The sequence below is a fragment of the Amycolatopsis sp. PS_44_ISF1 genome, assembly GCF_032335455.1.
Taxonomy (GTDB): domain Bacteria; phylum Actinomycetota; class Actinomycetes; order Mycobacteriales; family Pseudonocardiaceae; genus Amycolatopsis.
Window position 1 is genome coordinate 1,370,795 of the sequence record NZ_JANUXO010000001.1, and the last position, 56,415, is coordinate 1,427,209.

Consider the following 56,415-nt stretch of genomic DNA (forward strand, 5'->3'; position numbering starts at 1 on the left):
TGGTGGTGGTCAGCACCCCGAACCGCACGCACGCGCCGCTCGCCCTGCGCGCGATCGAACTGGGCCTGCCCGTGGTGGTGGACAAGCCGTTCGCGCCGACCGAGGAGGCGGCGTCTCGCGTCGTCGCCGCGGCGAAGGACCGGGGCGTCGGGCTGACGGTGTTCCAGAACCGCCGCTGGGACTCGGACTTCCTGACCGTGCGCAAGGTGGTCGAGTCCGGCCGGCTGGGTGAGGTGTTCCGGTTCGAGTCGCGCTACGACCGCTGGGTGCCCGAGGTCAAGGACAACTGGCGCGAGTTCGGCGACCCGGCCGAGGCCGGCGGCCTGCTCTACGACCTGGGCGCGCACATCGTCGACCAGGCGCTGCAACTGTTCGGCCCGGTCGCCGAGGTCTACGCGGAGGCCGACCGCCGCCGCCCGGGCGTGGCCGTGGACGACGACGTGTTCGTCGCTCTGCACCACGCCAACGGCGTCCGCTCGCACCTGTGGGCCTCCGCGCTGGCCGCCACGCGCAACCCGCGCTTCCGCCTGCTGGGCGACCGCGCGACGTTCACCAAGTACGGCCTCGACGTGCAGGAGCCGCAGATCAAGGACGGCCTCCGCCCCGGCGACGAGGGCTGGGGCGTCGAGCCGGCCGCGGACGCGGGGGTGCTCGGGGTGGCCGGCCGCACCGAGACCGTGGCCACCGAGGCCGGCCGTTATCAGGACTTCTACGCCCAGGTCCGCGACGCGCTGCACGGTGAGGCGGACTTCCCGGTCGACCCGGCGAGCGCCGTGGCGACCCTGCGCGTGATCGAGGCCGCGCACCGCTCGGCCGCGGAAGGCCGGGTGCTCGGCCTGGGCTGACCCCGGTGCCGGCCGTGGTTCCGGGGTCCCCCCAGCTCCGGGACCACGGCCTCCTCATTGCGACGGCGCCCCACCGGAAGCAAGGTGGGGCGCCGTCGCGCGTCATTCGTGGTCGTGGCCCGGTGGTTCCGGCGTGTCGGTCGGTCGGCCGGGCGGGTCGTGGTGCGGGGGTTTCGGCGTGTGCGTCGCCGGCGGGTTGTTGTCGTCCGGCTCGCCCGGGTCGCCGGTGGGGTGGTTGCCCGGGTTGTCCGGGGTGTTGGTCGGTCCGCTGCCGTCGCCCTCGTCCGGTGGCGGGGTGGCGGGGTCGGACGGTTGGTCGGACGGCGGCGTGGCGGCGCCGATGAGGGGCACGTCGTCGAACTTCTCGCCCGGTTTGCCCGCCAGGTAGGCGTTCATGAACTTCTGCCACAGCGGGCCCGCGATCGTGGAGCCGAAGATCGGCGAGTTGCCCTTGCCGTGCAGGTTCTGGTCGCCGTCGGCGCCGACCCAGGCCGCCACCGAGACCGACGGGGTGTAGCCGACCATCCAGGTCTGCGCGTTCGCGTCGGCGGACCAGGCCGGCTCGCCCGCCCGCTTGGTGTGCTGCTGCGTGCCGGTCTTGCCCGCGCACTCGTGGCCGCTCGGGCACTTCAGGTGCGAGAAGTCGATCACCGGCTTCAGCGCCTTGGTCACGTTGCCCGCGATCTGCTTGTTCAGGTTCGCGTCCCCGCCGGCGAACGCCTGCTTGCCCGCGTCCACGGGGGTCTCGTAGGCGACTTCGTTCTGCGAGTTGGTCACCTTGGCCACGAAGTGCCGGTTGCGCTGCACGCCGTTCGCCGCGAACGTCGAGTAGCCCGCCGCCATGTCGGCCGGGGTGATCTGGGTGTCACCACCGCCGAGGGAGATGTTGTTGTCCTTGGTGGAGATCGTCGACTGGCCGCCGTCCTCCTTCGTGCGCACGCCCGCCTCCTGCGCGGCCTGCTTCACCGGGCCCTGCTTCGTGACGTTGAGGACCATGTCGTAGAACACCGTGTTCGCCGAGCGCATCATCGCCTCGGAAACCGTGCAGTGCTCCGAACAACTGCTGCTCGGCCCGGCGTTGCGGACCTTGCGACCGTCGAACACCCGGTTGTTCGTGCCGTCGAAGGTCGAGTTGATGCCCTTGCCCATCTTCAGGAACGCGGTGAGGTCGTAGGCCTTCATCGACGAGCCGGGGTTCTGCGGGGTGTCCGCCCAGTCGCGCGCGGCCTGCTTCTGGCCGTTCACGTCGACGGTCGTCGGACCGCCGTAGTAGGCCAGCACGCCGCCGGTCTTCGGGTCGACCGCCACCAGCGCGTCGAGCAGGCGGTCGTCCACCTGGTCCTTCAACGCGTCGGCCCCCGCCTGCTGGGCCGCGTCCTGCGCCTTCTTGTCGATCGTGGTCTGCACGGTGTAGCCGCCGGAGTAGTACTTCTCGGGCGGGATCCCGTGCTGGGCCAGCTCGTCCTTCACCTGGTCGGAGATGAACTGGTACGGCGCCCCGGAGGCGTCCTTGGCGTCCGCGAGCGGGATCGGCGTTGGGAACCGCGCGCCGGAGCGCTGGGCCTGGGTGATGTAGTGGTTCTCCAGCATGCGGTCGAGCGCGGTGCTCCAGCGGCCGGTGGCCACCTTCGGGTTCTCCGACCGGCCGGGCTGCTGGATCAGGCCCGCGAGCAGCGCCGCCTGGGAGTAGTCGAGCTGGCCGACGTCCTTGTGGAAGAAGGCCTGCGAGGCCGCGCCGACCCCGTACGCCCCGCGTCCGAAGTAGATGATGTTCAGGTACGCGGTGATGATGTCCTGCTTGTCGTAGGTCTGGTTCATCTTGAACGACTTGGCCAGCTCGGTCCACTTGCGGGTGAGCGTGGGCGCGTCGTTGTCGGTGGCCTTCTTGATGTACTGCTGGGAAATCGTGGAGCCACCGCCGGTGCCGGTGGTCACCTGGTTGAAGACCGCGCGCAGGATGCCGGTGACGTCGAAGCCGGAGTTGGTCTCGAACGAAGAGTCCTCCGTCGCGATCACCGCGTGCTTCACCACGTCCGGGATCTGCGCCGCGGTGAGGATCTGCCGGTTCCCGCCGGAGGGCACGTCCTTGCCCATCGCGCTGCCGTCGGCGTAGAGGTAGGTGACGGCCTGGTTCTGCGTCTGCGCCACGCTCTGCGGCGAGGGCACGTCGACGCTGAAGTAGGTGATCACGAACGCGATCGCCGGGATCACGACGAACACGCCGACGAAGGCGTACAGCGAGCGCCGGATGATCTTCCAGCGGCGCTTCTTGCGCTGCTCGGGGGTGAGGACCGGTCGGCCCTTGGCGTCGAGCTCCGGCTCTTCGGGGCGGACGTCTTCGGGGCCCGGCGGGCCCTGGTGGTCCCGGCGGTAGCCGTGACCCTGGTCCACCGTGCCGTTGTGCACGTGGTGGGTCATCAGCTCGGGCTCGCGCCGCGGACCGGGCGGCGGCGGGCCGGGACGGCGCGCGCCACCCGGGGGCGGCGGCCGGAAGCCGGGCGCGGCGGTGCCGGGGGGCGGGCCGCCGGGCCGGTTCGGCTGGACCCGGGGCGGGCGCGGGCCACCCGGGGTGGGCGGCGGGCTCTGTGGAGTGGGCGGCGGGCTCTGCGGAGTAGGCGGCGGGCTCTGCGGGGTGGGCGGGCTCTGCGGGCCACCCGGGGTGCGGGCCCACGGTGGTGCCCCCTGGGGGCCGCTGGGTGGTTGACGCCGCGGGTCCGGATCCCGGTCGGGCCACGATCGGGTGCGGTCGTCGTTCACGTGCGGATCCTCCGTCGGATTCGGGCGTGCTGCGGGCGCAGAGCCCCTCTCCTGCAGAGGACGCGCGGCTCCCGGGTCAGGTTCGCTCACCCGCACCACTGTTCCGTTCGGTACCGGCGCGGACACGCTCCGGCATCACCAGGGTGCAGGCACCGCGAAGGCTCCCCCTCCGGGGAAGGAGGGGGAGCCTTCGCGGGTCAGGTCCGGGTGCTACCCGGTCGGGTCTCTCGGGGGCTTGCCACCGGCCCCGAGCCCCGGTGGCTCGGGATTGCCGCCACCACCGCCGAACAGCGTCGGCCGGGTCGGGCTGGTGGTTTCGCTCTTGCTCGACGAGGGCGGGGCCTCCGAAGAGCTGGTCGGCGGGGCCTCGCTCGTCTCCGGGACACTGGTGGTGGTCGGCGGGGCGCTGGTCTGCCGGGTCGTGGTCACCACCGTGTTCGCGTCCTTGCCGATCGGCTTGACCTTGTCGAACTTCTCCGCCGGCTTGCCCTTGAGGTAGCCGGTGATGAAGTCCTGCCAGGTCGGGCCGGCGACCGTGGCCCCGAAGATCGGCTTGTTGTTCTTGTCGTGCAACGGCTTGTTGCCGTCGCCGCCGACCCACACCGCGACCGAGATGGACGGGGTGTAGCCCACCATCCAGGTCTGGGCGTTGCGGTCGTTGTAGGACTTCGGCACGTTCTTGCCGGTCGGGTCGTACTGCTGCGTACCGGTCTTGCCCGCGCACTCGTGGGTCGCCGGGCACTGCAGCTTGGCCTCCTTGATCACCGGGCCGAGCGCGTCGGTGACGTTGCCGGCGATCTGCTGGCTCTTCTGCGCGTCGGGGTCGAACGCCGGCTTGCCCGGGTCGGTGCTCGCGTCGAACTCCACCTCGTCCTGGGAGTTCGTCAGCTTCGCGACGAAGTGCTGCTGGTGCCGGACCCCGCCGGAGGCGAAGCTCGAGTAGCCCGCGGCCTGGTCCTCCGGGGTCACCGCCGTCGCCCCGCCGCCGAGGGCGATGTTGGCGTCGGCGATGCCCAGCTTGGCCTTGCCGGCCGGGGCCGTCTGGATGCCGGCCTCCTTCGCGGCCTCCGCGACCGGCGCGGGGTGGGTCACGTTCAGCACCATGTCGTAGAACACGGTGTTGGCCGAGACCTCCATGGCCTTCTTGACCGTGCACACCGAGCCGCAACTGGAGCTCTCCCCCGCGTTGCGGACGGTGCGGCCGCCGAGCTGCCGGTAGTTGGTCCCGTCGAAGGTCTCGCCGAGGCCCTTGCCCATCTTCAGGAAGGCGGTGAGGTCGTAGGGCTTCATCGAGGAGCCCGGGTTCTGGGGCGTGTTGGCCCAGTCCGTGCCCACCTGGTCCTTGCCGTTGTCGTCCTTCACCGTGGTCGGGCCGCCGTAGTACGCGACGACCCCGCCCGTTCTCGGGTCGACGGCGACCAGGGCTCCCAGCAGGTCCGGGTCGGTCTGGCCCTGCATGTTGTCCTGCACCGACTGGACCGCCATCTTCTGCGCGTCCGGGTCGATCGTGGTGTAGATCTTCGCGCCCGAGGAGTACAGCTTGTCCTCGTCGTAGCCCTTGGCCTCCAGCTCGCCGAGGATCCGCTGCTGGATGTGGTAGTCCAGCGTGCCGGCGTCCTTCTGCTTCTGCGAGTTCTTCGGGACCAGCGTCGGGAAGGTCGCGGCGGCGCGGTCGGCCGGCGAGAGCCAGTGGTTCTGCACCATCTGGTCGAGCACGTAGGTCCAGCGCTTCTTGGCGTAGGTCTGGTCCTCCGAGCGGCTCGGCCCCTGGATCAGGCCGGCCAGCAGCGCGGCCTCCGAGGGGTTGAGCTGGCCGATGTCCTTGCCGTAGTACGCCTTGGCCGCCGCGGCGACGCCGTTCGCCCCGCGTCCGAAGTAGACGATGTTGAGGTAGCCGGTGATGATGTCCGATTTGGACGTCTCGTTGTTCAGCTTGAACGACTTGGCCAGCTCGGTCCACTTGCGGGTCAGCGTCGGCGCGTCGTTCGCCGTGGCCTGCTTGATGTACTGCTGCGAGATGGTCGAGCCACCGCCGGTGCCGCCGGTGACCTGGTTGAACGCCGAGCGCGCGATGGCCATCACGTTGAACCCGGAGTTGGTCTCGAAGGTGGCGTCCTCCGCCGAGTAGACGGCGTGCTTGACCACTTCCGGTACCTGCTCGGGCTTGAGCAGCTCGCGGTCACCGCCCTCGGGGACGCTGCGGCCCATCACCGTGTTGTTCGCGTAGAGGAACGTGATCGGCTGGTTCTGCAACGCCTTGACGTCCTGCGGGGAAGGAACCTTCACCACGAAGTAGGTGATCACGAACGCGATCGCCGGAACCACCACGAACAGGCCGAACATGGCGTAGACCACGCGCCGGATGATCTTCCAGCGGCGCTTCTTGCGCTGCTGCGGGGTCAGCGGCGGCTTGACCGGGTTGCCGTCCTCGTCGAGCTCCGGCTCCTCTTCGAAGTCCTCTTCGTCGGCGTACTGCGCGAACCGGTTGTCGTTTTCGTACCGGTCGTCGTAGCGGTCGTCGTACGGGTCGTAGCCGAACGCGTCGTCGGTGCCGTCGTGCACCGCGTGCGTGATCAGCTGCGGCTCGCGGTCGGGGTAGGCCGGGTCCTGGAAGGCGGGCGGGGGCGGCAGCGGAGCGGGCCGGCTCGACGGGCGCCGGTGCGGGCCGGACGGGCCGCCGGGGCCCTGGCCGTTGGGTCCGGGACCTCCCGGGCCCTGGCCGGGCGGGGGCGGCTGGCGGAAGCCCTGGGTGCGGCCGTTCGGGCCGGGGCCCTGACCGTTGACGCCGGTGGCCTGGCCGTTCGGCCCCGGCGGGCGGTTGCCCGGTGGTGGCGGCGGCTGGCGGCGCGGCGGCATCCCGGATGGGGTGCGCCCGTCCGGCGGGGCCGGGGGCCGCTGCGGCGGGCGACGGCGCGGGCCGTCGTCGTCGGAGGGCCATTGGGGGTTGGCCGCGCCCTGCGTGTTCGAGGAGCGGGTGTTCGAGGAGCGGGGGTTCGAAGCGCGGGGACCCGGCGACTCGGCGCCGGGTTCGTCGCCGCTGGGCCAGGCGGGGCCGCCGCCGTTCGCGGGCGCGCGGCGGGGGGCGCCGTTGCCGCGGGGCGGCGTCGGCGGGGTGCGGGGACGGCGGGGGGCCTCTTCGCCCGGCCAGGCCGGACCGGGGTCCTCCTCCGGCCACTGGGCGCGGCGAGGTGCATCTGGCTCCTGGCCGGGCCAGGAGCGGTTGCGATCGTCGGTCACGAATGGGCCTCCCAGGCCGGCGTCCGGGGACGCGCCGCCCTGCGCTCTGCAGCGGTTGTGGTACTCGTCACTGGCCCGCGGTCCTTCGCGGCCGGGTGGGCTGCGGCTCACCCGTGCCGAGGACGTAGGACAGGACCAGGTGATTCCAGTGGCACGTCCGGCACACTTCCACGTCGTAGACGGTGAACTCGCCGAACATCCCCGCCATGCGGGTCAGCTCGTCGGGTGTCCTCGCCGATCCCGAGACGTGCTTGAGCTCGTCGCCGTAGACCCAGGACACCAGGGTCAGCGGCGTCCGCCGGCACAGGGGGCAGGCCCGCTCGTCCGGCCTGCCGTGGAACTTCGCCGCGCGGAGCAGGTACGGGGTCGCGTCGCGGACTTCGTGGTCGCCGACGCGTCCGGAGCGGACGCCGGCCAGCAGCGCTCGGCGCTGTAAGGCGTAGTCCACGACCTGCCGCTGGTTTCGCACGAGAGACAGAGTACGGGCTCTTGCTGTGTGCGTGGTGCCCCCGGCACGGCGCCACGGTACGCAACCGTTCGGACACGCCGGTGAGTTCATAACTGTCTGGTGAATTTCGCCCGGTTCCGGACGGGAGCGGGGGTTAGCTCCGCCACTTCGATGTATCGGGGCGATATAGTTGCCGAGTAGGTTGGCCGAGCCGATCGATGATCATCGACCGAGGTGGCCAACGTCGGCGGCCGTGGTTTGTTCCCGTGAGGGGGTGCGAAGTGCTCGAACTCGCGATCCTCGGGTTGCTGCACGAGGCGCCCGTGCACGGGTACGTGCTGCGCAAGCGGTTGCACGAGACGCTCGGAACGCTCCGGACGTTCTCGTACGGCTCGCTGTACCCGACCCTGCGTCGGTTGCTGCGGGCCGGTTACCTCGTCGAGGAGCTCGACGTGGCGGACGACCGGGCCTGGTCCCGGCGCGGCCGCCGCGTCTACCAGCTCACCGCCGAGGGCAAGGAGCGGTTCGCGGAGCTGCTCGGCGACGCGGGTCCGACGACCTGGGACGACGAGGGGTTCGGCGTGCACCTCGCGTTCTTCTCGCGGACGCCGGCCGACGTCAGGATGCGGATCCTGGAGGGCCGGCGCCGCCGCGTGGAGGAGCGGCGCGAGGGCTTGCGCGACGCGCTGGGCCGGGCCGAGGAGAAGATCGACCGCTACACCCGTGAGCTGCACCGGCTGGGGCTGGAGACCAGCGAGCGGGAGGTGCGCTGGCTCAACGAGCTGATCGCGCACGAACAAGCCGAGCAGCGCGGCCCTCAGGAGTAGGGCGCGCCGATCGGGCCGCAGCGTGGCGGCAGACCTGCATTGAAGAAACGGATTAAGGAGAAACCGGCATGGGCGAGAACCGCCGCGTTCGGGTGGCCATCGTGGGCGTCGGCAACTGCGCCTCTTCGCTGGTCCAGGGTGTCGAGTACTACCGCGAGGCGGATCCCGGCACGCGCGTGCCCGGTTTGATGCACGTCCAGTTCGGTGAGTACCACGTGCGTGACATCGAGTTCGTCGCCGCGTTCGACGTGGACGCGAAGAAGGTCGGCCACGACCTCTCGGAGGCCATCTTCGCCAGCGAGAACAACACGATCAAGATCGCCGACGTGCCGCCGCTGGGCGTCACCGTGCAGCGCGGGCACACCTACGACGGCCTCGGCCGCTTCTACCGCGAGACGATCGAGGAGTCCGACGAGGCTCCGGTCGACTTCGTCGCGGCGCTGCGCGAGGCTCGGGTCGACGTGCTCGTCTCGTACCTGCCGGTCGGGTCCGAAGAGGCCGACAAGTTCTACGCGCAGGCCGCGATCGACGCCGGGGTGGCGTTCGTGAACGCGCTGCCGGTGTTCATCGCTTCGGACCCGGAGTGGGCGAAGAAGTTCACCGACGCCGGTGTGCCGATCGTCGGTGACGACATCAAGTCGCAGGTCGGCGCCACCATCACGCACCGCGTGCTGGCGAAGCTGTTCGAGGACCGCGGGGTGCAGCTCGACCGCACGATGCAGCTCAACGTGGGCGGGAACATGGACTTCCTGAACATGAAGGAGCTGGAGCGGCTCGAGTCGAAGAAGATCTCGAAGACCCAGTCGGTCACCTCGCAGGTCGATCGCGAGCTGGGCAAGGGCAATGTCCACATCGGACCGTCGGACTACGTGCAGTGGCTCGACGACCGCAAGTGGGCCTACGTCCGGCTCGAGGGCCGCGCGTTCGGCGACGTGCCGCTGAACCTGGAGTACAAGCTCGAGGTCTGGGACTCGCCGAACTCCGCCGGCATCATCATCGACGCCGTGCGCGCCGCGAAGATCGCGCTGGACCGCGGTATCGGCGGACCGATCCTGTCGGCTTCCTCGTACTTCATGAAGTCGCCGCCGGAGCAGTACGACGACTCCACCGCGCGTGACTCGGTGGACAAGTTCATCCGCGGTGAGCTGGAGCGCTGACGCTCCCCCGCAGTACCCGGCGAAGGCCCTCTCCCGGCGAGGGGGCCTTCGCCGTTTTCACAGACCCAGCGCGGCGGGCAGCTCCCTGATGTCGTGGACCACCGCGGCCGCCTCCGCGAGCACCGCCGGGTCCGGCGGGAAGTGCGGGTTCGGCACCGCGTACACGGCCATGCCCGCGGCGAGGGCGGAACGCAGGCCGTTGGTCGAATCCTCCACGGCGGAGCAGGCCGCCGGGGCGACCCCCAGCCGCGAAGCGGCGCGCAGGTAGACGTCGGGCGCGGGCTTCCCGGCGCCGACCTCTTCGCTCGACACCGCGACCGGCACCAGCTCCGCCAGATCGCACGCGGCCACGAAGGTCCGGATCAGCTCGGGCGGGGAAGAACTGGCGATCGCCACCGGCACCCGGGCCGCGATCGCGCGGACGGTTTCCGCCGCGCCGGCGATGACCGGCGGCCCCGCGGCGTACCGCTCCGCCATCTCGTCGACCACCACCCGCGCGATCTCCTCGGGGGTCAGCCGCGCGCCGAGCACGTCGACCAGGTACGCAGCCCATTCCGGGGTGCTCATGCCCTGCTGCGCCCGCGTGGCCTCGGGCCGCCAGGTCCCACCGTGCCCGGCGACCACGGCCCGGCGCACCTCGTCCCAGGTCCGCTCGGAGTCCACCAGCACGCCGTCGAGGTCGAAGATCACCGCGTCCATGGGCCGCAGCCTAGCCTGTGAGAGAAATTACTTCGCCACCCTAACTAAATTTGTTAGCCTAGCTAAGTGACTTCCCCGATCGTCGACCTCGCCCACCGGCTCCGCCCGGTGGTGTTCCGGCTGTACTACCTGGTCCGCCGGGAGACGCCGCAGGTGCTGACCCTGACCCAGGGCTCGGTGCTGGCCGAGCTGGTCGGCGGCGGGCCCAGCCGGATGAGCCGCCTCGCGCGGCTCGAAGGCGTCCGGATGCCGTCCATGACCGACGTCGTCGGGCGGCTGGAGCGGCTGGGCATGGTGAGCCGCCGCCCGGACCCGGACGACGGGCGGGCCGTGCTCGTGGAAGCCACCGACGAGGGCCGCCGGTTCTACGCCGAGCTGGTCGCCGCCCGTGAGGAGCAGTTGCGTGAGCGCCTGCTCGGCCTGGACGACGCGGACCGCACCGCGATCGACGCCGCCCTCCCCGCGCTCACGAAGCTGATCCGCGACTTCCACCGTGAAGAACCGAAGGAGGAACTGATTCCCGATGAGCGCTGAGCACCACTCGAGCCTGCTGGACGCGGTCAAGGGCCAGCCCAAGCAGGTGTGGATCACGGCGTTCGCCGCGGTCATCGCGTTCATGGGCATCGGACTGGTCGACCCCATCCTGCTGTCCATCGCCAAGGGGCTGAACGCGACGCCCTCGCAGGTCACGCTGCTGTTCACCTCCTACCTGGGGGTCCAGGTGATCGCGATGCTGTTCACCGGCTCGATGTCCGCGCGCTTCGGCGCCAAGCGCACCGTGCTGGTCGGGCTGACGCTGATCGTCGCGGCCACCGCCCTGTGCGCCGCCGCCGGCTCGATCGAACAGCTCGTCGGGCTGCGCGCGGTCTGGGGCCTCGGCAACGCGTTCTTCATCGCCACCGCGCTTTCGGTGATCGTCGGCGCGGCGACCGGCGGCCAGGGCGGTGCGATCCTGCTGTACGAGGCGGCGCTCGGCGTCGGCCTCTCCGTCGGGCCGCTGCTGGGTGCGCTGCTCGGCACGATCTCGTGGCGCGGCCCGTTCGTCGGCACCGCGGTGCTGATGGCCGGTGCGCTGGTGCTGTGCTCGATCTTCCTCGACAGTGACTCGCACCAGCGGCGGGAGCCGATCAAGCTGCTCGACCCGATCCGGGCGCTGAAGCACCCGGGCCTGCTGCGGACCTCGCTGGCCTCGGCCCTCTACACCGCGGCCTTCTTCACGGTGCTGGCCTGGTCGCCGTTCGTGCTGGGCTGGAGCGCGATCGCCGTCGGCCTGATCTTCTGCGGCTGGGGCCTGTGCGTCGCGGTGGCCGGGGTGGCGCTGGCGCCGAAGCTCGCCGCGCGGTTCGGCGAACGGCACGCGGCCGCGCTCGCCGTGGTCGGCTACACCGTGCTGATGCTGGTGCTGGCCATCCCGGACAAGACCGTGGTGGTGCTCGGCATCATCCTGTCGGGGCTGGTCTCGGGCCTGCTGAACACGCTGTTCACCGGCACCGCGATGTCCATCAGCGACGCGCCGCGCCCGGTCGCCAGCGCGGGGTACAACTTCTGCCGCTGGCTCGGCGGCGCGGTGGCGGCCACGCTGGTCGGGCCGCTGGCCGGCTGGCTCGGCTGGGAGCAGGGGCCGTTCGTCGTCGCGGCCGGGCTCTGCGTGGTCGCCGCGGTGCTGCTGTCGCTGCGGGAGAAGAAGGCCGACCCGCACCTGGTGCCGAAGGAGGCCGCGCTCGTCGGCGACGAGGAATTCTGACGCTCGGCGACCGCCCCCGGACCGACCGTCCGGGGGTGGTCTGGTCATTCGTCCTGATTGTCGTCAATAAATCTGCTGTTCACCTTCTGGTCGGATTTGGTCGGGTTTCGCCGTTTACGGTCGCTTCGTTCCCACCACTGACCTGGAGGACCTGTGTCCCTGGAGCCCGGGCGGCTGCTGCCCCTGTTCGCCGCGCACGAAGGCGGCCGATCCCCCATCACCTGTGAGTACCGCTGCGGCAACGCCTGCGCGCACGAAGCGCCGAACCCCACGGGCAACGAGTACTTCGGCGACGTCGCGAAGGGCGTGGTCTCGCGTCGCGGGGTGTTCAAGGCGGGCGCGGTGATGGCGGCCGCGGCCGGCGGATTCGCCGCGCTGTCTCCGGCGGCCGCCGCCTCCCCGTCGCCCGCCCGCGGCGGACGCGTGGTGCCGGGCACCGACTTCACGCCCGTACCGCCGAACAAGCTCGACCGGGTGAGCGTGCCCGAGGGCTACGACCAGCACGTGGTGATCCGCTGGGGCGACGCCGTGGTGGCGGGCGCGCCGAAGTTCGACTTCCACCGCCAGACCGCGGCCGCGCAGGCGAAGCAGTTCGGCTACAACAACGACTTCGTCGGCCTGATCCCGCAGGACCCGCTCGGCCTGGCGAACCTGCTGGTGGTCAACCACGAGTACACCACCGAGGTGCACCTGTTCCCGGCCGAGCAGTACGACCCGGCCAACCCGACCGAGGAGCAGGTGAAGATCGCCTGGGCCGCGCACGGGCTGTCCGTGGTGCAGACCCGGCGCGACCCGATCGGCGGCGCGCTGCGCACCACGCCGAGCCCGCTGAACCGGCGCATCACCCTCGACACCGAGTTCGAGGTGCGCGGGCCGGCCGCCGGTTCGAAGTACCTGAAGACCTCGGCGGACCCGTCCGGGCGGCGGGTGCGCGGTACGCAGAACAACTGCTCCGGCGGCGTGACCCCCTGGGGCACGGTGCTTTCCGGCGAGGAGAACTTCCACCAGTACTTCGCGCACGCGGACGCGGTGAGCGATCCGGAGCAGGCCGCCCGGCTCAAGCGCTACCTGATCGGCACCGGCGAGAGCACCCGCAAGTGGGAGCGGTTCGACCGGCGCTGGGACGTGCCGCGGGAGCCGAACGAGCCCAACCGGTTCGGCTGGGTGGTGGAGATCGACCCGCACGACCCGCATTCGACGCCGGTCAAGCACACCGCGCTCGGCCGGTTCAAGCACGAGGCGGCGAACGTCAAGATCACCGCCGACGGCCGGGTCGCGGTCTACTCCGGCGACGACGAGCGGTTCGAGTACATCTACAAGTTCGTCTCCAAGGGCCGGTACAAGAAGGGCACGAGCGCGCTGGCCCGCCGGCACAACTCGGCACTGCTGGACGAAGGCACGCTCTACGTCGCCCGGTTCACCGGCGACAGCCCGGACCGGATCGACGGCTCCGGCCGGCTGCCCGAGGACGGGGAGTTCGACGGCACCGGGGAGTGGATCCCGCTGGCGGCCGGGGACAAGTCCTTTGTGGACGGATTCACCGCCGAGGAGGTGTACGTCTTCACCCGCCAGGCCGCCGACCGGGCGGGCGCGACGAAGATGGACCGGCCCGAGGACATCGAGCCCAACCCGGTGAACGGCCGGATCTACGCCGCGCTGACCAACAACACCGATCGCGGCGCGGCGGGCAAGGCGGCCGCCGACGAGCCGAATCCCCGCAACGGCAACAAGAACGGCCACGTGCTGGAGTGGGAGGAGGCGTGCGGCGACGCGGCGGCCACCCGGTTCTCCTGGCGGCTGCTGCTGGTCTGCGGCGACCCGGCCGCGGCCGACACCTACTTCGGCGGCTTCCCGAAGGACCAGGTCAGCCCGATCTCGTGCCCGGACAACGTCGCCTTCGACCGCCACGGCAACCTGTGGATCTCCACCGACGGCAACACCCTCGGCGCGAACGACGGACTGTTCTCGGTGCCCGTCGACGGTCCGGAACGCGGGCGGGTCAAGCAGTTCCTGTCCGTGCCGGTCGGCGCGGAGACCTGCGGACCGGTGGTGACCGACCACCTGGTGCTGGTCGCCGTGCAGCACCCGGGGGAGAACGCGGCCAGCTCGGCGAACCCGACCTCGCACTGGCCCGACGGTGGCGCCGCGCAGCCGCGGCCGGCGATCGTCTCGGTGTGGAAGAAGGGCCGCTTCGGTCTCGTCGGCCGGATCGGCGTGCGCTGACTCTTTGGGGTGAAGCCCGGCGCCGAGGCTCGGCCGCGGTCGGCGCCGGGTAATAGCTTCGCGGCATGAAGCGGTCACGGAAGGTCGCGATCGGACGGACGGCGGCCACGGCGGCGGGCGCGGTGGTGCTGACCGGTGCACTGGCCGGGTTCCTCCCCGGCCCGGTCCCGGCCCTCGCGGCCCCGGCCTGCGGCCGGTTCGCGCCGAACTCCGGCGTGGAGCCGGTCCCGGTCGCCTCCGCCACCACCGACCACGTCCGGGTGGTGGCGGACTGCGCAAGCGCCCAGGTCGCCGCGTACACGGTGAAGGAGGAGGTGCAGGACCCGGCGAACGGCCAGTGGGGCGCCTCGGCGACCCTGCCCGCCGGGTCCACCGCGCACTACCGCGTCACGGTGACCAACAGCGGCAGCGTGGCGCTGACCGGGGTGCTGGTGAGGAACCCGTGGTGCACCGGCCTGCCCGCGGCGTTCGACCTCGGCGCGGGCGCGGCCCGGGTGCTCACCTGCGATCACCCGAACCTGGCCGAGAACGACGACGGGTACGTCAGCACCGTCAGGGTCTCCGGCGTGACGGCCGGCGGCGGCAAGCTGGCCGACCAGAAGGCCACGGCCACCATCACCGTCACCCCGCTGCCGCCGATCGACGGGGTCGGCGGCCGGGTCTGGCGCGACCTCGACCGCAACGGACTGCGGGGCGAAGGCGAGCCGGGGGTCGGCGGTATCCCGGTCACCCTCGAAGACGGCGCCGGCGGCACGGTGGCCACGACCAAGAGCGCCGAAGACGGCAGTTACGGGTTCGGCCGGCTCAAGGACGGCACCTACCGGGTCTGCTTCGACGTCGGCGGGCTCCCGGACGGGCTGACGGTGACCATCCCCGGCGCCGGCGACCCGGCGAAGGACTCCGACGCCGACCCGGCCACCGGCTGCACCGCGCCGTTCACCCTGGGCGGGAACCACCGCGAGAACCCGGACGTCGACCTGGGCCTGGCGCCCCCGGTGCCGCCGGCCTCGTCCGCGCCGTCACCACCGCCAGCGCCGCCAGCGCCGTCACCACCGCCAGCGCCGTCAGCACCGCAGCCTTCGGCCCAGCCGGAACCGGGCCCCGGCGGGCCGACCCTTACGGTGGCGGGATGACCGATCTCCCGCTCGCCCTGGTCACGGGCGCTTCCCGCGGTATCGGCGCGGCCGTCGCGCACCAGCTCGCGCCCACCCACCGGCTGTTGCTCGGCGGCCGTGACGAAGCGGCGCTCGCGAAGGTGGCCGAAGAGCTGCCGGGTGCGCAGCCGTGGCCCGTCGACCTCACCGACCCCGCCGCGCTGGCCGAGGCCACGAGCCGGATCGTCGGGCTGGACGTGCTCGTCCACTCCGCCGGCGCCGCGCGGCTGGGGTCGGTCGCCGACTCGCCCGCGGACGTGTGGCGGGCCAACCTCGAGGTCAACGTGGTCGCGGTGGCTGAGCTGACCCGGCTGCTGCTGCCCGCCCTGCGCGCCGCTCACGGCCACGTCGTGGTGATCAACTCCGGCGCCGGCCGCACCGCCCGCGCGGGCTGGGGCCCGTACGCCGCCAGCAAGTTCGCCGCCCGAGCCTTCGCCGACGCCCTGCGCGAGGAGGAGGGCGGCCTGCGCGTCACCTCGATCTACCCCGGTCGCACCGACACGCAGATGCAGCGGTCGGTCGTCGAACACGAGGGCGGCGAGTACGACCCGGCCCACTACCTCCGCCCCGACTCCGTGGCGACCGCCGTGCTGACCGCCGTTTCGGCCAGCCCGGAGGCCCACCTCACCGAGCTGATCCTGCGGCCCCGCTGACCCGGCCCGGCGCGGGAGCCACGGGGGTCAGGCGCGCAGCCGCGCGGCCGTCTCGGCGACGTCGGCCTGGACCTTCGCGCGGTCCACGCGGGTCGGCTCGGCGTCGGCGACGACCTGCTCGCCCGCGACCCAGACGTCGCGGACCCGGCGGGAGCCCGCGGCCCAGACCAGGTTGGACAGCAACTGCTCGTCGGGCACGTCGAGGCTGGCGGCGAAGGCCGGGTCGTCCAGGTCGACGTGGACCAGGTCGGCCCAGCGGCCCGGCTCCAGCCCGCCGATGTCCTCCCGGCCCAGTGCCTCGGCGCCGCCGCGGGTGGCCATCAAGAAGGCGTCGGCGGCGGTCAGCACCGTGGAGTCGCCGGTGGCCAGCCGGGCGAGCATGGGCGTGAGCTGAAGCTCCTCCCACAGGTCGATGTCGTCGTTGGAAGCCGGGCCGTCCGTGCCCAGTCCGACGGAGACGCCCGCCTCGCGCAGCTCCTTGATCCGCGCGGTGCCGGACGCCAGCTTCGCGTTCGAGCCGGGGCAGTGCGCCAGGCCGGTGCCGCGGGCGGCGAACAGGGCGATGTCCTCGTCGGACAGGTGGATGGCGTGCGCGGCCAGCGTCCGCCCGTTCAGCAGGCCCACCGAATCGAGCAGCTTCGGCACCGAGCCGTGCGCCTCGCGCTGGGCCAGGTCTTCCGTCGCGGCCTCGGCCACGTGGATCTGCACGAGCGCGCCGCGGGCGGCGGCCGATTCTGCGGTGGCACGCAGTCCTTCGGGGCTCAGCATGTACGCCGAGTGCGGGCCGTAGCTGACCTCGATCCGGTCACCGGGGCCGAACCGCAGGCCGTCGGTGTCGATCCAGCGGTCGATGTCGGCCAGCGACTTGCGCCAGTCCATGCCCGGCAGCTCCATCACCGCCGGCGCCACCAGCACCCGGCCGCCGGTGGTGAGCACCGCGTCGACCATCTGCTCGGCCTCGAAGTACATCTCCGCGCTGGTGGTCACGCCGTGGCGCAGCATCTCCACCGAGCCGAGCAGCATGCCGGTGCGCACGTCCTGCGGGCGCAGCTTGGCCTCGGCCGGCCAGATGATCTCGCGCAGCCAGCGCAGCAGCGGCAGGTCGCCGCCCATTCCGCGCAGCAGCGTCATCGGGCTGTGCGCGTGGGTGTTGACCAGACCGGGCAGCAGGATCCCGCTCAGCCGGGTCACCTCGCCGTCGAACTCCGGCGCCGCGGACTCCGGCCCCACGTGCGTGATCCGGCCGTTGTCGTCGATGTCGACCACGGCGTCGCGCAGCAGGGAACAGGCGGGGTCGGCGGGCAGGACGACGGGAGCGAGGAAGCGACGGGACATGCCGAGATAGTACGGACGTCCCACTCTCCCCCGGCAACAAGCCCAGGAGTGTTCACGCCGGTTCCCACCGGCGTTCAGGCCCCCGCCGCCTTCAGTCGACCACGCCGCTGCGCCAGGCCCAGGCGGCGATCTCGACCCGGTTGCGCGCGCCGACCTTGCCCTGCACCGAGGCCAGGTGGGTCTTCACCGTGGAGAGCGACAGGTACAGCTCGGTGCCGATCTCGGTGTTGGTCAGACCACGGGCCGCGGCCTTGACCACGTCCAGCTCACGGGCGGTCAGCGGCTCCGAAGGCGGCGCGGTGTCCCGCCGCCTGGGCCCGCCGTCGAAGTGCTTGAGCAGCCGGACGGTGATCTGCGGCGAGACCAGCGCGTCACCCCGCTCGGCCGCGCGGATGGCCTCGATCAGCAGCGCCGGGCCCGCGTCCTTGAGCAGGAAGCCGCTGGCGCCGTTGCGCAGCGCGGTGTGCACGTACTCGTCGAGGTCGAAGGTGGTCACGACCACGACCTTCAGCGGGTCGGTGACGTCGGGGCCGGCGAGCCGGCGCGTCACCTCCAGCCCGTCGAGGCCGGGCATGCGGATGTCGAGCAGGCAGACGTCCGGCCGCAGCTCGCGGGCCCGGGACACCGCCGACACCCCGTCGGCGACGTCCGCCACCACCTCGATGTCGTCCTGGGCGTCCAGGATCATGCGGAAGCCCATCCGCACCATCTCCTGGTCGTCCGCGATCAGTACCCGGATCACTCGTCCTCATCCCCGTTCGCCTCGAGGGGCAGCCACGCCTCGACGTGCCAGCCGCCGTCCGGCCCGCGTCCCGTGGTGAGCCGCCCGTGCAGCAGGGCGACGCGCTCGCGCATGCCGACCAGACCGTAACCGCCGGAGCCGCCGACCGGCCGGTCCACCTGCTCGCGGCCGTCGTCGGTCACCCGGATGTGCAGCTGCCGGCCGACGACCTCGGCCCGCACCCGCGCCTGGGTGACCCCGGCGGCGTGTTTGCCCACGTTGGTCAGCGACTCCTGGATCAGCCGCAGCGCCGAGCGGCCGACCTCGTGCGGCAGGTCCGGCGGCAGGTCGAGGCCCAGTGCGGTGGGCACGCCGTGGCTCCCGCCCTCGACCAGCCGCTTCAGGTCGGCGGCCAGGTCGGTGGTGGCCTGCTCGCTGAACTCGGTCGAGCCGGACGGGGCGTCGCCGCGCATGCTGCGCACCAGCCGCCGCATCGCCGCCAGCGCTTCGACCCCGGCGTCCTCGATCCGGCCCATCGCCTCGACCGCGAGCTGGGGGCTCTTCTCCCCGACCATCCGCGCGGCCTGGGCCTGCACCACGATGCCGGTCACGTGGTGGGCGACCACGTCGTGCAGCTCGCGGGCCAGCGCCATCCGCTCGGCCGTCTGCGCGTCGCTGACCGCGGACCGCATCACCTGGTTGCGCTCGGAGTCGCGCGAGCGCAGGAACAGGCCGATCGCGATGGCGATGCCCAGCAGCAGCACCGCGAAGATGGCCAAGGGGGACAACGTCTCGAACCGCAGTTGCAGCTGGGGGACCCGGGTGCGGGTGCGGACCGAGTTCACCACCGCCGCGACCGCGACCACCGCGGACAGCGTCGCGATCGGGGGCCACGCCCGGGCCAGCGGGACGGCCCGGACCAGGTTGATCACCACGCCGAGGCCGGCCACGACCTGGGCCGGGGCGACCCCGCCCAGCAGTTCGTAGTCCGAGCCCAGTCTGAGGAACGGGGTGACCATGGTGGAGAGCGCCAGCACCCCGGCCAGGCCGAGCACCGCCGCGGCCGGACGCCGCGGGGAGAGCACGGCGATCACCGAAGCCGCGAGCGAGCAGAGCAGGATCGGGAAGCCGCGGGCGGCGCTGCCGTAGGTGAAGTCGAACTCGAACAGCAGCGCGAACGCGAGCAGCGCGATCAGCGGCCACTGCCCCCGGACCAGCTCGTTGAGCCGCCGGATCCGGCGCAGCCGCTGCTCCCGGGGACCGGTCCAGGTCCGGCCCGCGGTGCCGATGAGCACGGCCGTGCCCAGCAGCGCCACCCCGAACAGCATCGCCTGCGCGAACGAGCTGCCGTTCAGGTCGCCGTACGGGGAGCGGCCGAAGACCGCGGTCAGCGCGCCCACCACGAGGGCGGCGATCACCGAGAACGCGACGCCGGGGCGGGCGCGGCGGGCGGCGTAGTAGACCAGCTCGACCCCGGCCACCACCTCGGTGATGGACAGGTAGGGCAGCACGCTCGAATAGGCCGGCGCGCGCAGGTAGTGGACGAAGAAGGTGAAGAACACCAGCACGACCGAGCCGGCCCCCGCCGCGACGGCCGCGCGGCGCCGGGCCCACAGGGCGCAGGCCGCCATCGCGAAGATGCCCGGCAGCAGCTCGAAGTCGATGCCGCGCGGGCCGGAGCCGTCCAGCGCCGCGTCGGTCAGGAACAGCAGGTCGAAGGCCAGCGCGCAGACCAGCACGACCACCGGCATACCGAGCCGGCGCACCAGCTCGGCGGCGCGCGTGGCGAGGGCTTGACTGCGGGGCGGGTCTCCGGACACAGCAGAACGGTAGAGGATCCGGGGGCGGGCGCACCTGGGCCAGGTGGTTCGAGCGGGATCGGCCGATCGGCCGATGCCGGGGCGGCCGGACCGGCCGTCTGCCCGAAGTGGACACCGGGGCCGATCCGTGAAGCTCGTCGCAGGCGTACTCGAACTGTCACGAGGAGAGACCCCCGGATGAACGATCCACAGTGGACCACCGGCCCGGTGCTGTCGGGCCGCGGCCTGGTCAAGCGGTACGGCGGCCAGTACGCGCTGGCCGGTGTCGACCTCGACGTCCGGGCCGGGGACGCGATCGCCATCGTGGGCCCGTCCGGCTCCGGCAAGACCTCGCTGCTGCACGTGCTGGCCGGCATCCTGCGCGCCGACAGCGGCGAGATCCACCTGGCCGGCCGGCGGATCGACCAGCTCGGCGAGAAGAAGCGCAGCGAGCTGCGGCGCACCGAGTTCGGCTTCGTGTTCCAGTCCGGCATGCTCGTGGCCGAGCTGACGGCGGAGGAGAACGTGGCGCTGCCGTCGCTGCTCGCGGGCCGCGGACGGCGCGAGTCGGTCCGGGCCGGCCGCGAGTGGCTGGCCCGCCTCGGCCTGGGGGGCAAGGAGGGCCGCCGCCCCGGCGAGCTGTCCGGCGGCGAGGCCCAGCGCGTCGCCATCGCCCGGGCGCTCACCCACCGGCCGAAGGTGATCTTCGCCGACGAGCCGACCGGCGCGCTCGACAGCCGCACCGGTCAGGAGACGATGAACGCGTTGCTCGGCGCCGCCCGCGAGTCCGGCGCGGCGGTGCTGGTGGTGACGCACGACCGTGAGCTGGCCGAGTCCATGCCCCAGACCGTGGCCATCCGCGACGGGCTGATCGCGGCTCGGCCGGCCCACGGCGGGCTCGCGGCATGAACTCCGTCCAGCTCGCCCTGCGCGTGCTCCGCGTCGACCGGCGGACGCGCACCTCGGCCATCCTCACCGCACTCGGCGTCGCGGTCGCGACCGGGCTGGTGCTGCTGCTCGCCTCGCTGCCGTACGCGACGCAGATCCGCGAGCAGCGCGCCGAATGGCAGTCCGCCTACAACTACGACGACCACGCCAAGCCGGTCCTGCTGATCGGCAGCACCACGGATTACTTCCAGGGCCGGGAAATCACCCGCGTCGACGTCTCCCCCGAGGGGGACACCGCGGGTCTGAAGCTGCCGCCGGGGATCCCCCGGCTACCGGGCCCGGGCGAGGTGCTCGTTTCGCCCCAGCTGGGCCGGCTGCTCAACACCACCCCGGCCGACCAGCTCGGTGACCGCTTCGGCCGCCCGGTCGCCGCGCTCGGCGAGCAGGCCCTGCGGTACCCGGAGCAGCTCGTCGCGTTCGTCGGGCACAACCCGGGCGAGGGCGCGGGCGGGACGGCCAAGAACAGCCTGCGGCCGGTCAGCGCCTTCCCCACCCGGCAGGCCCAGCCCGACGGACTGCTGACGATGCTGTCCGGGGTCGGCATCATCGTGCTGCTCGTCCCGAGCCTGGTGCTGGTCGCGTCTTCGGCGCGGCTCACCGCGGCCCGGCGGGAACGCCGTCTCGCCGCACTCCGCCTCGCCGGCGCGACGCCGGGCCAGGTGCTGTCGATGGTGGCGGGTGAGACCGTGCTGTCGGCCGGGGTGGGCGCGGTGCTCGGGCTGGGGATCAGCCCGGCGCTGCACGGCCTGGCGACCTTCGTCCCGTGGGCCGGCGGCACCTGGCTGGCCGCGGACTTCAGCCGGCCGGCCGGGCTGACCGCGTTCATCGTGCTCGCCATCCCGGCCCTGGTGGTACTGGCCGGGGTGCTCGGCCTGCGCCGGGTGCTGCGCAACCCGCTGTTCGCCACCGGCGGCCACGCGGTCAAGCCACTGCGCTGGTGGCGGCTGCTCGCCCTGCCGATCGCGGGCGCGTTCTTCCTCTACGCGGTGGTGACCGCGGGGCACAGCCAGGACGGCACCACCATGGTGCTGTTCGGCCTGCTGCTGCTGGTCGGCTCGGCCATGGTGGTCGGCCCGTGGGTGACCTCGGCCGTCGGCGGCACGTTCGTGCGGATCTGGCGACGGCCCTCGTCGCTGCTGGCCGGGCGCCGGCTGCGGGACGACCCGAAGGGCGCGTACCGCGCTTCGGCCGGGATCGTGCTCGCGGTGTTCACCGGCTCGATGGCGCTGACGCTGCTGCCCTCGTTCGACTCCCTCGCCGGTGGCGGGCGGCCGTTCGCCGACTCCGTGCTGTACGCCGACACCGGCTCGCAGCAGGCGAAGACCATGGTGGATCGGGCGAACGCCACACTGGCCCGCTACGGCCAGCCGGAGCGCGCGCTGGCGGTCGACACCGTGTACCTCACGCAGGGCACCGGAGGGGACCAGACCGTGGAACGGGCCTTCGTGATGACCTGCTCGGACGCCGCGCGGCTCACCCGGCTCGGGGTCACCGCGGCCGACTGCGCCGCGGGCACCGGCCTGTACGCACCGTACAAAATGGACGCTTCCGGGCTCACCGTGGTCGGCGAGGTGGACGGGTCCGAGCCCGGCCGGCCGCTCGGCCCCGTGCCGATGAAGGCCTACGACGAGAACAAGTCGACCGACGGCTCGTACGTGCTCGACCCGTCTTCGCTGCCGGCCGGGGTGACGCCCCGGTACACCACGGTGATCGCCCCGACCACGGACGCCAACCGCGAGATCGTGCGCACCGCGCTGGCTTCGGCCGCGATCGGGGTCGACATCGGCAGCCGGAACCTGCACCTGGGCGGCCAGCAGACCCAGCTCGACGACCTGCGCCGGGTCACCGTGATCGGCCTGATCGCCGCGGGGGTGCTGGCGGGGTGCAGCGCCGCGGTGGCCACGGCGGGCTCGGTGATGGACCGGCGCCGGACGTTCGGCGCGCTGATCGCGGCGGGCACGCCGGTGCGGGTGCTCTCCCGGGCCCTGCGGGTGGAGGCCGCGCTGCCCGCGCTGGTCGCCACGATCGGCGCCGGGGTGGTCGGCGTGCTGGTCGGGATGGGGCTGTTCCACACGGTCAAGCCCAACGAGGTGGTGTTCAGCCCGTGGCTGCTGGCCCCGGTGGTGCTCGGGATCGGGGTGGCCCTGCTCGGGGCCTCGGTCTGCACGCCGGCGCTCAAGCGGGTGCAGGCGGAACCGCTGGCCGACGAGTAGGAGCCACCGTCCGCCCGGGGGTCGGGGCCGGGCGGACGGGGTGGAGCGGGCCGTGGCCGGGGTGGGAAACCCGGCCACGGCCCGTCCTTCGGGGTAGCTTCAGCGCTTTTCGAAGATCAGGTCGTGTGATTCGCGGCCGACGAGGTCGGCGCGTTGCTCGAACTTGGTCACCGGCCGCCAGTCCGGCCGCGGGGCCCAGCCTTCGTACCGGTTGCGCAGCGTGGGCTCGGCGGAGCAGACCTCGAGCATCTGCTCGGCGTAGTTCTCCCAGTCCGTCGCCAGGTGGAAGGTGCCGCCGGGCTTGAGCCGCGAAGCGACCAGAGCGACGAACGCGGGCTGCACGATCCGTCGTTTGTGGTGCTTCTTCTTCGGCCACGGGTCGGGGAAGAACAGCCGGACGCCGTCGAGCGCGCCCGGTGCGACGTGCTCGGTCAGCAGGATCACCGCGTCACCGTGCAGCAGGCGCAGGTTCTCCACGCCCAGCTTCTCCGCGCGCAGCATGAGCTGGCCCAGCCCGGGCTCGTACACCTCGGCGGCCACGTAGTTGAGCTCCGGGGCGGTCGCCGCGAGCTGCGAGGTGGTCTCGCCCATGCCCGAGCCGATCTCCAGCAGCACCGGCGCCTCGCGCCCGAACCACCCGCCGAAGTCCACCGGCCCCGGCGCCAGCCCGGTGACCGTGCGCCCCAGCCGCGGCCACAGTTCTTCCCAGGCCCGCTGCTGGCCGACGGTCATCCGGCCGCCGCGGTTGACGTAGCTGACCACGCTGCGCAGCCGTGGCTGGTCCTCGTTCTCCACCGGCCCAACATACGGGTGGTGCTCTAGCGGACCGCTTCGAACTCCCCCAGCCGGGACCGCAGCCCGGCCAGACCGGCGACCGGGATCGGCTCCGGAGTGGTGCCGGAGTGCGCGGGCAGCACGTCGATCCACCCGTCGTGGCGGTCGGTGTTCACCACGGTGGTCGGGATGGAGTGACCGGACTTCCCGCGCTCGGACGGCATGAACTCCCAGTAGCCGGACTCGCCGTCGGCCGCCCAGGGCACGAACTCCCAGCCCGGGCGCCGGGTGAGCAGTTGCGCGATGCGGTCCTCGATGCGGAAGCCCAGCTCCCGCGATTCGAGCCGGCCGCTCGCCACGGCGCGCAGCCACCACGGCGCGGGCAGCGGGCCCTCGCGACCGCTGGCCCGGCGGAACAGCGCCAGCACGACGTCCTCGGCCGCGCGGTGCACCCACGCCTGCCGGAGATCGCCGGGGCGGTCCGCGGGCAGGGCGAACCGCGGCAACTCGATGGCCTGCGACCACTCCAGGTCCAGCATCGGCTCGAGCCGGGGCCGGGGGGCCGCTTCGTTGCGGGCCGAGGGGATGGGACTTTCCAGTCCCTGATCAGCGTCCACCGTCAAGGTTCACCTCCGCGGAGCTGAGACGGGTTCGCGCGTTACTTCGAATATGGTGGGGACTTCGACATCATGTCCGCTCCGTGTGAGAGAAGCCACAGCGCTTTACGCGGTCTTAATCCATTCGCCGGATGTGCGAGCGGAAAGCCCGTGCAGGGGCACGATCAGGCATCGCGGCGGTCCGCGGTGATCACTCCGGCCGCGAAGAAAACCACGCAGATCGCGGCGAAATACCCGAGATAACCCCAGGGTCCCAACGGCGGCGACAGTTTCAGTGCGGATCTCGTGAAATCCCCACCGGCGAACTGCGAAGCCGCGTAGAACGGCAGCCACTGGTAGATGTCGGCGCCGACCTTCGGGATCAGCAGCACCAGCCCCTCCACGAGCTGGGTCCACACGAGCACGAGGGTCAGCGCCGCCGCGGTGCTGCGCAGCAGCAGCCCGACACCGACGCCGAGCAGCCCGGTCAGCGCGAAGGTCACGGTCTGGCCGAGCACCAGCCGCCAGTCGGCCGCGGTGCGCAGCGCCAGGTCGGCGTCCGGGCGCGCGAGCGCGGCCAGCCCCCACGAACCGGCTCCGGCCAGCAGCCCGAGCAGCGCGCACAGCAGGAAGACCACCGCGCCCTTGGCCAGCAGCGCCGGCACGCGCCGGGGCACGGCCTGGAAGGTCAGCCGCAGGGTGCCCCAGCCGGAGTCCGAGGTCGCGGCGAGCACCGCCAGCACCAGCGCGACCGTGCGGCCGATCCCGGTGGCGAGCTGGGTGTTGCCGACGTCCGCGGTGATCTCCGGGCCGGTCAGCAGGAAGAACAGCAGGGTGAAGCCGAGCGGCGCGGCCACCGCGAGCAGGCCGCACCACCACGGCGCCCGGGTGCTGAAGAGCTTGATGCGCTCGGCGCGCAGGACGTTCATCGCGGTCCCCCGGTGGTGAACTCGGTCGCTTCGCCGGTCAGCCCCAGATACGCCTGCTCCAGCGACCCGGCGAGCGGACTCAGCTCGTGCAGCGTGGCGCGGGCGTGGTGGGCCAGCTCGCCGACGGCGTCACTGTCCAAGGTGGAGACGACGAACGCGCCCCGCTCCTCGGTGAATTCCGCGCCGCGCTCGCGCAGGGCGGCCCGCAGCGCGTCCGCGTGCGGGGTGCGCACCCACACCCCGAGTGAGCCGGCGCGGTCCACGAACGCCTGCATCGTGCCTTGGTAGATCAGCCGCCCGCGGCCGATCACCACCAGGTCCTGCGCCGTCTGCTCCATCTCCGGCAGCAGGTGGCTGGAGACGAACACGGTGCGGCCCTCGGCGGCGAGCGCGTGCATCAGCTGCCGGATCCAGTGCACGCCCTCGGGGTCGAGCCCGTTCACCGGCTCGTCGAACAGCAGCACCTTCGGGTCGCCGAGCAGCGTGGTCGCGATGCCGAGCCGCTGGAGCATGCCGAGGGAGAACTCCCCCGCGCGCTTCTTGGCCACCGAATCGAGCCCGACCAGCTCCAGCACCTCGTCCGCGCGGCGGTCCGGCAGGCCGTTGGTGGCCGCGAGCCAGCGCAGGTGCGAGCGGGCGCTGCGGCCGGGGTGGCGCCAGGTGGCGTCGAGCAGCGCGCCGACCGTCCGGAGTGGATCACGCAGCTCGCGGTAGGGACGGCCGTCGACGTGCGCGGTGCCGGCCGTCGGGGTGTCGAGACCGAGCAGCAGCCGCATCGTGGTGGACTTGCCGGCGCCGTTGGGCCCGAGGAACCCGGTCACCCGGCCGGCCTCGGCGGTGAACGTCAGATCGTTCACCGCCGTGGTGTCGCCGTAGGACTTCGTCAGCCCCTTCGCTTCGAGCACGCGCGCTCCCCTCCCGGTTCGCGCGAACTCTACCGGCCGACGGGAAATCCGGGCCGCCCCCCGAATTTCGGCGACCCGGATTTTCCTTTATCCCCTTTTTCCCCCTGTTCGCGACCCGGCCTTCGGCCCCCGCCCGGCCCGGTCGCGAACCTCCCTGTGCGGGTCTCAGGCGTCGCGCTTCTTCGCGACCCCGATGGCGATGGCCAGCATCACCACCGCGAAAGCGGCGAAGTAGGCCAGCGAACCGCCCTGCGAGAGCGCCGCGGAAGTGTCGTTGCCGGTACCGCGCAGGAACTTGTCGGCGACGGTGAACGGCAGCCACTCGTGGATCTTCGGGCCGATGGTCGGGATCAGCGTGACCAGGTTCTCCACGGCCAGCACGTAGATCAGCAGCAGCGCGATCGCGCCGGCGCTGTGCCGGATCAGGATGCCGACCGCCACCGCGATCACCGCGGCCAGGGCGAACAGCACGCCGACGCCGGCCACGTTGATCCACTTGGCCCCGCTGTCGAGCACCAGCTCGGACGACGGGCGGATGGCGTAGCCCAGCGCCCAGGCGCCGAACGCGCCGATCTCGCCGATCACCAGCGCGACCAGCGCGACGACGACGGCCTTGGCGGTGAGGGCCGAGCCGCGGTGCGGCACCGCCTGGAAGGTGGTGCGGATGGTGCCGAAGCGGTACTCGGTGGTCACCGAAAGCGCGGCCAGCACCATGATCACGGCGATGCCGAACTGGTAGCCGGCCTGGGTGGTGGACACGCCGACCGGCTCGTCCGACGGCGAGGCGCCCGCGATGAGCGCGGAGAAGCCGGCGGTGAGGACGATGGCGATCAGGGCGCACCACCACGGCGAGCGGGTGGTGAAGAGTTTGATGCGTTCAACCGCGAGCAGAGTCATGAGTCCGGTTCCTCGAAGAAGGGGTGGTCAGCGGGCGTGGGGCTGGGCGGCCGGCTGCGCTTCGGCCTCGAACCCGGTGTGGTACTCGACGGAGTCGCCGGTGATCTGCATGAAGGCCTGCTCCAGCGAGCCCGTCTGCGGGCTCAGCTCGTGGAGCACGATGTTCGCCGACGCCGCGAGCTCGCCGATCTTGTCACTGTCCATTCCGGACACCACGAGCGCGTTGCCGGAGTCGGTCACCTGCGCGCTGGCGTGCACCAGCTGCTCGCGCAGCGCCGGAAGCTGCGGTGAGCGCACCTTCACGGTGTTCTCCGCGGCGCGCGCCACGAATTCCTCCGTGGTGGACTGCGCGATGAGCTGCCCCTTGCCGATCACGATGAGATCGCTCGCGGTCAGCGCCATCTCCGAGAGCAGGTGGCTGGAGACGAAGACCGTGCGGCCCTCCTCGGCCAGCCGGTGCATGAACTTGCGGATCCAGAGGATGCCCTCGGGGTCGAGGCCGTTCACCGGCTCGTCGAACAGCAGCACCTCGGGGTCGCCCAGCAGCGCGGCGGCGATGCCGAGGCGCTGCGACATGCCGAGCGAGAACCCGCCGGCGCGCTTGTCCGCGACGCTGGTGAGGCCGACGGTGTCGAGCACCTCCTCGACCCGCGAGGCCGGGATCCGGTTGGACTTGGCCATCCACGCCAGGTGCGCGCGGGCGGAGCGGTTGGGGTGCACCCACTTCGCGTCCAGCAGCGCGCCGACGGTGCGCAGCGGGTCCTTCAGCTCGTGGTAGCGCTTGCCGCCGATGCGGACCTGGCCCGAACTCGGGTTGTCCAGGCCGAGGATCATGCGCATGGTGGTGGACTTGCCGGCGCCGTTCGGGCCCAGGAAGCCGGTGACCTTCCCCGCGGCCACCCCGAACGACAGGTTGTTCACCGCGACCGTGCTGCCGTAGCGCTTGGTGAGACCTGATGCCTCGATCATCCCTGCTCCCTCTATCACGGCCGTTGCCGTTCACCCTCGTGCTCTTACCGGCACCATCGTGACCCAGCGGGACCGGTCTTGGCGTCATCCTGTGGGCCCATCCGGCCCCCCGACCTGAGTAGTACCCAATCGTGTGGACAGTCGACCGGCGATCGGTGACCTCCCTGAGCCGACCCTGAGATCCCCCTGAGACCGAGGCGCTTTTCAGCCGAGCCCCGGCCGCGCCAGCCCGGTCTCGTACGCCAGCACCACGGCCTGCACCCGGTCGCGGAGGTCCAGTTTGGCCAGGATGCGGCCGACGTGGGTCTTCACCGTGGCTTCGGAGAGGAACAACGACTCGGCGATCTCCAGATTGGACAGTCCTTTCGCGATCAACACGAGGACCTCGCGCTCGCGGTCGGTCAGCACGTCCAGCTCGCGCGCGTCGCGGACCGGGGAGCCGCCCGTGCCGACGAAGCGGTCCAGCAGGCGGCGCGTGACCGAAGGCGAGACCACGGCGTCGCCGGAGGCCACCGCGCGCAGGGCCGAGACCAGGTGGTCCGGCTGCGTGTCCTTGAGCAGGAACCCGGAAGCACCGCCCTGTAGCGCCGAGTACACGTACTCGTCGAGGTCGAACGTGGTCATCACGAGCACCCGCGCGGTGCCGGCCGCGACGATCCGCTTCGTCGCCTCCACCCCGTCGAGCACCGGCATCCGCACGTCCATCAGCACGACGTCCGGGCGCAGCTCGGCCGCCAGCCGGATGGCCTGCGCGCCGTCGCCGGCCTCGCCCACCACGTCGATGTCGTCCTGCGCGCCCAGCACCATCCGGAACCCGACGCGCATCAGCTCCTGGTCGTCGACGACCACCACCCGGATCACGGCGTCAGCCTGACCGGCAGTACCGCCCGCACCTGCCACCCACCGGCGGGCACGGGGCCCACCTCCAGCGTTCCGCCGTACACGTTCGCGCGCTCCCGCATCCCGATCAGCCCGTTCCCGCCCGCGACGGCCAGCCGCGGGTCCTTCTTCGACGGCCCGGCGTGCGCCGAGACCGGTTCGAACCGGTTCGCCCGCCCGGCGCCGTCGTCGAGGACGAGCACCTCCACCGTCTCGCCCACGCGGCGCACGCGCACCTCGGCGCGGGCTCCCCGGCCCGCGTGCTTGAGCGTGTTCGTCAGCGATTCCTGCACGATCCGGTACAGCCCGAGCGAGACCCCGGCGGGCAGGTCCGCCAGGTCGGCCAGGTCGTTGCCCACGTCCAGCTCCACCGGCACCCCGGCCGCGCGCACCCGTTCGGTCAGCTCGGCCAGCGCGCCCGCGTCCGGCTGGGGCACGCGGGGCTCGCCGTCGCCGTCGTCGTCGCGCAGCACGTCGAGCAGCCGGCGCAGCTCGCCGAGCGCGCCGCGGCCGGTCTCGGAGATCGTCTGCAGCGCGCGACCGGCCAGCTCCGGGCTCTTCGGCAGCGCGAGCGCCGCGCCGTCGGCCTGCACCACCATCACGCTCACCGAGTGCGCGACCACGTCGTGCAGCTCGCGCGCGATCCGGCCCCGCTCCTCGGCGACGGCGATCCGGGTGGCCTGGTCGCGCTCGGTCTCCAGCAGGTGCAGGCGTGCCTCCACCTCTTCGTGGTAGGCCCGCCGCGCGCCGACGAACTCGCCGAGCGTCCAGCACAGCGCCAGGCCGAAGATGGTGAACAGCACCTCGCCGAGCCCGGAGGTCCGCTCGTCGGTGAGTATCTCCACGGTGTTCAGCACGGCGAGCGCGCCGAGGTAGACCAGCCCCTGTTTGCGCCCGACGTAGACCACGATCGAGTACAGGCTCATCGCCATCGCGAAGACGCCGGAGATCCCGAGCTGCAGCGTGGTGTGCGCGATGCTGACCAGCAGGATGGCGTAGGCCGACCACAGCGGGCTCCGGCGGCGGAACGCCAGCGGCACCACCATCAGCGCGTCGACCGGGATCGCGACGAACCACGGCTGCGGCTTCAGCCCGCCTTCGGACAGCACCCCGCTCAAGAAGAACAGGACGTCGACCAGCCCCAGGAGCACGGCGAGCAGCGTGTCCCCCGCGATGGGGTGGGCGCGCATCCACAGGCTGAGTCTTCGCACGCGTCAACCTTAAGTCGGCGCGGGCCTCCGGCGCGTCGGCCGCCGGTAGCACCTTCGGTGCGACCCGAGGATGACCGGCATGGCACGATTTCCCGGCGCGCGTTTCGCAGACGAATCGGGAGGGGGCCGGGCCGTGACGGCAGCGGAGCAGGGGCGCCTCGCGGGCCCGCTGTCGATGTCGGTGGCCAACCTCTGCCACCGGCTCCAGTCGCAGGTCTCCCCGCGCACGGCCGCGGGCTTCGCCGAGGTGCTGCGCCGGCTGGGCGCGCCGTTGCAGGTGGCGGTGGCCGGGCGGATCAAATCGGGCAAGTCGACGCTGGTCAACGCGTTGATCGGGCGCCGGGTCGCGCCCACCGACATCGGTGAGTGCACCCGGCTGGTCACCCGGTTCCAGTACGGCACGGTGGACCGGGTCGAGGTCGTGTTCACCGACGGCCGCAAGCAGGTGCTGCCCTTCGCCGCCGACGGCTCGATCCCGGCCGAGCTGGGGGTGGACATCGGCGAGGTTTCGCACCTCGAGGCGTACCTGACCAACGCCGTGCTGCAGGGCATGACCGTGATCGACACCCCGGGCCTCGGCTCGCTCGACGCGGCGTCCGTCTCGCGCACCGAGCTGCTGCTGGGCGCGGCCAAGGAGGCGGACGAGGGCACTCACAAGGACACCGACGAGCTGGACGACACCTCGCGCAACGCCGTCGCGGGCGCGGAAGCGGTGCTGTACGTGGTGACGCAGGGCGTGCGCGCGGACGACCAGCAGGCGCTCGCCGCGTTCACCGCCGCCACCGCGAGCCGTGAAGCGGGCCCGGTCAACGCGATCGCCGTGCTGAACAAGGCGGACACGATCGTGGCGGAGTCGGTGGCCGGCTCCGGCGGCGACGTCTGGAAGGCCGCGACGATGCTCGCGGCCAAGCAGGCGGTCACGCTCAAGCCGCGGGTGGCCGACGTGCTGCCGGTGATCGGCCTGATGGCCGAGTCCGCGGAGTCCGGCGGCTTCACCTCCGCCGATGCCGAGGCGCTGCGGAAGCTGGCCGGGCTGGACGAAGAAGTGCTGGAAACGATGCTGATCTCGGCCGACATCTTCACCGGCTGGGAGTGCGAGGTGCCCGCCGGCCTCCGCCTGCGGCTGCTGGAGAAGCTGGACCTGTTCGGCGTCCGGTGCGCGGTCGACGCGATCCGCGCGGACCCGGCCGTCACCGCGGGCGCGCTGCGGCGGAAGCTGCTCGACGCTTCCGGCCTGGACGCCGTGCGCCAACGGCTGTCCATCGTCTTCGCCGCGCGCGCGGACGGGATCAAGGCCGCGGCCGCCCTCGCTTCGGTGACCGCACTGGCCCACGCGTCCGGCGACGCGGGCGAGCGTCAGCGGGTGCACGACGCCATCGAGGTCCTGCTCGCCAAGCCGGAGGCGCACGCGCTGCGGCTGCTGGAAGCGTTGACGCTGGTCGCCTCCGGGGCCGTCGACATGCCGGAGGACCTGGCGGAGGAGGTGCTGCGCGTCGGCAGCAACGCCGACCTCGGCGCGCAGCTCGGCCTTCCCGGGGCCCCGCGGCCACAGCTCGCCGCGCACGCGCTGGAGCGGGCGGGCTGGTGGCGGTCGTTCGCCTCGTTCGGCGCGACGCCGGCGCAGAGCCGGGTCGCGCACGTCGTCCACCGGGCGTATTTCCTGATCTGGCAACAGATCCGCGAGTGACGAGGCCGCCACCGGTTTCGGCGTAGGCTGGCTTTCGTGCACGTGGAGAACACCACTTCGTGGCGGGCGTCCTGGGGGAGCGAACTCGAGGTCGACATCGCGTTGTACCTCCGCGACGTCCTCGCGCTCTCGGTCGAAGACGGCCAGGTGCTGCCCCCGGTGGAGCCCGCGGTGCCGGTGCGCATCCCGCCCGCCGTCGACCGGGCCGAGGTCCAGGCGCAGTGGGCCGGTTGGTGGAACGACCTCCTGACCTCGCTGCGCGGCCGGGGCGAGCCCGGCCCCCGCGCGCCGCGAGGCCGCTTCCGCCGCCCCGTGCCGGGTGACGGCTCGGCCATCGACCGCGCCGCCCAGCACTTCGCGCCCGCCGCGTCCCGGCACTTCGCCGCCGCGCGCGGCTCGGGCCTGCGAGACGGCCGGGACCCGGCCGCCCCCGGTTTCTACCGCCGCCACATCCTGGCCGGCGACCGGCTGGGCCAGCTCGTCCGCGAGACCGAGGTGGACCTCGGCCGCCGGGCCCACCCGTTCCGGCTGTCGGTCATCGAGATCTCGGTCGCGGGCCGCGTCTGGGCCCGCACGGCGGAGGACCAGATCCTCGTTTCGTCCCGCTTCGCCGAGGACCCGCCGGCGCTGGAGGCGGCCATGCGCGCGGTGATCCAGGAGCTGGCCTGAGGTCCGCGCAAACGCTTGCACCTGGCCTTATGCCCGATCCGCCGGACTCGATCCCGGGTGCTGCACCCGGGCGGCGCCGGTCTGCCGCACACTGGGTGGGCCGGTCGGCGCGAAGGACCAGGGGGTGAGGGTTGTGGCTCGGTTTCGCAGCGAGGAAGTCGGTCCCGGGGACCCGGGCCCCGAAACCGGGGGAACCTCCTCGGAGGCGGCCGCGTCGGACACCGGTGTGGACGTCGCACCCGCCCCCGGTGACCTCGCCCCGGCCGACCTCGGCCGGGCGCTGGCCGACCGCCAGGCCCTGATCAAGCTCTGCCTCTACGCCCTCGACCGCGCCCGCAGCGGCGGCGTGGCCGAACGGCTGGAGCACGGGCTGGCCGGCATCGGCGTCACCGCGCTGCGCCCGGACGGCGAGCGCTTCGACCCGGCCCGGCACGAGGCGGGCGGCGCGGTCACCACCGACGACCCGGCGCTCGACGGGGTGGTCGCCGAGACCGAGGTGATCGGTTTCGCCGATCACGAACGGTTGCTGCGGGCGCCGGTCGTCACCGTCTACGCGAAGCGCGCCCCGTGACCGCGCCCACCCTGCCCGCCCAGGTCCAGGCGGCGCGGGAGCAGTTGACGGCCTTCGTCCGCGAGGCCGACCCGCAGGCCGCCAAGTGGGTCGACGAGGTGCGCCGGGCGCGGCCGGGCAAGCCGTCCGTGGTGGTGGTCGGCGAGACCAACCGCGGGAAGAGCTCGCTGGTCAACGCCCTGCTCGGGATGCCGGGTCTGTCCCCTGTGGACGCTGACGTGGCCACCGCCACGTACCTGGTGTTCGAGCACGGCGAGGGCTGGGGCGCCCAGGCCTGTTACCCCGGCCAGCTCGCACCGGTGCCGATCCCGCTGCCGGAGCTGGTCGACTGGGTCTCGGCGACGCACGAGCTGCCGGCCGGGCAGATCCCGCCGCGGTACGTCGAGGTCAGCGGACCGGTGCCGCTGCTGGAGCGGCTGACGGTGGTCGACACCCCGGGCGTCGGCGGGCTGGACTCGCTGCACGGCGAGCTGGCCAAGGAGGCCGCGGCCGGCGCGACCGCGCTGCTGTTCGTGGTCGACGCCTCGGCCCCGTTCACCTCCACCGAGCTGCAGTTCCTCCGCGACGTCGGCGACCGGGTCGAGACCGTGGTGTTCGTGCTGGCCAAGGTGGACGGGTTCCGCGGCTGGCGGGAGATCCTGGAGGCGGACCGGCGGCTGCTGGCCGAGCACGCCCCGCGATTCGCCGACGCCGTCTTCCACCCGGTTTCGGCGCGGGTGTTCGAAACGGCCGCAAAGGCGCCGAACCCGCAGGTGGCCGCGATGCTGCGGGAGAAGTCCGGCGTGGCGGCGGTCCAGGTCGCGCTGCAGGAGCTGCTGGTCGGCCGTTCGGCCATGCTCGCCGAGGCCAACACGCTGCGGGCGCTCTCCAGCGCGCTCGGCGCGATCAAGGCGAAGCTGCGGGCGGAGAGCCGGGCGCTGTCCGCGGGCGAGGCCGAGGCGGAGCAGCTTCGGGCCCGCCGCGACCAGCTCCAGGCCGAGCGCCGCACGTCGACCCGGGGCTGGCAGCTCAAGCTGCGGGGCGAGGTGCAGCGCACCCGGGTCGAGGTCGGCCACGAGAGCAGCCGGCAGATGCGGGACGCGCAGACGCACTTCCGCCGGGGCATCGAGGCGGCCAAGCGCGAGGAGCTGGCCGCGCTGCCACCGCAGGTCGACATCGCGTTGCAGACCACTTCGCAACGGATCTCGATGCTGCTTTCGCAGCGCCTGAACCACGTGACGAACGTGGCCCTGTCGGAGCTGTTCTCCGCCGAGGAGCTGGACGTGATCCGCGCGCAGTTCGCCCGGGCCGGCGGACCGCCCGTGGTGCTGCGCCCACCGGACAAGAAGCCGCCGACGGCCGAGGACCGGCTGCTGGTCTTCATGGGCATCTCGGGCGGGGTCGGCGGGGCCAAGATCGCCGCGCTCCCGCTGGCCGGGGTGGCCGTCCTGAACCCGGTGGTGCTGCCGGCCACGATCATCATCGGCCTGGGCGCGGGCTGGTGGATGGCCCGCACCCGCAAGCACGCCGCCGACAAGCAGCACCTGAAGCAGTGGCTGGTCGAGGCCATCGCCGACGCCCGCTCCACCCTCGACCAGCTCGTCGCCGAGCAGCTCATCGAGGCCGAGCAGCAACTGTCCATGGCGCTCGACGAGGCCCTCACCCGGCGCATCGAGGCGATCGAGGCCGAGCTCAAGGAGGTGGACCGGACGATCAAGATGGGCGCACAGGAGCGGGCCCGGAAGATCGCGGTCGTCTCGAAGCGGCTGCGCGAGGCCAGCGAGGGTCGTGACCGGGCGGAATCCCTGCTCGCCCGCATCCGCGCGCTGCGCGAGTCGGCGCGGCGGACGGCGTGATCCGGTTGTGGTCGGGAACCGGACCGGCCTAACGTGAGTCCTACGTCCGACAACCGAAACAGCCGGTGAGACCCGGTCGCAAAAGGGGGCTTTTCCCATGTGGGTCGACGAGAGTGGCGGCACGGACACCGACGCGGCCGGCACCGAGGCGATGACGGTCCACGTCGATGGCCAGGAGTACCAGGCCGAGGTCAACTACGACGTCGACCAGGACGGGGTCTCCGACACCGCGATCGTCGAGCACGCCGACGGCACTGCGCAGGACTTCGTCGACACCGACCACGACGGCACCGCCGACCACTACGCGGTGCTCGACTCGACCGGCCACGTCGTCGACCAGGCCGTGTACGACGAGGCCAGCGGCGCCTGGGTGGAATCGGGCGAAGGCCACCCCGGCGGCACCGGCGCGCCCGGCCAGGACGACTCGACCGGCGGCCACATCCACGCCGACCTGCCCGGCGGCGAGGTCGACGCCGGGGTCGCGACCGTCGACACCGACCACGACGGCCACAACGACACCGCGGTCGTCGAGACCAAGTCCGGCGGCACCGTCGCGTTCACCGACTCCGACGGCGACGGCGAAGCCGACATCGCGGTGCAGATCGACGCCGACGGCACCACGCACACGTTCGACCACACCGGCGCCGGCCAGTGGACCGAGGCCGGGTCCGGCGCCGGGTCCGCCGATCCCGCGGGCGACCAGGCCTGGGGCGGCGACGGCACGCAGTTGCTCAACGGGGTCGCGAAAATCGATTCCGGCACCGGCCAGTGGATCAGCCCCAACTGATTCTTCCGTCCTTCGCCGGTCCGTCACCGACCCGGCCCCAGCCGCTGCGGAAACCGTTCCGCCGAGCAGGCCGGCCGCGTTCCGCATCCGCCGGACCCCGGTCGATCGGGTAACTTGCGTCACACCGGGCCCGACCCGCATTTCGCGTGATCGGGTCCGTTCGCGTTTCCGGACGGTTGCCCGGGGCCGCGACGGCGACCCGGCCCGCGAGAAGATTTCCGGCAGTAGACCGAACCGGTGACAACTGAATCGATTCCCTTATCGTTCTTGTGAGAGAACCGACAGGTCAGCTCTCGGTTACCCGCCGGTCATCCCGCTACAGTCGGGGAATCCCAAAAACCCGCACGCCGGATTCGCCGCCGGTGGGCGAAGCCATTCGGTCGCCGGCAACGAGGCCCGCACCTGAACACAGTCGTTCGGGGTGTGGGCTCTTTTGTCGTCGGAAGTCAGGAGTAGAGATGACCGCAGTCGCCATCCCCGGACTGGACACCGCGCCGACGACGCACAGTGGCGTGCTGTCCTGGGTCCGGGAGGTCGCCGAGCTGACCACCCCGGACCGGGTGGTGTGGGTCGACGGGTCCGACGAAGAGGCCGCCCGGATGAACCAGGAGCTGGTCGAGGCCGGCACCTTCGTGCAGCTGGAGGCCAAGCCGAACTCCTTCTGGGCCACTTCCGACCCCGGTGACGTCGCCCGCGTCGAGGACCGCACCTTCATCTGTTCGAAGCGGCCCGAGGACGCCGGCCCGACGAACCACTGGACCGACCCGGCCGAGATGAAGGCCACCATGACCGAGCTGTACCGCGGCTCGATGCGGGGCCGCACCATGTACGTGATCCCGTTCTGCATGGGACCGCTCAGCGACGAAAACCCCAAGCTGGGCCTGGAAATCACCGACTTCGCCTACGTCGTGGCCTCGATGCGCGTGATGACGCGCGCCGGTCAGGCGGCGCTGGACAAGTTCATCGACCCGGACGGCACCGAGCGCGAGTTCGTGCCCGCGCTGCATTCCGTCGGTTTCCCGCTCGAGCCGGGCCAGAAGGACGCCGCCTGGCCGTGCAACGAGACGAAGTACATTTCGCACTTCCCCGAGGAGCGCGCGATCTGGAGCTACGGCTCGGGTTACGGTGGCAATTCGTTGCTGGGCAAGAAGTGCTACGCGCTGCGCATCGCCTCGGTGATGGCGCGCGACGAGGGCTGGCTGGCCGAGCACATGCTGATCCTGAAGCTGATCTCCCCGGCCGAAGAGGTCCACTACGTCGCGGCGGCGTTCCCGAGCGCCTGCGGCAAGACCAACCTGGCGATGCTGCAGCCGACCGTTCCGGGCTGGCGCGCCGAGACCCTCGGCGACGACATCGCGTGGATGCGCTTCGGCGAGGACGGCCGGCTGTACGCGGTCAACCCGGAGTTCGGCTTCTTCGGCGTCGCGCCGGGCACCGACTGGCACACCAACCCGAACGCCATGCGCACCATCGAGCAGGGCAACACCGTGTTCACCAACGTCGCGCTGACCGAAGACGGCGACGTCTGGTGGGAGGGCATGGAGAACACGCCCGAGCACGCCACCTCGTGGAAGCACGAGGACTGGACGCCGGCCTCGGGCGAGAAGGCGGCGCACCCGAACTCGCGTTACACCACGCCGATGTCGCAGTGCCCGACCCTCGCCGCGGAGTGGGACGACCCGAAGGGCGTGCCGATCTCGGCCATCCTGTTCGGTGGCCGCCGCAAGACCACGGTGCCGCTGGTGAACCAGGCCCGGGACTGGCAGCACGGCGTGTTCATGGGCGCCACCATGTCCTCGGAGACCACGGCGGCCGCGGCCGGAGCGGTCGGCAACGTGCGCCGCGACCCGATGGCCATGCTGCCGTTCCTCGGCTACCACGCCGGTGACTACTTCAAGCACTGGCTGACCCTGGGCAAGAACGCGGACGCGGACAAGCTGCCGAAGATCTTCTACGTCAACTGGTTCCGCCGCGGCGACGACGGCCGGTTCCTGTGGCCGGGATTCGGGGAGAACTCGCGGGTGCTCAAGTGGGTCGTCGACCGGGTCGAGGGCCGGGGCAACGCGGTCGAGACGCCAATCGGCTTCGTGCCGACCGCGGCCGACCTCGACACCGAGGGCCTGACCGAGCCGACCGAGGACATCCAGGCCGCGCTGGCCGTGGACCCGGCCGAATGGCGGGCGGAGCTGCCGCTGATCGAGGAGTGGTTCGCGAAGATCGGTGAGGTCCCGACCTCGCTGCGCGACGAGCTCGACGCGCTGGCCCAGCGCCTGGGCTGACCCCCGGGCGCGAAGGCCGGCGAGGCCCCCTTACCCGTGTGGCCCGCGGGTGAGGGGGCCTTGCCGGCGTTCGGGGCCGGCGCACCGGACCGCCGGTGGCCGGGCCCGATCGGTACCGTGGGGCCATGACCGTTTCTGGGGTGAAACCGTTCCGCTTCGGGGTGAACCTGCTGCTGCCCGACTCGCGCGACGCCTGGGTGGCCAAGTGCCGCCGCGTGGAGGAGGCGGGCTTCGACGTGCTGAGCGTGGCCGACCACCTGGGCCTGGCCCCGCCGTTCCCGGCGCTGGTGCTGGCCGGTGAGGTGACCAGCCGGGTCCGGTTGAACACCTTCGTGCTCAACGTCGGCTTCCACAAGCCGGCCCTGCTGGCGCGGGAGGTCACGGGAACCGATCAGTTCGTCGGCGGGCGGCTGGAGCTGGGCCTGGGCGCGGGTTACGTGGCGGAGGAGTTCGAGGCGGCGGAGCTGGAGTTCCCCAGCCCCGGGCGCCGGGTCGACCACCTGGAGCACACGATCAAGGAGCTCAAGCGGCGCTACGCCGACCCCGAGCACCGCCCGGCGCCGGTCGAGCCGGGCGGCCCGCCGCTGCTGATCGGCGGCAACGGCAACCGGATGCTCGCCCTCGCCGTCGAGCACGCCGACATCATCGCGTTCCCGGGCAGCACCGGCCTCGCGGCCCCGCACCTGTTCGTGCCGATGACCGCGGACGAGATCGAAGACCGCGTCCGGTTCGTCAACACCAAGCTGGGCGACCGGGCCGGCGAGCCGGAGTTCAACCTCCTCGTGCACTTCGTCGACGCGACCGAGGACCGGCAGGCGGCGCTGGAGGAGCTGCACGGGCGCCTTCCGGACGGGCCGAGCGTGGCGGAGCTGGCCGGCTCGCCGACCGTGCTGTTCGGCTCGCCCGAGGAGATCGCGCAGCAGTTGCTGGCGCACCGCGAACGGTTCGGGTTCTCCTACTACACCGTGCTGGAGCACCACCTGGAGGCGTTCGCGCCCGTGGTAGAGCTGCTGCGCGGCCGATGATCGACGCTCGCGGGCTCGGCGTGAAGGCGGGTGAGCTCTGGCTGCTCGATGACCTGGACTTCTCGGTCGAGCCCGGCGAGTGCGCGGTGCTCGTCGGGCCCAACGGCGTCGGCAAGTCGACGTTGATGCGGTGCCTGTACGGAATGCAGGAGCCCCAGCGCGGGCGGGTGCGGATCGACGGGAAGAAGCCGGACGAGCGGAGCCGGGAATTCCGCCGCAAGGTGTCCGTGCTGTTCGACGATTCGGACTTCTTCGCCGAGCTGACCCCGGTGCAGCACCTGGAGCTGCTGGCCGGCTCGTTCGGCGAGGACCTCGGCGACCTCGGCGAGCTGCTGGCCGACGCCGGTCTCGGTGAGCGCGCCCGCGTCACGGCCGGGCACTTCTCCGCGGGCCAGCGGCGGCGGCTGCTGCTGCTCGGCGTCACCGCCCGACCGCACCGGGTGCTGCTGCTCGACGAACCCGAGCGCGCGCTGGACACGGCGGGCAAGGAGTGGCTGGTGGACCTGATCGGCCGGTCCACGGCGGCGGGCGCGGCCGTGGTCGTGGCCACGCACCACCAGCCGCTGCTGGACGCGGCGGACAGCGTGCTCGAACTGTGGTGAGTCTCGGCGTCCGCCAGCGGGTGCCCGGCCGCAAGCGGTTCGGCGGAGTGTTCAGCGGCGACAGCGCCACGTTCATCCTGATGTTCGGCGGCGGCTTCCTGTTCACCGCGTTCTTCCGCACGGCGTCCTGGCATCGAGTCCTGTTCGGACCGTCCCCTGTGGACTACTCGGCGGTGCTGGGGCTGGTCCTGCTGTGCTGCGCGGTGGGCTGGCGCAGCCTGCTCCGCCGCGGGTTCGTCTGGGCCGAGCCGGCCGAGCTGACCTGGATGGACTTCGCCCGCGTCGACCGCCGCCGGGTGGTGGCGGCGCGGTTCGCGGGCGCGCTGACCGGGTTCGTGGTGGTGGTCGCCTACCTGGCCGCGCTGATGCTGGCGGTCGGCGGTGGTGGTCCGGCGCTGTGGCGCGCGGGATTCGCGTTGATCGTGGGCAGCGCGGTGCTGGTGTTCGCCACCGCGCGGCGCACCGCGGTGCGGGTCGACGCGGCGGGCCCGCTGGTGCTGGCCGTTGCGGGGTTCGCGATCGCGGCGGCGCGCCTCGGGCCGTCACCGGTGCTGTACGTCGGCGGCGCGGTCCTGCTGGGCGCGGCGGCGCTGGCCTTCGGCGGCGGCCCGGTGACCCGAGCGGGCCGCGCGATGCTGCTGGAGGGCTGGAACGCGCGGGTGCTGCGCTCGGTCGCGGTCACCTTCCTCGACCCGATGATGATGCTGCCGGAATCGGCGCCGGTGGGTTCGTGGTCGCTGCGCCACCCGTCGGCGCTGCGGCTGGCCTGGGCCGGGGTGGTCGGCCGGTCGCGTTACCTGGGCGCGCTGCTGCTGGTGGCGCTCGCCGTCGCGGTCGGCCACGTCGCTGTGCCGACGCTGCCGGGCGCGGTGCTGGTCGGGCTCGGCGCGTATGTCGCGCTCACGCCGTTCGGGGCCGGGCTGGGCGTGCTGTGGCGCAACCCGGGCCGACGGCGGTGGCTGGGCTCCTCGGACCGGGAGCTGGTGGTGGCCCACGGCGTCGCGCTGGTGGCGGTCGCCGCCGGCTGGTCCGCGCTGCTGGGCGTGGGGCTGCTGGCGCTGGGCACTTCGGTGCCGGGCCGGGCGTGGGTGATGGTGCCGGTGGCCGGGCTGGCCGTGCTGCGGACGGTGACGCGCAAGCCGGTGGACTACAGCAGCGCGGGTTTCGTGGACACCCCGGCCGGCCCCCTGCCCGCGAACCTGGCGCGCCAGTTGTTCCGCGGCCCGGACCTGCTGGCGGCCGGGATCCTGGTGCTCTCGCTGATCGGCTGAGCCGGTCGCGCGGGGTTAGGCTCCTGCGGGACGAGAGGAGCGCAGGTGGGCGGCGGACACGCACCGGGCACCGGGCGCAGGGCGACCAGTGAGTTCCCGCCCGGCTGGAGCGCCGAGCGGATCGTCGCGGTCGTCAAGGACGTCGCGAACGACCCGGGCGAGCCGAGGATCCGGCAGTACAACGGCCGCTGGCGCTGCGCCGGCGAACGCTACGGCGTGCCGGTGGTCGTCCTGGTCAACGCCGACGGCTTCGTCCACACCGGATACCCCCTCGCGGGCCCCGGCGTCGTCCGCAACCCCGACGCCGCCCGCGACCCGGCGAATCCCACCGTCGCCGACGCCGCCGAGAACCGCATCAGCTACTTCCTCGACAGCCTGCTGGGCCTGCTCGCCGACCGCCTGGCCCCGGCCGAGCTGAGCCACTACCGCGACCTCCAGTGGTCCGGCGAGTGGGAGGAGCTGGCCGACACCCTGGCCGCCCACATCACCATCGCCGAACTGCCCCTGACCCCGGACGAGCTTTCGGACTTCGAGAAGCTGCTGAACTCGTTCGAGCTGCCGGTCCGCGATTGCCTGTACATCAACGACCGGGACCACATCCTTCGCCGGCTGCGCGGCTGAAGCCCGCCGGGCCGCTCGAGCGCCCACTACTCGCGTTCAGCTGGCTTGCGAGAACTCCCCCGCACCCGCTCCGGCCGAACACGCCTCCCGCAGCACGTCCAGGGGCAGGCCCACCGCGTCCGCGATCGCGGCCACCGTGAAGAAGGCCGGGGTGGGGATCCGGCCGGTCTCGATCTTGCGCAGGGTCTCCACCGAGATGCCCGCCTCGGCCGCGACGTCGACCATGCTGCGGGCGCCGCGGGCCGCGCGCAGCGCCGTCCCCAGCCGCTCACCCCGTGAGCGTTCCTCTTCCGTCAACGGCACCCGAACCATGACCGGCAGTCTAGCCGAAAGTTGTCCACCGCCTGTGGATAACTCTGTGCACAAGCTGTGGGAAAGTGGCGCCGCCCGGGGATGAGCCGGTCGCGCCACAACCCCTTGGGTCCCCCGCTCCCCCACGGCACCGGCGGTGGGACTGCGCCGGGCACCCCACCATCGGTCTCGAACCGGCCGGCCGGACAGTCGTCCACGATCTTGTCCACAGCCTGCCCGGCGCTGGTACCCACCCTTGCCGGAGCGGCCCTGATCAAATCGATATCGGACACGCGTGCCGCTCGGGAGGCCGAAGTCCTAGGGTCAGCCCGGTCGCGCGTGTTACGTGAGTGTTAGGTGAGGTTCGATGTCCACTGCCAAACCGGATGGGCGGGTGCGCGGGTTCCAGTTCAGCCCGTGGAACCTGCTGCTGATCATCCCGCTGCTGATCCTGGTCACCCCGCTGTTCAACTTCGACGGTCCGCGCCTGTTCGGGATGCCGTTCTTCTACTGGTTCCAGCTCGCGTTCGTCGTCGTCGGCGTGCTCTGCACCGGCATCGTCTACTGGGCGACGCGCGGGAAGCCCGGCCACGCCGGTCGCGACGAGTTGAGCGTGGACGACCTCGACGAGGGTGAGGTCCGATGAGCATCCAGTGGATCGAGCTGACGGTCTTCGTCATCCTGTTCCTGGCCGTGACCGTGCTGGGCTTCGTGGCCGCGCGCTGGAAGGCCGGGGCCAACCTGGACCACCTCGACGAATGGGGCCTCGGCGGCCGCAAGTTCGGCTCGTGGATCACCTGGTTCCTGCTCGGCGGCGACCTCTACACGGCGTACACCTTCGTCGCGGTGCCCGCGCTCGTGTTCAGCGCCGGAGCGCTGGGCATGTACGCGCTGCCCTACACGATCGTCGTCTACCCGATCGTCCTGCTGCCCGCGCTGCGCATGTGGTCGGTCAGCCGTTCGCGCGGTTACGTGACGCCGGCCGACTTCGTCCGGGGCCGCTTCGGCTCGCCGACGCTCGCCTTGCTGATCGCGATCACCGGCATCGTCGCGACCATGCCCTACATCGCGTTGCAGCTGGTGGGGCTCGAAGCCGTGCTGCGCACGATGGGCATCAACGGCTCCGGCATCGTCGGGCACCTGCCGCTGCTGGTCGCGTTCCTCATCCTGGCGCTCTACACCTACCAGTCGGGCCTGCGCGCACCCGCGCTGATCGCGTTCGTCAAGGACATCCTGATCTACATCGTGATCATCGTGGCGATCGTCTACCTGCCCGCGAAGCTGGGCGGCTGGTCGCACATCTTCGACCAGGCGCAGACCAAGCTGGCCAAGCCGAGCCCGGCGACCGGCAAGCCCGCCGGCTCGCTGCTGCTCACCGCGAACAACCAGCTCCAGTACGCCACCCTCGCGCTCGGTTCGGCGCTGGCGCTGTTCCTGTACCCGCACTCGCTGACCAGCGTGCTCGCCTCGCGCGGCCGCAACGTCATCAAGCGCAACATGGTCGCGCTGCCCGCCTATTCGTTCGTGCTCGGGCTGCTCGCGCTGCTCGGCTACGTGGCGATCAGCGCCGGCGTCAAGCCGCTGACCAACAACGCCACCGGCAAGGCCGACGGCAACACCATCGTCCCGCTGCTGTTCGACTCGCAGTTCTCGCACTGGTTCGCCGGGATCGCGTTCGCCGCGATCGGCATCGGCGCGCTGGTGCCCGCGGCGATCATGTCCATCGCGGCGGCGAACCTGTGGACGCGCAACATCTACAAGGAGTACATCCGCAAGGACGCTACCCCGAAGCAGGAGGCGAAGCAGGCGAAGCTCGCCTCGCTGGTGGTCAAGCTGGGCGCGGTGCTGGTGATCATCCTGATCGACCCTCAGTTCTCCATCGACCTGCAGCTCATCGGCGGGGTGCTGATCCTGCAGACCCTGCCGGCCGTGGCGATCGCGCTGTACACGCGGTGGTTCCACAAGGCCGGCCTGATCGCGGGCTGGATCGTGGGCATGGGCTGGGGCCTGATCATGCTCTACGGAATCCCCAACCCGGCCAACGGGAAGCTGCACTTCGGCGGCTCGGCACTGGCGATGGGCAACCTGTCGGTCTTCGGCTGGCACCCGTTCGCCGGCTCCACGGTGCAGATCTACCCGGGTTTCGTGGCGCTGGTGGCGAACATCGTGGTCGCCGCGATCGGGTCGGTGATCGCACGGGGCCTGAAGTGGCACCCGGGCACGGACGAGACCGCGCCCGAGGACTACCACGCCGACGAGCACGACAAGGATTTGCGCCCCATCGGCGTCCACTGAGGACAGTGAGGGAGGGCCCCCGCACCCCGGTGCGGGGGCCTTCCCTTTGTCGATCATCGAGTTCGACACCACGGGCAGCGCCGCGGAGAGCCCGTGCCGGTCCAGGCGTCGCCGCAGCCCCCGCCAACGGGCTCACCCCGGCGCAACCGCGGTGGCGGCGGGAGGGGTTAGCGTGGACCCATGAGCGATGCGGTGAGCCGGTTCCCGGTGACGGAACTCGAAGACCTTCCGGAAGACCTGCGCGAGCGGGTGGGTGCGATCGCGGAGAAGTCCGGGTTCACGCCCAACATCTTCCGCGCGCTGGGCCACCGCCCGGCCGAGCTCAGGGCGTTCCTCGATTACCACGACGCGCTGATGGAGCGCGAAGGCGGACTGACCAAGGCCGAGCGGGAGCTGGTGGTCGTCGCGACGTCGGGGGCCAACCACTGCACCTACTGCGTGGTGGCGCACGGGGCGATCCTGCGCATCCGCGCGAAGGACCCCGAACTGGCCGACCGCGTGTCGAGCAACCCGTGGCAGGTCGAGCTGGACGAGCGGGGCCGCGCGATCGTCGATCTCGCGCTGGCGCTGGCGCAGGACTCCGCCCGGTTCGGCGAGGCCGAGATCGAGGCGGCGCGAGGCGCGGGGCTCACCGAAGACGAGATCTGGGACGTCGGCGCCATCACCGCGCTGTTCGCCCTGTCCAACCGGCTCGCGCACCTGACCGCGCTCCGGCCGAACCCGCAGTTCCACCTCATGGGCCGTCAGAAGCGGTAGAACGGTTCCGGCAGGTCCCGGCTCAGTTCGAGCCGGGCGCGCAGCCACGAGCGCAGCCGCCGGACCGGTTTGGTCCACGCCCGCGGCGCCGGGCCGAAGTACCGCGGGTCCTGGTGCGGGGTGAACGCGTCCCCGCTCAGCACCACCACGTCGTGCCCCCGCGGGCACCGGCCGGCCACGGAGATCAGGCCACGGCCCAGGTTCTCGACCCAGTCGACCTCGTCGACGCCCAGCAGCGTGCGGCGCTCGCAGACGGCGCAGTACACGACGAACATCTACAGCTCCAACCGCCAGGTCTGGCTCGTCACGGTCGGGCCGAAGCCGTCCGTCTGCTCCTCGTCCACCAGCTCGAACCCCGCCCGCTGGTAGATCCCGCGGGCCGCGTCGAGCCGGGAGACCGTCCACAGCTGTATGGCCGTGTAACCGTGCGCGCGGGCGAACTCGACGCACTCGCCCACCAGCCGCTTCCCGACGCCGCGGCCGCGAGCGGCGGGCTCCAGCAGGAGTAGCCGCAGTTTGGCCGTCCGCTCGTCGGGGCCCGGCGTGCAGAAGACGCTGCCGACCCGCTCCCCACCCAGCTCGGCGATCCAGCCGGCCTGTCTCGGGTTGCCGCGGCCCTCGGCGAACTCGGCGACGATGCGCGCGACGACGGCTTCGAACCGCTCGTCCCAGCCGTGCTCGCGGGCGTACAGGGCGCCGTGCCGGTGCACGACCCAGCCGAGATCACCCGGACGGAGGGCGCGTAGCACGATGGTGTGATCTTCCGGCCGTTCGTCGACCAGGGCCGTGATGGTGCGCATCGCGCCGAGCAGCCGGCGCTGGTCCTCGTCCGGGAAGCGTTCGAGCAGGCCGCCGATCTGGCGGGTCGAGCGCTCGTTCAGGTCGGCGAACGCGGCGCGGCCATCGTCGGTGAGCCGGACGAGCTGACGGCGGGCGTCGGCGTCGCTGCGCTCGCGCGCGAGCAGGCCGCGGCCTTCGAGCCGGGCGAGCAGCCGGCTGGCGTAACCGGCGTCGAGTTCGAGTCGTTTCCGCAGTTCGCTGACGTGGACCTGGTCCCGTTGGGCCAGCTCGAACAGCACCCGGGCCTCACTGAGCGAGTACTCGGCACCGGCCGGTCCCTCGTCGAGGATGCCGATCACCCCGGTGTACAGGCGGTTGAACGCGCGCACGGTGGCGACCCGGTCGGCCAGGCGGGAGTTGTTCATTGACCACCTCAACCAATTCGTTGACCAGGTCAATGATCGCGCCGTGGGAGAGCCGGGGCAAGGAGGTTTCGGGGAGCGGGCGGAAACGGGCCCGGACAGGTGGAAACCCCGTGATGCTGCCAGGTCGGGGGTCCGCCAGCATCACGGGGTCGTAGTGGGTATCGGCGCTACTCAGCGCGGCGTTACACCCACGATCATCTGTGATGCGTGTCACTCATGTGGGTGACGCACCACGGGGGTGTGCTCGATCAGCGCATGAACGGCTGACGAGCCTGGGCGAGGGCGATGAGCTCTTGGCGCACCGTGGAGGTGGCCGCGGTGTCGATCGCCCGGCTCAGCGCCCGGCGAGTGCGAACCTCGGCGCGACGGGCCCGGAGCTTGGCGGCGATGTTGCTCATTGGTTTCTGCATCCCCTTTGGAAGGTCTTCGGTGGCTGTGACTTAAGTATGCCTCTTTTTCGCCAAGATTTCCAACGAATCAACGGTGATACGGCGCACTTGCCGATGAATCAACGGCGGCGAATGGGTGACGTCCGGACAGATCCCGTGTCGCCGGTCACCTTCCGGTAACGCGTCGTTCGCACTCCTAGCACCTTCTAGCAAAATCTAGGGAAAAGACTATAAAGAGCTAGCCGACGTCATAGACCGGTAGCGAGACCAGGGGAACGGCTCAGTCGCGGCCGAGCAGGTAGTGCCCGAAGTGCGGCACGGTGAAGGCGATCTGCCCGCGCTCGGCGGAGAAGACCAGGCCCTTCTTCATCAGGTTGTCGCGCGCCGGCGACAGGGAGGACGGCTTTCGGCCCAGGTAGACCGCCACGTCGGCGGTGCCGGCGGGCTCGTCGCGACCCTGGGTCAGCTCGGCCATGGCCAGCAGGTATTCGCGCTCGGCCGGGGTCGCGCGCTCGTAGCGTGAGCCGAAGAAGCCCACGGCCAGCTCGGCCTCCGCCTCGGGCGCGGCGACCTGCACGTCCTTGACCGTGATCGGGTCGGCCGGCGCGGCGTCCCAGGCGGCCTTGCCGTAGGCCTGGATGAAGTACGGGTAGCCGCCGGACGCGTCGAACAGCGCGTCGAGGGCCTCCGGCTCGATGCCGGCGTCTTCGCGTTCGATGGGTGCCATCACGGCGAGATCGGCGTCCGCGCGCTCCAGCCGGTCGATCCGGGAGTAGCGGAACAGCCGCTCGGAGTACGACTTGGACGCGGACAGCACCGCGGGCACGTGCGGCAGCCCCGCCCCGACCACCACCAGCGGCGCTCCGGACTGGGAGAGCTCGTGGCAGGCCGCGCACAGCGCCGAGACGTCGTCCGGCTGCAGGTCCTGGATCTCGTCGATCAGCAGCGCCACGCCGGTGCCGACGTCCGCCGCCAGCTCCGCGACGTCGGTGAACAGCTCGACCAGGTCGATCTCGATGTCGCCGGAGTCCGCGCGACCCTGCGCGGCGGGTGCGTCGATGCCGGGCTGCCAGCGGTCGCGCAGCTTGGCGTCGGCCTTGTTGGCCCGCAGCGCGAACGCCTTGAGCACCCCGAGCACCTCCTCCACCCGGTCCGGGGCGCGGTGGCGCACGGCCAGGTCCCGGATGGCCCGGTGCAGCGCGGCGGACAGCGGCCGCCGCAGCTCGGCGTCCGGGCGCGCCTCGATCTTGCCGGCGCCCCACCCGTGCCGGACGGCCATCGACCGCAGCTCCCCCAGCAGCACCGTCTTGCCGACGCCCCGCAGCCCGGTCAGCACCAGGCTGCGTTCGGGACGGCCGCGCGCGACCCGCTCCAGCACCACTTCGAACGCCTTGAGCTCGCGCTCCCGCCCCGCCAGCTCCGGCGGCCGTTGTCCGGCGCCGGGGGCGAAGGGATTGCGGATGGGGTCCACTCTCCCACCGTATCGACGTATCTAGGACGGGTGCGATATTCGGCCATACATCGCCAGGCGTGTCGGAGCTATCGTCGTCTTCGAAAATCTAGTGAAAACACGATACTCAGCTAGGTAGGGCTAGCGCGGTTCGGCGCCGGGTCGGCGGGGCATTCCAGGCGTAAGTTCGACCAGTACAACGCTGGCATCTCAGGAAAGGCGACGATCGTGATACTGCGCCGGGTGGCCCGTCCACTGCTCGCGTCGATCTTCATCTTCGGCGGTATCGGCATGCTCCGTGACACGCAGGGGCACGCGAAAGCGGTCGAGCCCTTCCTCACCGAGACCTTCGACAAGGTCGAGGGCCTGGTGCCGGCGCAGGTGCCGCGCGATCCGGCCACGCTCGTCCGCATCGACGGAGCGGTGAAGATCGGGGCTGGGCTCGCCCTGGCCGCGGGCAAGCTGCCGCGGTTCGCCTCGCTGGCGCTGATCGGCTCGCTGGTGCCCACCACGCTGGCCGCGCACCGGTTCTGGGAGATCAAGGACCCGGCCGAGAAGCAGGTGCAGCAGATCCAGTTCTTCAAGAACGCGAGCCTGGCCGGTGGGCTGCTGCTCGCCACGGGTGACACCGTGGGCAAGCCGTCGCTGGGCTGGCGCGCTCGCCGGGCCGCCCGCAAGGCCGGTCAGGGTGCCGACAAGCTGGGCCGCAAGGCCAGCAAGCGCGCCGAAAAGCTGAGCAAGAAGGCCGAGAAGGCCCTCACCCGCTGACCCGCACCCGAAGACGGGCCGCACCCTCGCCGAGGGTGCGGCCCGCCTTCGTAGGTAGCTACTTCTCCAGGATCGCGGTGACGCCCTGGCCGCCGGCCGCACAGATGGAGATCAGGCCCCGGCCCGAGTCCTTTTCGGACAGCAGCTTGGCCAGCGTGGCGACGATCCGCCCGCCGGTCGCGGCGAACGGGTGCCCCGCGGCCAGCGACGAGCCGTTGACATTTAGCTTGGCCCGGTCGATCGAGCCCAGCGGCTCGTCCAGGCCCAGCTTCTCCTTGGCGAACGCCGGGTCCTCCCACGCCTTGAGCGTGGCGAGCACCTGCGAAGCGAACGCCTCGTGGATCTCGTAGTAGTCGAAGTCCTGCAGTGAAAGTCCCGCTCGCGCCAGCATCCGCGGCACGGCGTACGCGGGGGCCATCAGCAGCCCCTCGTCCCCGTGCACGTAGTCGACAGCCGCGGTCTGGGTGAACGTCAGGTACGCCTGCACCGGCAGCTTGCGCGCCTTCGCCCACTCCTCGGTCGCGAGCAGGACGGTCGACGCACCGTCGGTGAGCGGCGTCGAGTTGCCCGCCGTCATCGTGCCGCTCGGGCCGCCGTACACCGGCTTGAGCTTCGCCAGTTTCTCCACGCTGGACTCCGGCCGCAGGTTCTGGTCGCGCGAGAGCTTGAGGAACGGCGTCACCAGGTCGTCGAAGAAGCCCCGGTCGTACGCCGCGGCGAGGTGCTGGTGGCTGGCTGCCGCGAGCTCGTCCTGCGCCTCGCGCGTGACCTCCCAGACCTTCGCGGTCAGCGCCGCGTGCTCGCCCATCGAAAGGCCGGTGCGCGGCTCGGCGTTGCGCGGGATCTCCGGCACGATGTGGCCCGGGCGCAGCTTCGCGACGAGCTTCAGGCGGTCGCCCAGCGTCTTCGCGGCGTTGAGCTGCACGAGGATGTGGCGCAGATCGTCGTTCACGGCCAGCGGCGCGTCGCTGGTGGTGTCGACCCCGCCGGCGATGGCCGAATCGATCTCACCGAGGGCGATCTTGTTCGCCACCGTGATCACGGCCTGCAGTCCCGTGCCGCACGCCATCTGCACGTCGGACGCGGGCGTCGCGGGTGAGAGGCGGCTGCCCAACACGCTCTCGCGCGCCAGGTTGAAGTCCTTCGAGTGCTTGAGCACGGCCCCGGCGGCGACCTCGCCGATCAGCTCGTCCTGCAGCGAGAAGCGGCTGACGAGACCGTCGAGCGCGGCGGTGAACATGTCCTGGTTCGACGCCTTCGCGTACGGGCCGTTCGACCTCGCGAACGGAATCCGGTTCCCGCCGATGATCGCGACCTTGCGCACCGCGGCGGTCTTTCTGGTCGCCATGACCCACACCTCTCTCCAGTCGGCCCTGCCACACTGTAACCTACTAGCGAGTAGGTTAGACTGTGACGTGACGCAGACGGCACGGGAGGCAAGCTGATGGCTGACAGGTACCAGCAGTTCACGAAAACCCCGGTGGGGAAGTTCGTGGTGCCGAAGCTCGGCCTGCCCAGCCCCGCCACCCTCCGCCGGTACCGGCCCGGGCAGCCCGTGCTGGAGGGCCCCGCGCTCATCGGCGCGGCGCCGGGCGGGCGGCTGGAGAAGACCCTCAGGAGCCGGCTCACCGGAGCCGGCGTCGAGGTGGTCACCGCGCCGGTGGAGCGACACGCGGCGCTGGTGTTCGACGCCACCGGCGTCAAGGATCCCGCCGAGCTGCGCGAGGTCTACCGCTTCTTCCACCCGGTGATCCGCAAGGTCGGCTCTTCCGGCCGGGTGATCGTGCTCGGCACGCCGCCGGAGCTGGCCGAGGGCCGGGAGCGGGTCGCACAGCGGGCGTTGGAGGGCTTCGTCCGCTCCGTCGGCAAAGAGCTGAAGCGCGGCGCGACGGCGCAGCTCGTGTACGTGGCCGAAGGCGCCGAAGAGGCGAGCGAATCGACGCTGCGCTTCCTGCTGTCGGCGAAGTCCGCCTTCGTCGACGCGCAGGTGGTCCGGGTCGGCACGCACACCTCGACCGCCGAGGCGCCGTCGAACTGGGAGCAGCCGCTCGAAGGCAAAGTCGCGCTGGTCACCGGTGCCTCCCGCGGTATCGGCGAGGCGATCGCCGAAACCCTCGCCCGCGACGGCGCGCACGTGGTCGCCCTCGACATCCCGGCGCAGGGCGCGGACCTGTCCAAGGTGGCGAACCGGGTCGGCGGCTCGGCCCTGCAGCTCGACATCACCGCGGCCGACGCGCCGGCCAAGCTGGCCGAGTACCTGTCGGGCCGCCACGGCGGCGTCGACGTGGTGGTGCACAACGCCGGCATCACGCGGGACAAGACGCTCGGCAACCTGACCGAGGGCGGCTGGGACGCCGTGCTCACGGTGAACCTCGCGGCGCAGCTCGCGGTCAACGACAAGCTGCTCGCGGACCACGTCCTCAACACCGGAGGCCGGATCATCGGCGTCTCGTCCATCGCGGGCATCGCGGGCAACGTCGGCCAGACCAACTACGCGACGTCGAAGGCGGGGGTGATCGGCATGGTGAACGTCGGCGCGGCCCAGCTCGCGGAGTACGGCGGCACGATCAACGCCGTCGCACCCGGGTTCATCGAGACCAAGATGACGGCCGCGGTGCCGCTGTTCATCCGCGAGGCCGGGCGGCGGCTGTCCAGCCTCGGCCAGGGCGGGCTGCCGGTGGACGTCGCGGAAACCATTGCCTGGTACGCCAACCCGGCGTCGGCCGCGGTCAACGGCAACGTGGTCCGCGTCTGCGGCCAGGCCCTGCTGGGGGCGTGAACCGTGGCCGTGCGTGAACTGAACAGCGCGCCCAGCCTGGCGACGCTGTACCCGAAGGCACTCCTGCGCCGCGGCGGCGGCTCGAAGCTGCCGGACCTCGAGCTGGTGCGCTCCGGCGTGGTCGTCGACCCGGCGCACGTGGCCGCGTACGCCGAGGTGTGCGGATTCCGCTTCGGCGACGAGCTGCCGGCGACGTATCCGCACCTGTTGGCCTTCCCGGTGCAGATGGCGCTGATGACCGAGCCGGGTTTTCCGTTCCCGCTGCTCGGCATGGTGCACGTGGCCAACCGGATCACCCAGCGCCGTCCGCTGCGGCTCGGCGAGACGTTCACCGTGCGGGTCCGCGCGGAGGACCTGCGGCCGCACGAGAAGGGTCGTCAGTTCGACGTGGTCAGCGAGGTCTCCGTCGGCGCCGAGACGGTGTGGACGGACGTATCGACTTATCTACATCGGGGTGGCGGCTCGGGTGCCTCGGGTCCTCGTGCGCAGTTGGCGTCACCGACGCCGAACGCGATCTGGAAGATCCCGGGCGACATCGGCCGCCGGTACGCCGAGGTCTCGGGCGACCGCAACCCGATCCACCTGCACCCGCTGAGCGCGCGGCTGTTCGGTTTCCCCTCCGCGATCGCGCACGGCATGTGGACGAAGGCGCACGCGCTGGCGTCGTTCGAGGGGCGGCTTCCCCCCGCGTTCACCGTCGACGTGCGGTTCAAGCAGCCGGTGCTCCTGCCCGCGAAGGCGGCCTTCACCACCTGGGCGACCGAAGACGGCTGGGCGTTCGAACTGTGGAACGCCCGCAAGCCCAAGCCGCACCTGGACGGGACGATTTCAGCCCTCTGACGCGGCCACGTCGGGGATCGGCTTCCAGACCTCGCCCTCGACCAGGTCGTTGAAGCCGAGCCAGACCAGGTTCATCAGCCAGGACGCGAGCACGCCGTCGGAGATCTCGGGGTGGTCGAGGGCCCAGTCGGCGAGCGATTCCGCGGCACCGACCAGCGCCGCGGACAGTCCGGCGCCGGAGAACTCGGCCTGCTGGGCCAGGCCCTTGCGGGTGCCGGCGGAGACGACCAGCGCGGCCACCAGCTCGATCGCGCGGGTGCGCATGGCGGTGATCTCGGCGGCGAACGCGCCGCCGACGGTCAGCGCCTGCCGGTGCAGCACCGTCCACGATTCGCGGTACTCGGCGACGAAGCGGTAGAACGAGCGCAGCCCGTGCCAGAGCTGCATGTCCGGCGGCAGGTCGGGCTGGACGCCGGCCTGGATGGCCTCGAGCAGCCGGGTCGCCTCGCGCCGGATGCTCTTGCCGAACAGGTCCTCCTTGGAGCCGAGGTAGGTGTAGATCATCGGCTTGGAGACGCCGGCGACCTCGGAGATCTCGTCCATCGACGCCGAGTGGTAGCCGTGGCGCGAAAACACCTGCACCGCGGCGTCCAGGATCTGCCGCTCGCGCACGGCCCGCGGCTGCCGTGTTCTGGCCCGCTCCGGGCGCTGCTCCTCGTCGGGCACTCTCCGACCTCCCTCTCGCCAGCAGGAGACGGTACCTGCCCGGCGGCCGGCGCGTTCTTGCCCGCTAACCTACTGGCGGGTAGCCTAGGCTCGTACGTCGAGGGGAAGGGTGGCGCATGGCCGAGAACACCGATCTGGCGAGCCTGCGGGGCGCGGCCCTGCTCGACGCGCTGGACCGCGTCGACGGTCTCGGCCCGGAGATCGGCGCCCTGGACGTGAACGCGCTGGCCGACGCGGTGGACCCCCGCGAGCTGGGCAAGGACGACTTCCGCCGGTTGCTGGCCACGTTGATCCGCCTCGCGGAGAAGGCCCCGGCCTTCTCCCTGGCGAAGGTCGACCCGGCGCGTTTCGCGAACCTGGTGGCGCGCGCGTCACGGGCCCAGTTGGAGGCCGTGATCGGCGAGCGCGTGCTGCGCGAGCGGGTGCTGAACGAAATCTTCGCGCGCATGGGAGCGCACATCCGGGTGGACCGTGCGCGCTCGTTGCACGCGGTGGTGCACTGGCGCCTGTCCGGCGGCACCGGCGACGGCGGTTACGACCGCTACGAGACGGTGATCTCGAAGGGCGCCTGCACGGTTTCGCGCGAGATGAAGGAGAAGCCGCGCGTGACGATCACGGTCGCCCCGACGGACTTCTTCCGGATCATCACCCACCAGGCCACCCCGGCGGTGCTCTTCGTGACGGGGAAGATCAGGGTGAAGGGCGACCTCGCCTTCGCCGCCGGCCTGATCGGCTACTTCGACCTCCCCCAGCCGGCCTGAGTCGTCCGTGCTCCCGTGGCGACGATCCTCCCGTCCGCCCTCCGCCGCCGCGGCGGCCGGCCAGGAGCTCAACGCTTTCGCCCGGCGGCTGGAGCTGGCGAAGCTGAACCCGGAGCAGTTCGTGCAGGTGCTGGAAACCCTGCACATGCTGGGCACCGCGGGCGCGGGCATCGAACTCAGCTCCATGTCGACGCAAGTCCTGGTCGACATCGTCGGCAACTCCTCCCGCGAGCAACTCAAGGCGATCGCCGACCACCCGGAACTGCGCGCGGTGTTCCTGGACGAGATCTTCCGCCGAATGTCGGAGCACTTCCTCCCGGACCGAGCCCGCTACGTCAACGTAGTGGTCTCCTGGCGCTTCCCCAGCGGCGAAGCCGACTACGACCGCTTCCAAACGGTGATCGAGGACGGCCTGTGCGTCTCCAGCACCGACCTCTCCCGCACCCCGGACACCACGATCACCCTCTCGGTCGACGACTTCATCCGCATGACCACCGGCAACGCCACCGTCGCGACCATGTTCGTGACCGGCCGGGTAAAGGTAAAGGGCGAGTACGCGCCAGCCGTGCGGCTGTCCAGCTACTTCGACATCCCCAAGCCCAGTGAAGGGCTGTAGGTCCGGAAGTCGGCCGAAGCTGTCGGTGTCACCTCGTTGAAGGCGCGTAGCGAATCGTGGGCCGCACGGCGTACCTCGGCGTCGAGGTGCTCGTCTTCCAGGGTTTCGAATGACATGAATGCCCCGAGCCGAAGCAGACGTTTCAGGAAGTCCTTGAGCAGATCGGTTTCGTTCAGCTCCCTGGTGTCGATCTCGTGCCACACCCGCAGAATCGACCGGACCAGCTGCGGGCTGCCGCCTAGCGCCCGACGTCGAGCGTAGATCTGGTCGAACGCGCCTTCACCGAGGATGTGCAGCGCTGCATAGGGCTCGGTGCCGTCAGGGTCGTGGACCAGGTGCGCGCGCCACCAGAGGCGGCCGAAGACGTGCCGGGTCAGATCCTTGGCGAGGAACCGCTCATCGGTCCTCTTCTCGAAACGCCAGAAGGAGACATCCGGCAGCAGGACGAGGGCGACGAAAACCCAGATGTCCCTGGCCGCTGCCTCGGCTGGAGCCAGCCCGGTCGTCCGGTGCAGCAACTCGGCGACCTTCCGGTCGAAGTCCGTTCGAGCTCTCGCCGTCGCCTCGTCGGGGAAGCCTGCCTCGCGCGCCGCAGCGACCACAGACTGACGCAGCCGATCCAGGTCCTTCTCGCGAACGCGATCACCCCCCGTCGCGGCGTAGACGGTGGAATCGTGTCGTAGCATGGCGTGCCGTTCGAGCTCGTCGATCGACAGCGATTTGTACTGTTCGTAGAGAGCATGCGCCTGACGAGGCAGCAGCCGGGGGTAAAGGACGCTCATCAGGACTCCTCGAAGATCCGAACGGCGTGCTGTAGCTCGGTGGCGAACCCCGTCGGCGACTGCTCTTGTCTGCGGCGCAGGTGGTTCGTGCTCTGCCCCGGGAACAATCGCGTGACGAGAGTCTGCAGGGTACTGCCCATGCTCTCGTCCCCGTATTCGATGTCCAGGGCGAAGTCGGGCTCGCGGAGCGCGTATTCGACCAACGTCCGGGCCACGTCCGCGTGAACCGTCGACAACACCACGCGATCGACGGGCTTGGGCTTGCTCGCGTTGCGCATCGCCTCCACCAAGACCGACTTGCGCTCATTCACCAGCAGGAGCAGCCCTCCCATCGTGGCGGTCTCCAAGTCACCGCCTATTTCGACGTGCCAACCCGCGTCCTGCGGGTACTGGGTTTCGGAGAAGTCGATTACGGCCATGGGGAAAAGCGGCGCATCTCCCTGCAAGCGAGTGCCGTACTGATCCGCCCACAGCACGGAGCCTGCCCTGTGGGCCGAGGCCAATGCCCCGGCGTCGCAGTATTCGGCCAACACCAGGGTGGTGTCCAGTACGAGTAGTCCACCCAACTGGCTACCGGGCAGCACAACGTCGAGATCGACGTCGGTGACGCCCGACTCGGGGAGCCGGATGCGGGCGCCCGCGGCTTTCAGCCCTGAGCCACCCGCGGTCCACACCAAGGCCAGCGTCAACTTCGCCGAGGGCGGGAGTCCGGTGGCGTGTCGCACGAGGTCCACGTCGACCGTGACCGACTGCCGCAGGGGCAGGTCCATCCGGTAGTCCCAGTCGTCGAGGGCAGCGGGCAGTGGCACGGGGACGTCTTCGAGAAGCAGTTGCCACGGCCCGGCTGTTACCGACCCCGGCGCAGCCAGCCGGTACGGCGGTGCCTGCCTGCTCATCGGTCCGCCACCTCACGCTGTGCGGACACCGCGATCTCGGTCATCGTGTCGGGCGCCGGGCGGACAAGTACCCGCCACACTTCTTCGCCTCCGTCGACCATCCGCGTCGATTGGGTGTGGAGTGCGCCGTCCGGGCTTTCCCAGCCGAAGAACTGCGGTTGGTCGGCGGCCCGGGGCGGATCGGTTTCTCGGCTGCTGGTGCCTGCGAGGGCCACCCCGAGGTCTGCGACACACCGATGGGTTCCGGGGGTGTTGATCCGAAACGCCTGGACCAGGAGCACGTGGCCGGATCGGACCTCGTAGTACGGCGAACCGAGGTACTCGACCCTCGGACGGCGCCCGCTGGACGGGCCTGGATCGGTCCGGTCATCGCGGTCGTGCTGCGGTGCGGAGTCAGTAGCCGGTACTCCGGTCGGCCCGGGTTCGAACAAGTCGCCGGTGTGCTGCGTCGTGGTGCTTGCCGGCGCCGGTGCGATCGGTTTGAACACCCTTCGGTAGTCGGAAGCGCCACCGTTGCCCCATGAGCCCGCGACGAGGTCGGAGAACGCGCGACTGGCCGCACCCAGTGCGATCTCCGACGAGCCGGCACGAACTTTTCCGTCCACTTCGATCAACTCTTCGACGGACTCCTTGATCCGGGTGAAGGTGGTCTTG

The 56,415-nt window shown here is 71.5% G+C and carries 52 protein-coding genes and 1 pseudogene (2 of these 53 only partly in view); 28 read left to right on the forward strand and 25 right to left on the reverse strand.

Annotation, left to right across the window (positions count from 1 at the left end; all coding sequences use genetic code 11):
* Window positions 1-845, forward strand: partial view of a Gfo/Idh/MocA family oxidoreductase gene (locus NYF13_RS06185; RefSeq protein ID WP_315654749.1) — the 3' portion only. Its footprint begins 211 nt before the window's first position; 845 of the gene's 1,056 nt are visible here — the last part of the coding sequence; the start codon falls outside the window, past its left edge; its stop codon occupies window positions 843-845.
* 102 nt (window positions 846-947) lie between these two features.
* Here the strand turns inward: NYF13_RS06185 and NYF13_RS06190 are convergent, their stop codons facing one another.
* The 3 genes from NYF13_RS06190 to NYF13_RS06200 form a co-directional block, all read right to left on the reverse strand.
* On the reverse strand, window positions 948-3,263 hold the full coding sequence (locus NYF13_RS06190; protein WP_315654752.1) for a transglycosylase domain-containing protein: 2,316 nt from the start codon (window positions 3,261-3,263) through the stop codon (window positions 948-950).
* Between the two features lie 549 nt (window positions 3,264-3,812).
* Entirely contained in the window at window positions 3,813-6,839 is a 3,027-nt protein-coding gene (locus NYF13_RS06195; protein ID WP_315654754.1) for a transglycosylase domain-containing protein, read from the reverse strand.
* Window positions 6,840-6,906: 67 nt separating this feature from the next.
* On the reverse strand, window positions 6,907-7,308 hold the full coding sequence (locus NYF13_RS06200; protein ID WP_315654756.1) for a DUF5318 domain-containing protein: 402 nt from the start codon (window positions 7,306-7,308) through the stop codon (window positions 6,907-6,909).
* 260 nt (window positions 7,309-7,568) lie between these two features.
* Here NYF13_RS06200 and NYF13_RS06205 point away from each other — a divergent pair, with 260 nt between their 5' ends.
* Window positions 7,569-8,114: a PadR family transcriptional regulator gene (locus tag NYF13_RS06205; RefSeq protein ID WP_315654758.1), complete on the forward strand. Its 546-nt coding sequence runs from the start codon at window positions 7,569-7,571 to the stop codon at window positions 8,112-8,114.
* A 68-nt stretch (window positions 8,115-8,182) separates the two neighbouring features.
* A complete protein-coding gene (locus NYF13_RS06210) occupies window positions 8,183-9,271 on the forward strand; it encodes an inositol-3-phosphate synthase (RefSeq protein WP_315654761.1) in 1,089 nt (362 codons plus the stop codon).
* 57 nt (window positions 9,272-9,328) lie between these two features.
* Here NYF13_RS06210 and NYF13_RS06215 read toward each other — a convergent pair whose 3' ends face one another.
* A complete protein-coding gene (locus tag NYF13_RS06215; RefSeq protein WP_315654762.1) occupies window positions 9,329-9,970 on the reverse strand; it encodes an HAD family phosphatase in 642 nt (213 codons plus the stop codon).
* Between the two features lie 66 nt (window positions 9,971-10,036).
* On the opposite strand from NYF13_RS06215, the gene NYF13_RS06220 reads away from it, so the two are divergent.
* The 5 genes from NYF13_RS06220 to NYF13_RS06240 all read left to right on the forward strand — a co-directional run bounded on the left by NYF13_RS06220 (window position 10,037) and on the right by NYF13_RS06240 (window position 15,744).
* Entirely contained in the window at window positions 10,037-10,504 is a 468-nt protein-coding gene (locus tag NYF13_RS06220; RefSeq protein ID WP_315654764.1) for a MarR family transcriptional regulator, read from the forward strand.
* On the forward strand, window positions 10,494-11,714 hold the full coding sequence (locus NYF13_RS06225; protein WP_315654765.1) for an MFS transporter: 1,221 nt from the start codon (window positions 10,494-10,496) through the stop codon (window positions 11,712-11,714). The genes NYF13_RS06220 and NYF13_RS06225 overlap by 11 nt, the downstream gene beginning before the upstream one ends.
* Window positions 11,715-11,867: 153 nt before the next feature.
* A complete protein-coding gene (locus NYF13_RS06230; RefSeq protein WP_315654766.1) occupies window positions 11,868-13,937 on the forward strand; it encodes a PhoX family phosphatase in 2,070 nt (689 codons plus the stop codon).
* A gap of 65 nt (window positions 13,938-14,002) precedes the next feature.
* Window positions 14,003-15,070, forward strand: coding sequence for an SdrD B-like domain-containing protein (locus tag NYF13_RS06235; protein WP_315654767.1), 1,068 nt, complete (start codon window positions 14,003-14,005; stop codon window positions 15,068-15,070).
* Window positions 15,067-15,744 carry an SDR family oxidoreductase gene (locus NYF13_RS06240; RefSeq protein ID WP_315654768.1) on the forward strand — a complete coding sequence of 226 codons (678 nt, stop codon included), beginning with the start codon at window positions 15,067-15,069 and terminating at the stop codon, window positions 15,742-15,744. The genes NYF13_RS06235 and NYF13_RS06240 overlap by 4 nt, the downstream gene beginning before the upstream one ends.
* Window positions 15,745-15,771: 27 nt before the next feature.
* Here the strand turns inward: NYF13_RS06240 and NYF13_RS06245 are convergent, their stop codons facing one another.
* The 3 genes from NYF13_RS06245 to NYF13_RS06255 all read right to left on the reverse strand — a co-directional run bounded on the left by NYF13_RS06245 (window position 15,772) and on the right by NYF13_RS06255 (window position 19,551).
* Window positions 15,772-17,079, reverse strand: a complete 1,308-nt coding sequence (locus tag NYF13_RS06245) for an amidohydrolase (protein ID WP_315654769.1) — start codon at window positions 17,077-17,079, stop codon at window positions 15,772-15,774.
* Window positions 17,080-17,170: 91 nt separating this feature from the next.
* The gene (locus NYF13_RS06250; protein ID WP_315654770.1) at window positions 17,171-17,821 is read right to left on the reverse strand and encodes a response regulator transcription factor; all 651 of its coding nucleotides are present in this window, start codon (window positions 17,819-17,821) and stop codon (window positions 17,171-17,173) included.
* Window positions 17,818-19,551 (reverse strand): sensor histidine kinase, encoded by a 1,734-nt coding sequence (locus tag NYF13_RS06255; protein WP_396287240.1) that lies wholly within the window; start codon window positions 19,549-19,551, stop codon window positions 17,818-17,820. The genes NYF13_RS06250 and NYF13_RS06255 overlap by 4 nt, the downstream gene beginning before the upstream one ends.
* A 246-nt stretch (window positions 19,552-19,797) precedes the next feature.
* Here NYF13_RS06255 and NYF13_RS06260 point away from each other — a divergent pair, with 246 nt between their 5' ends.
* Together NYF13_RS06260 and NYF13_RS06265 are read left to right on the forward strand one after the other, a co-directional pair.
* Entirely contained in the window at window positions 19,798-20,508 is a 711-nt protein-coding gene (locus NYF13_RS06260; RefSeq protein ID WP_315654773.1) for an ABC transporter ATP-binding protein, read from the forward strand.
* Window positions 20,505-22,760 carry an ABC transporter permease gene (locus NYF13_RS06265; protein WP_315654774.1) on the forward strand — a complete coding sequence of 752 codons (2,256 nt, stop codon included), beginning with the start codon at window positions 20,505-20,507 and terminating at the stop codon, window positions 22,758-22,760. Before NYF13_RS06260 ends, NYF13_RS06265 begins: the two co-directional genes overlap by 4 nt.
* A 99-nt stretch (window positions 22,761-22,859) precedes the next feature.
* On the opposite strand, the gene trmB is transcribed toward NYF13_RS06265, so the two are convergent.
* The 8 genes from trmB to NYF13_RS06305 form a co-directional block, all read right to left on the reverse strand.
* Window positions 22,860-23,555, reverse strand: coding sequence for a tRNA (guanosine(46)-N7)-methyltransferase TrmB (gene trmB, locus NYF13_RS06270; protein WP_315654776.1), 696 nt, complete (start codon window positions 23,553-23,555; stop codon window positions 22,860-22,862).
* A gap of 23 nt (window positions 23,556-23,578) precedes the next feature.
* Entirely contained in the window at window positions 23,579-24,073 is a 495-nt protein-coding gene (locus tag NYF13_RS06275; RefSeq protein ID WP_396287242.1) for a hypothetical protein, read from the reverse strand.
* A 242-nt stretch (window positions 24,074-24,315) separates the two neighbouring features.
* Window positions 24,316-25,059 carry a hypothetical protein gene (locus NYF13_RS06280; protein WP_315654779.1) on the reverse strand — a complete coding sequence of 248 codons (744 nt, stop codon included), beginning with the start codon at window positions 25,057-25,059 and terminating at the stop codon, window positions 24,316-24,318.
* Window positions 25,056-25,964: an ATP-binding cassette domain-containing protein gene (locus NYF13_RS06285; RefSeq protein WP_315654780.1), complete on the reverse strand. Its 909-nt coding sequence runs from the start codon at window positions 25,962-25,964 to the stop codon at window positions 25,056-25,058. The genes NYF13_RS06280 and NYF13_RS06285 overlap by 4 nt, the downstream gene beginning before the upstream one ends.
* Window positions 25,965-26,129: 165 nt before the next feature.
* Entirely contained in the window at window positions 26,130-26,861 is a 732-nt protein-coding gene (locus tag NYF13_RS06290; RefSeq protein WP_315654782.1) for an ABC transporter permease, read from the reverse strand.
* A gap of 27 nt (window positions 26,862-26,888) precedes the next feature.
* A complete protein-coding gene (locus tag NYF13_RS06295) occupies window positions 26,889-27,830 on the reverse strand; it encodes an ABC transporter ATP-binding protein (RefSeq protein ID WP_315654783.1) in 942 nt (313 codons plus the stop codon).
* A gap of 204 nt (window positions 27,831-28,034) precedes the next feature.
* Entirely contained in the window at window positions 28,035-28,691 is a 657-nt protein-coding gene (locus NYF13_RS06300) for a response regulator transcription factor (protein ID WP_315654784.1), read from the reverse strand.
* On the reverse strand, window positions 28,688-29,884 hold the full coding sequence (locus tag NYF13_RS06305; RefSeq protein ID WP_315657226.1) for a histidine kinase: 1,197 nt from the start codon (window positions 29,882-29,884) through the stop codon (window positions 28,688-28,690). Before NYF13_RS06305 ends, NYF13_RS06300 begins: the two co-directional genes overlap by 4 nt.
* 211 nt (window positions 29,885-30,095) lie before the next feature.
* On the opposite strand from NYF13_RS06305, the gene NYF13_RS06310 reads away from it, so the two are divergent.
* The 10 genes and pseudogenes from NYF13_RS06310 to NYF13_RS06355 form a co-directional block, all read left to right on the forward strand.
* Window positions 30,096-31,607 (forward strand): dynamin family protein, encoded by a 1,512-nt coding sequence (locus NYF13_RS06310; protein ID WP_315657228.1) that lies wholly within the window; start codon window positions 30,096-30,098, stop codon window positions 31,605-31,607.
* Window positions 31,608-31,643: 36 nt separating this feature from the next.
* Window positions 31,644-32,276, forward strand: a complete 633-nt coding sequence (locus NYF13_RS06315) for a hypothetical protein (RefSeq protein WP_315654785.1) — start codon at window positions 31,644-31,646, stop codon at window positions 32,274-32,276.
* Window positions 32,277-32,409: 133 nt separating this feature from the next.
* Window positions 32,410-32,847, forward strand: coding sequence for a nucleotide exchange factor GrpE (gene grpE / locus NYF13_RS06320; RefSeq protein ID WP_396287244.1), 438 nt, complete (start codon window positions 32,410-32,412; stop codon window positions 32,845-32,847).
* Window positions 32,844-34,682 (forward strand): dynamin family protein, encoded by a 1,839-nt coding sequence (locus NYF13_RS06325; protein WP_315654787.1) that lies wholly within the window; start codon window positions 32,844-32,846, stop codon window positions 34,680-34,682. The genes grpE and NYF13_RS06325 overlap by 4 nt, the downstream gene beginning before the upstream one ends.
* A gap of 97 nt (window positions 34,683-34,779) precedes the next feature.
* Window positions 34,780-35,469 (forward strand): hypothetical protein, encoded by a 690-nt coding sequence (locus tag NYF13_RS06330; protein ID WP_315654788.1) that lies wholly within the window; start codon window positions 34,780-34,782, stop codon window positions 35,467-35,469.
* 458 nt (window positions 35,470-35,927) lie between these two features.
* On the forward strand, window positions 35,928-37,748 hold the full coding sequence (locus NYF13_RS06335) for a phosphoenolpyruvate carboxykinase (GTP) (protein WP_315654789.1): 1,821 nt from the start codon (window positions 35,928-35,930) through the stop codon (window positions 37,746-37,748).
* Window positions 37,749-37,873: 125 nt separating this feature from the next.
* The gene (locus tag NYF13_RS06340) at window positions 37,874-38,773 is read left to right on the forward strand and encodes a TIGR03621 family F420-dependent LLM class oxidoreductase (protein WP_315654790.1); all 900 of its coding nucleotides are present in this window, start codon (window positions 37,874-37,876) and stop codon (window positions 38,771-38,773) included.
* A complete protein-coding gene (locus NYF13_RS06345) occupies window positions 38,770-39,375 on the forward strand; it encodes an ABC transporter ATP-binding protein (RefSeq protein ID WP_315654792.1) in 606 nt (201 codons plus the stop codon). Before NYF13_RS06340 ends, NYF13_RS06345 begins: the two co-directional genes overlap by 4 nt.
* Window positions 39,369-40,646, forward strand: a complete 1,278-nt coding sequence (locus NYF13_RS06350) for a DUF6297 family protein (RefSeq protein ID WP_315654793.1) — start codon at window positions 39,369-39,371, stop codon at window positions 40,644-40,646. Before NYF13_RS06345 ends, NYF13_RS06350 begins: the two co-directional genes overlap by 7 nt.
* Window positions 40,647-40,685: 39 nt before the next feature.
* A pseudogene (locus tag NYF13_RS06355) lies at window positions 40,686-41,267 on the forward strand (EndoU domain-containing protein); the annotation flags it as partial.
* A 36-nt stretch (window positions 41,268-41,303) separates the two neighbouring features.
* Here NYF13_RS06355 and NYF13_RS06360 read toward each other — a convergent pair.
* Window positions 41,304-41,579, reverse strand: coding sequence for a helix-turn-helix transcriptional regulator (locus NYF13_RS06360; protein WP_315654794.1), 276 nt, complete (start codon window positions 41,577-41,579; stop codon window positions 41,304-41,306).
* Between the two features lie 346 nt (window positions 41,580-41,925).
* Here NYF13_RS06360 and NYF13_RS06365 point away from each other — a divergent pair, with 346 nt between their 5' ends.
* From NYF13_RS06365 to NYF13_RS06375, 3 genes are all read left to right on the forward strand, one after another.
* Entirely contained in the window at window positions 41,926-42,204 is a 279-nt protein-coding gene (locus NYF13_RS06365) for a DUF3311 domain-containing protein (RefSeq protein WP_315654796.1), read from the forward strand.
* The gene (gene mctP / locus NYF13_RS06370) at window positions 42,201-43,853 is read left to right on the forward strand and encodes a monocarboxylate uptake permease MctP (RefSeq protein WP_315654798.1); all 1,653 of its coding nucleotides are present in this window, start codon (window positions 42,201-42,203) and stop codon (window positions 43,851-43,853) included. The genes NYF13_RS06365 and mctP overlap by 4 nt, the downstream gene beginning before the upstream one ends.
* A 180-nt stretch (window positions 43,854-44,033) precedes the next feature.
* Entirely contained in the window at window positions 44,034-44,609 is a 576-nt protein-coding gene (locus tag NYF13_RS06375) for a peroxidase-related enzyme (protein ID WP_315654800.1), read from the forward strand.
* On the opposite strand, the gene NYF13_RS06380 is transcribed toward NYF13_RS06375, so the two are convergent.
* The 4 genes from NYF13_RS06380 to NYF13_RS06395 all read right to left on the reverse strand — a co-directional run bounded on the left by NYF13_RS06380 (window position 44,597) and on the right by NYF13_RS06395 (window position 47,674).
* Window positions 44,597-44,884, reverse strand: a complete 288-nt coding sequence (locus NYF13_RS06380; protein ID WP_315654801.1) for a hypothetical protein — start codon at window positions 44,882-44,884, stop codon at window positions 44,597-44,599. The genes NYF13_RS06375 and NYF13_RS06380 overlap by 13 nt on opposite strands.
* Window positions 44,885-45,814: a helix-turn-helix domain-containing GNAT family N-acetyltransferase gene (locus NYF13_RS06385; RefSeq protein WP_315654802.1), complete on the reverse strand. Its 930-nt coding sequence runs from the start codon at window positions 45,812-45,814 to the stop codon at window positions 44,885-44,887.
* 248 nt (window positions 45,815-46,062) lie between these two features.
* Window positions 46,063-46,212, reverse strand: a complete 150-nt coding sequence (locus NYF13_RS06390) for a hypothetical protein (protein ID WP_315654804.1) — start codon at window positions 46,210-46,212, stop codon at window positions 46,063-46,065.
* A 271-nt stretch (window positions 46,213-46,483) separates the two neighbouring features.
* The gene (locus NYF13_RS06395; protein WP_315654808.1) at window positions 46,484-47,674 is read right to left on the reverse strand and encodes an ATP-binding protein; all 1,191 of its coding nucleotides are present in this window, start codon (window positions 47,672-47,674) and stop codon (window positions 46,484-46,486) included.
* A gap of 207 nt (window positions 47,675-47,881) precedes the next feature.
* Here NYF13_RS06395 and NYF13_RS06400 point away from each other — a divergent pair, with 207 nt between their 5' ends.
* Window positions 47,882-48,421, forward strand: a complete 540-nt coding sequence (locus tag NYF13_RS06400; protein WP_315654811.1) for a DoxX family protein — start codon at window positions 47,882-47,884, stop codon at window positions 48,419-48,421.
* Window positions 48,422-48,479: 58 nt separating this feature from the next.
* On the opposite strand, the gene NYF13_RS06405 is transcribed toward NYF13_RS06400, so the two are convergent.
* Window positions 48,480-49,769, reverse strand: coding sequence for an acetyl-CoA C-acetyltransferase (locus NYF13_RS06405; RefSeq protein ID WP_315654813.1), 1,290 nt, complete (start codon window positions 49,767-49,769; stop codon window positions 48,480-48,482).
* A gap of 96 nt (window positions 49,770-49,865) precedes the next feature.
* Between NYF13_RS06405 and NYF13_RS06410 the strand changes: the two genes are divergently transcribed.
* The gene (locus NYF13_RS06410; protein ID WP_315654815.1) at window positions 49,866-51,200 is read left to right on the forward strand and encodes a 3-oxoacyl-ACP reductase; all 1,335 of its coding nucleotides are present in this window, start codon (window positions 49,866-49,868) and stop codon (window positions 51,198-51,200) included.
* A gap of 3 nt (window positions 51,201-51,203) precedes the next feature.
* The gene (locus tag NYF13_RS06415) at window positions 51,204-52,040 is read left to right on the forward strand and encodes a MaoC/PaaZ C-terminal domain-containing protein (protein WP_315654817.1); all 837 of its coding nucleotides are present in this window, start codon (window positions 51,204-51,206) and stop codon (window positions 52,038-52,040) included.
* On the opposite strand, the gene NYF13_RS06420 is transcribed toward NYF13_RS06415, so the two are convergent.
* Window positions 52,029-52,706 (reverse strand): TetR/AcrR family transcriptional regulator, encoded by a 678-nt coding sequence (locus NYF13_RS06420; protein WP_315654819.1) that lies wholly within the window; start codon window positions 52,704-52,706, stop codon window positions 52,029-52,031. The two genes, NYF13_RS06415 and NYF13_RS06420, sit on opposite strands and share 12 nt — an antisense overlap.
* Before the next feature lie 116 nt (window positions 52,707-52,822).
* On the opposite strand from NYF13_RS06420, the gene NYF13_RS06425 reads away from it, so the two are divergent.
* Both NYF13_RS06425 and NYF13_RS06430 read left to right on the forward strand, forming a co-directional pair.
* Window positions 52,823-53,467, forward strand: a complete 645-nt coding sequence (locus tag NYF13_RS06425) for an SCP2 sterol-binding domain-containing protein (protein WP_315654820.1) — start codon at window positions 52,823-52,825, stop codon at window positions 53,465-53,467.
* Between the two features lie 7 nt (window positions 53,468-53,474).
* On the forward strand, window positions 53,475-54,083 hold the full coding sequence (locus NYF13_RS06430) for an SCP2 sterol-binding domain-containing protein (RefSeq protein WP_315654821.1): 609 nt from the start codon (window positions 53,475-53,477) through the stop codon (window positions 54,081-54,083).
* Here the strand turns inward: NYF13_RS06430 and NYF13_RS06435 are convergent.
* The 3 genes in view from NYF13_RS06435 to NYF13_RS06445 are tightly spaced (each overlapping or abutting the next) and all read right to left on the reverse strand, a layout consistent with a single transcriptional unit that may run on beyond the window.
* Window positions 54,047-54,865, reverse strand: coding sequence for a DUF6339 family protein (locus NYF13_RS06435; protein WP_315654823.1), 819 nt, complete (start codon window positions 54,863-54,865; stop codon window positions 54,047-54,049). The two genes, NYF13_RS06430 and NYF13_RS06435, sit on opposite strands and share 37 nt — an antisense overlap.
* A complete protein-coding gene (locus tag NYF13_RS06440; RefSeq protein ID WP_315654825.1) occupies window positions 54,865-55,761 on the reverse strand; it encodes a hypothetical protein in 897 nt (298 codons plus the stop codon). Before NYF13_RS06440 ends, NYF13_RS06435 begins: the two co-directional genes overlap by 1 nt.
* Window positions 55,758-56,415, reverse strand: partial view of a hypothetical protein gene (locus NYF13_RS06445; RefSeq protein ID WP_315654828.1) — the end only. 1,283 nt of this gene lie beyond the right edge of the window; only the last 658 of its 1,941 coding nucleotides appear in the window; its start codon lies off the right edge, out of view — the gene reads right to left on this strand; it ends in the stop codon at window positions 55,758-55,760. Before NYF13_RS06445 ends, NYF13_RS06440 begins: the two co-directional genes overlap by 4 nt.

What these genes read in the sequence shown, in the direction of transcription:
- NYF13_RS06255 (WP_396287240.1), bottom strand. Translation starts at nt 19,551, where the DNA reads ATGCCGGTGGTCGTGCTGGTCTGCGCGCTGGCCTTCGACCTGCTGTTC.
- NYF13_RS06380 (WP_315654801.1), bottom strand. Translation starts at nt 44,884, where the DNA reads ATGTTCGTCGTGTACTGCGCCGTCTGCGAGCGCCGCACGCTGCTGGGC.
- NYF13_RS06345 (WP_315654792.1), top strand. Translation starts at nt 38,770, where the DNA reads ATGATCGACGCTCGCGGGCTCGGCGTGAAGGCGGGTGAGCTCTGGCTG.
- NYF13_RS06225 (WP_315654765.1), top strand. Translation starts at nt 10,494, where the DNA reads ATGAGCGCTGAGCACCACTCGAGCCTGCTGGACGCGGTCAAGGGCCAG.
- NYF13_RS06190 (WP_315654752.1), bottom strand. Translation starts at nt 3,263, where the DNA reads ATGACCCACCACGTGCACAACGGCACGGTGGACCAGGGTCACGGCTAC.
- NYF13_RS06330 (WP_315654788.1), top strand. Translation starts at nt 34,780, where the DNA reads ATGTGGGTCGACGAGAGTGGCGGCACGGACACCGACGCGGCCGGCACC.
- NYF13_RS06435 (WP_315654823.1), bottom strand. Translation starts at nt 54,865, where the DNA reads ATGAGCGTCCTTTACCCCCGGCTGCTGCCTCGTCAGGCGCATGCTCTC.
- NYF13_RS06360 (WP_315654794.1), bottom strand. Translation starts at nt 41,579, where the DNA reads ATGGTTCGGGTGCCGTTGACGGAAGAGGAACGCTCACGGGGTGAGCGG.
- NYF13_RS06375 (WP_315654800.1), top strand. Translation starts at nt 44,034, where the DNA reads ATGAGCGATGCGGTGAGCCGGTTCCCGGTGACGGAACTCGAAGACCTT.
- NYF13_RS06335 (WP_315654789.1), top strand. Translation starts at nt 35,928, where the DNA reads ATGACCGCAGTCGCCATCCCCGGACTGGACACCGCGCCGACGACGCAC.
- NYF13_RS06385 (WP_315654802.1), bottom strand. Translation starts at nt 45,814, where the DNA reads ATGAACAACTCCCGCCTGGCCGACCGGGTCGCCACCGTGCGCGCGTTC.
- mctP (WP_315654798.1), top strand. Translation starts at nt 42,201, where the DNA reads ATGAGCATCCAGTGGATCGAGCTGACGGTCTTCGTCATCCTGTTCCTG.
- NYF13_RS06390 (WP_315654804.1), bottom strand. Translation starts at nt 46,212, where the DNA reads ATGAGCAACATCGCCGCCAAGCTCCGGGCCCGTCGCGCCGAGGTTCGC.
- NYF13_RS06310 (WP_315657228.1), top strand. Translation starts at nt 30,096, where the DNA reads ATGTCGGTGGCCAACCTCTGCCACCGGCTCCAGTCGCAGGTCTCCCCG.
- NYF13_RS06340 (WP_315654790.1), top strand. Translation starts at nt 37,874, where the DNA reads ATGACCGTTTCTGGGGTGAAACCGTTCCGCTTCGGGGTGAACCTGCTG.
- NYF13_RS06425 (WP_315654820.1), top strand. Translation starts at nt 52,823, where the DNA reads ATGGCCGAGAACACCGATCTGGCGAGCCTGCGGGGCGCGGCCCTGCTC.
- NYF13_RS06245 (WP_315654769.1), bottom strand. Translation starts at nt 17,079, where the DNA reads ATGTCCCGTCGCTTCCTCGCTCCCGTCGTCCTGCCCGCCGACCCCGCC.
- NYF13_RS06295 (WP_315654783.1), bottom strand. Translation starts at nt 27,830, where the DNA reads ATGATCGAGGCATCAGGTCTCACCAAGCGCTACGGCAGCACGGTCGCG.
- NYF13_RS06405 (WP_315654813.1), bottom strand. Translation starts at nt 49,769, where the DNA reads ATGGCGACCAGAAAGACCGCCGCGGTGCGCAAGGTCGCGATCATCGGC.
- NYF13_RS06440 (WP_315654825.1), bottom strand. Translation starts at nt 55,761, where the DNA reads ATGAGCAGGCAGGCACCGCCGTACCGGCTGGCTGCGCCGGGGTCGGTA.
- NYF13_RS06275 (WP_396287242.1), bottom strand. Translation starts at nt 24,073, where the DNA reads ATGCTGGACCTGGAGTGGTCGCAGGCCATCGAGTTGCCGCGGTTCGCC.
- NYF13_RS06210 (WP_315654761.1), top strand. Translation starts at nt 8,183, where the DNA reads ATGGGCGAGAACCGCCGCGTTCGGGTGGCCATCGTGGGCGTCGGCAAC.
- NYF13_RS06280 (WP_315654779.1), bottom strand. Translation starts at nt 25,059, where the DNA reads ATGAACGTCCTGCGCGCCGAGCGCATCAAGCTCTTCAGCACCCGGGCG.
- NYF13_RS06265 (WP_315654774.1), top strand. Translation starts at nt 20,505, where the DNA reads ATGAACTCCGTCCAGCTCGCCCTGCGCGTGCTCCGCGTCGACCGGCGG.
- NYF13_RS06260 (WP_315654773.1), top strand. Translation starts at nt 19,798, where the DNA reads ATGAACGATCCACAGTGGACCACCGGCCCGGTGCTGTCGGGCCGCGGC.
- NYF13_RS06235 (WP_315654767.1), top strand. Translation starts at nt 14,003, where the DNA reads ATGAAGCGGTCACGGAAGGTCGCGATCGGACGGACGGCGGCCACGGCG.
- NYF13_RS06290 (WP_315654782.1), bottom strand. Translation starts at nt 26,861, where the DNA reads ATGACTCTGCTCGCGGTTGAACGCATCAAACTCTTCACCACCCGCTCG.
- NYF13_RS06215 (WP_315654762.1), bottom strand. Translation starts at nt 9,970, where the DNA reads ATGGACGCGGTGATCTTCGACCTCGACGGCGTGCTGGTGGACTCCGAG.
- NYF13_RS06410 (WP_315654815.1), top strand. Translation starts at nt 49,866, where the DNA reads ATGGCTGACAGGTACCAGCAGTTCACGAAAACCCCGGTGGGGAAGTTC.
- NYF13_RS06365 (WP_315654796.1), top strand. Translation starts at nt 41,926, where the DNA reads ATGTCCACTGCCAAACCGGATGGGCGGGTGCGCGGGTTCCAGTTCAGC.
- NYF13_RS06240 (WP_315654768.1), top strand. Translation starts at nt 15,067, where the DNA reads ATGACCGATCTCCCGCTCGCCCTGGTCACGGGCGCTTCCCGCGGTATC.